At 64.1% G+C, this 55579-nt stretch carries 62 protein-coding genes (1 of these 62 cut by a window edge); 25 read left to right on the forward strand and 37 right to left on the reverse strand.

The genetic code is table 11. The features are described 5' to 3' along the window. From NF876_RS17770 to NF876_RS17780, 3 genes are all read right to left on the reverse strand, one after another. A partial coding sequence (locus NF876_RS17770) for an alcohol dehydrogenase catalytic domain-containing protein (protein ID WP_262270115.1) occupies positions 1–650 on the reverse strand: 650 nt, incomplete at its 3' end. 100 nt (positions 651–750) lie between these two features. Next, positions 751–1317 (reverse strand): Hsp20/alpha crystallin family protein, encoded by a 567-nt coding sequence (locus NF876_RS17775; protein WP_262265777.1) that lies wholly within the window; start codon positions 1315–1317, stop codon positions 751–753. 157 nt (positions 1318–1474) lie between these two features. Further along, the gene (locus NF876_RS17780; RefSeq protein WP_262270116.1) at positions 1475–1681 is read right to left on the reverse strand and encodes a hypothetical protein; all 207 of its coding nucleotides are present in this window, start codon (positions 1679–1681) and stop codon (positions 1475–1477) included. Between the two features lie 404 nt (positions 1682–2085). On the opposite strand from NF876_RS17780, the gene NF876_RS17785 reads away from it, so the two are divergent. From NF876_RS17785 to NF876_RS17830, 10 genes are all read left to right on the forward strand, one after another. Next, a complete protein-coding gene (locus NF876_RS17785; RefSeq protein WP_262265775.1) occupies positions 2086–3096 on the forward strand; it encodes an ABC transporter transmembrane domain-containing protein in 1011 nt (336 codons plus the stop codon). A 432-nt stretch (positions 3097–3528) separates the two neighbouring features. Continuing rightward, a complete protein-coding gene (locus NF876_RS17790) occupies positions 3529–4731 on the forward strand; it encodes an AraC family transcriptional regulator (RefSeq protein ID WP_262265774.1) in 1203 nt (400 codons plus the stop codon). Between the two features lie 392 nt (positions 4732–5123). Further along, on the forward strand, positions 5124–5705 hold the full coding sequence (locus NF876_RS17795) for an HdeD family acid-resistance protein (RefSeq protein ID WP_262265773.1): 582 nt from the start codon (positions 5124–5126) through the stop codon (positions 5703–5705). A 99-nt stretch (positions 5706–5804) separates the two neighbouring features. Next, complete coding sequence (locus tag NF876_RS17800; RefSeq protein WP_262265772.1) at positions 5805–6320, forward strand: hypothetical protein; 516 nt, start codon at positions 5805–5807, stop codon at positions 6318–6320. Between the two features lie 19 nt (positions 6321–6339). Continuing rightward, positions 6340–6942: a hypothetical protein gene (locus NF876_RS17805; protein ID WP_262265771.1), complete on the forward strand. Its 603-nt coding sequence runs from the start codon at positions 6340–6342 to the stop codon at positions 6940–6942. A 145-nt stretch (positions 6943–7087) separates the two neighbouring features. Then, positions 7088–7621: a hypothetical protein gene (locus tag NF876_RS17810; protein ID WP_262265770.1), complete on the forward strand. Its 534-nt coding sequence runs from the start codon at positions 7088–7090 to the stop codon at positions 7619–7621. 112 nt (positions 7622–7733) lie between these two features. Continuing rightward, on the forward strand, positions 7734–9794 hold the full coding sequence (locus NF876_RS17815) for a mechanosensitive ion channel family protein (RefSeq protein WP_262265769.1): 2061 nt from the start codon (positions 7734–7736) through the stop codon (positions 9792–9794). 455 nt (positions 9795–10249) lie between these two features. Then, the gene (locus NF876_RS17820; protein ID WP_262265768.1) at positions 10250–11116 is read left to right on the forward strand and encodes a peptidylprolyl isomerase; all 867 of its coding nucleotides are present in this window, start codon (positions 10250–10252) and stop codon (positions 11114–11116) included. Next, the gene (locus tag NF876_RS17825; RefSeq protein WP_262265767.1) at positions 11113–12096 is read left to right on the forward strand and encodes a HupE/UreJ family protein; all 984 of its coding nucleotides are present in this window, start codon (positions 11113–11115) and stop codon (positions 12094–12096) included. The genes NF876_RS17820 and NF876_RS17825 overlap by 4 nt, the downstream gene beginning before the upstream one ends. Before the next feature lie 64 nt (positions 12097–12160). After that, a complete protein-coding gene (locus NF876_RS17830; RefSeq protein WP_262265766.1) occupies positions 12161–14095 on the forward strand; it encodes a DUF3604 domain-containing protein in 1935 nt (644 codons plus the stop codon). A gap of 111 nt (positions 14096–14206) precedes the next feature. Here the strand turns inward: NF876_RS17830 and NF876_RS17835 are convergent, their stop codons facing one another. The 4 genes from NF876_RS17835 to NF876_RS17850 all read right to left on the reverse strand — a co-directional run bounded on the left by NF876_RS17835 (position 14207) and on the right by NF876_RS17850 (position 16712). Then, entirely contained in the window at positions 14207–15067 is an 861-nt protein-coding gene (locus tag NF876_RS17835) for a DUF2182 domain-containing protein (protein WP_262270117.1), read from the reverse strand. Positions 15068–15083: 16 nt separating this feature from the next. Continuing rightward, complete coding sequence (locus NF876_RS17840; RefSeq protein ID WP_262265764.1) at positions 15084–15728, reverse strand: DUF1326 domain-containing protein; 645 nt, start codon at positions 15726–15728, stop codon at positions 15084–15086. A gap of 238 nt (positions 15729–15966) precedes the next feature. Further along, positions 15967–16245, reverse strand: a complete 279-nt coding sequence (locus NF876_RS17845; protein ID WP_262265763.1) for a DUF4242 domain-containing protein — start codon at positions 16243–16245, stop codon at positions 15967–15969. Next, entirely contained in the window at positions 16242–16712 is a 471-nt protein-coding gene (locus NF876_RS17850) for a DUF1330 domain-containing protein (protein WP_262265762.1), read from the reverse strand. Before NF876_RS17850 ends, NF876_RS17845 begins: the two co-directional genes overlap by 4 nt. Before the next feature lie 143 nt (positions 16713–16855). On the opposite strand from NF876_RS17850, the gene NF876_RS17855 reads away from it, so the two are divergent. The 3 genes from NF876_RS17855 (at position 16856) to NF876_RS17865 (ending at position 19400) form a co-directional block, all read left to right on the forward strand. Then, positions 16856–17881: a GlxA family transcriptional regulator gene (locus NF876_RS17855; RefSeq protein WP_262265761.1), complete on the forward strand. Its 1026-nt coding sequence runs from the start codon at positions 16856–16858 to the stop codon at positions 17879–17881. Positions 17882–18330: 449 nt separating this feature from the next. Next, entirely contained in the window at positions 18331–18612 is a 282-nt protein-coding gene (locus tag NF876_RS17860; protein WP_262265760.1) for a hypothetical protein, read from the forward strand. A gap of 35 nt (positions 18613–18647) precedes the next feature. Then, on the forward strand, positions 18648–19400 hold the full coding sequence (locus NF876_RS17865; RefSeq protein ID WP_262265759.1) for a Crp/Fnr family transcriptional regulator: 753 nt from the start codon (positions 18648–18650) through the stop codon (positions 19398–19400). 51 nt (positions 19401–19451) lie between these two features. Here NF876_RS17865 and NF876_RS17870 read toward each other — a convergent pair whose 3' ends face one another. Next, on the reverse strand, positions 19452–19613 hold the full coding sequence (locus NF876_RS17870) for a hypothetical protein (RefSeq protein WP_262265758.1): 162 nt from the start codon (positions 19611–19613) through the stop codon (positions 19452–19454). A 545-nt stretch (positions 19614–20158) separates the two neighbouring features. On the opposite strand from NF876_RS17870, the gene NF876_RS17875 reads away from it, so the two are divergent. The 5 genes from NF876_RS17875 to NF876_RS17890 all read left to right on the forward strand — a co-directional run bounded on the left by NF876_RS17875 (position 20159) and on the right by NF876_RS17890 (position 23363). After that, positions 20159–21397, forward strand: a complete 1239-nt coding sequence (locus NF876_RS17875; RefSeq protein WP_262265757.1) for a polyhydroxyalkanoate depolymerase — start codon at positions 20159–20161, stop codon at positions 21395–21397. A gap of 6 nt (positions 21398–21403) precedes the next feature. Beyond that, positions 21404–21610 carry a hypothetical protein gene (locus tag NF876_RS17880; RefSeq protein WP_262265756.1) on the forward strand — a complete coding sequence of 69 codons (207 nt, stop codon included), beginning with the start codon at positions 21404–21406 and terminating at the stop codon, positions 21608–21610. Positions 21611–21655: 45 nt separating this feature from the next. After that, complete coding sequence (locus tag NF876_RS43475) at positions 21656–21823, forward strand: DUF6894 family protein (RefSeq protein ID WP_373371170.1); 168 nt, start codon at positions 21656–21658, stop codon at positions 21821–21823. 122 nt (positions 21824–21945) lie between these two features. Continuing rightward, positions 21946–23127 carry an AraC family transcriptional regulator gene (locus tag NF876_RS17885; RefSeq protein ID WP_262265755.1) on the forward strand — a complete coding sequence of 394 codons (1182 nt, stop codon included), beginning with the start codon at positions 21946–21948 and terminating at the stop codon, positions 23125–23127. An 11-nt stretch (positions 23128–23138) separates the two neighbouring features. Next, on the forward strand, positions 23139–23363 hold the full coding sequence (locus tag NF876_RS17890) for a DUF6894 family protein (RefSeq protein WP_262265754.1): 225 nt from the start codon (positions 23139–23141) through the stop codon (positions 23361–23363). 31 nt (positions 23364–23394) lie between these two features. On the opposite strand, the gene NF876_RS17895 is transcribed toward NF876_RS17890, so the two are convergent. The 7 genes from NF876_RS17895 to NF876_RS17925 all read right to left on the reverse strand — a co-directional run bounded on the left by NF876_RS17895 (position 23395) and on the right by NF876_RS17925 (position 28830). Then, on the reverse strand, positions 23395–23610 hold the full coding sequence (locus tag NF876_RS17895) for a hypothetical protein (protein ID WP_262265753.1): 216 nt from the start codon (positions 23608–23610) through the stop codon (positions 23395–23397). Positions 23611–23856: 246 nt separating this feature from the next. Continuing rightward, positions 23857–23979 carry a hypothetical protein gene (locus tag NF876_RS17900; RefSeq protein WP_262265752.1) on the reverse strand — a complete coding sequence of 41 codons (123 nt, stop codon included), beginning with the start codon at positions 23977–23979 and terminating at the stop codon, positions 23857–23859. 31 nt (positions 23980–24010) lie between these two features. Beyond that, complete coding sequence (locus NF876_RS17905; RefSeq protein ID WP_262265751.1) at positions 24011–24229, reverse strand: hypothetical protein; 219 nt, start codon at positions 24227–24229, stop codon at positions 24011–24013. Positions 24230–24251: 22 nt separating this feature from the next. Continuing rightward, entirely contained in the window at positions 24252–24470 is a 219-nt protein-coding gene (locus tag NF876_RS17910) for a hypothetical protein (protein WP_262265750.1), read from the reverse strand. A 138-nt stretch (positions 24471–24608) separates the two neighbouring features. Continuing rightward, positions 24609–27395, reverse strand: coding sequence for a hybrid sensor histidine kinase/response regulator (locus NF876_RS17915; RefSeq protein ID WP_315974873.1), 2787 nt, complete (start codon positions 27393–27395; stop codon positions 24609–24611). Positions 27396–27509: 114 nt separating this feature from the next. Continuing rightward, entirely contained in the window at positions 27510–27971 is a 462-nt protein-coding gene (locus NF876_RS17920) for a hypothetical protein (protein WP_262265749.1), read from the reverse strand. Positions 27972–28071: 100 nt separating this feature from the next. Beyond that, positions 28072–28830 carry a helix-turn-helix domain-containing protein gene (locus NF876_RS17925; protein ID WP_262265748.1) on the reverse strand — a complete coding sequence of 253 codons (759 nt, stop codon included), beginning with the start codon at positions 28828–28830 and terminating at the stop codon, positions 28072–28074. Between the two features lie 235 nt (positions 28831–29065). On the opposite strand from NF876_RS17925, the gene NF876_RS17930 reads away from it, so the two are divergent. After that, on the forward strand, positions 29066–29803 hold the full coding sequence (locus NF876_RS17930) for a response regulator (protein WP_262265747.1): 738 nt from the start codon (positions 29066–29068) through the stop codon (positions 29801–29803). 313 nt (positions 29804–30116) lie between these two features. On the opposite strand, the gene NF876_RS17935 is transcribed toward NF876_RS17930, so the two are convergent. The 3 genes from NF876_RS17935 to NF876_RS17945 form a co-directional block, all read right to left on the reverse strand. Beyond that, positions 30117–30443: an ATPase inhibitor subunit zeta gene (locus tag NF876_RS17935; protein ID WP_262265746.1), complete on the reverse strand. Its 327-nt coding sequence runs from the start codon at positions 30441–30443 to the stop codon at positions 30117–30119. A 343-nt stretch (positions 30444–30786) separates the two neighbouring features. Next, positions 30787–31539: an aquaporin Z gene (gene aqpZ / locus NF876_RS17940; protein WP_262265745.1), complete on the reverse strand. Its 753-nt coding sequence runs from the start codon at positions 31537–31539 to the stop codon at positions 30787–30789. A 498-nt stretch (positions 31540–32037) separates the two neighbouring features. Beyond that, the gene (locus NF876_RS17945; RefSeq protein ID WP_262265744.1) at positions 32038–32604 is read right to left on the reverse strand and encodes an HdeD family acid-resistance protein; all 567 of its coding nucleotides are present in this window, start codon (positions 32602–32604) and stop codon (positions 32038–32040) included. A 590-nt stretch (positions 32605–33194) separates the two neighbouring features. Here NF876_RS17945 and NF876_RS17950 point away from each other — a divergent pair. From NF876_RS17950 to NF876_RS17970, 5 genes are all read left to right on the forward strand, one after another. Next, a complete protein-coding gene (locus NF876_RS17950; protein ID WP_262270118.1) occupies positions 33195–33296 on the forward strand; it encodes an ion channel in 102 nt (33 codons plus the stop codon). Between the two features lie 271 nt (positions 33297–33567). After that, entirely contained in the window at positions 33568–33990 is a 423-nt protein-coding gene (locus NF876_RS17955) for a hypothetical protein (protein ID WP_373371169.1), read from the forward strand. Between the two features lie 64 nt (positions 33991–34054). Then, entirely contained in the window at positions 34055–34513 is a 459-nt protein-coding gene (locus tag NF876_RS17960; protein WP_262265742.1) for a MaoC family dehydratase, read from the forward strand. Between the two features lie 67 nt (positions 34514–34580). Then, a complete protein-coding gene (locus tag NF876_RS17965) occupies positions 34581–35075 on the forward strand; it encodes a hypothetical protein (protein WP_262265741.1) in 495 nt (164 codons plus the stop codon). Positions 35076–35168: 93 nt separating this feature from the next. Beyond that, positions 35169–35687 carry a GNAT family N-acetyltransferase gene (locus tag NF876_RS17970; protein WP_262265740.1) on the forward strand — a complete coding sequence of 173 codons (519 nt, stop codon included), beginning with the start codon at positions 35169–35171 and terminating at the stop codon, positions 35685–35687. A gap of 205 nt (positions 35688–35892) precedes the next feature. Here the strand turns inward: NF876_RS17970 and NF876_RS17975 are convergent, their stop codons facing one another. The 7 genes from NF876_RS17975 to NF876_RS18005 all read right to left on the reverse strand — a co-directional run bounded on the left by NF876_RS17975 (position 35893) and on the right by NF876_RS18005 (position 44715). Continuing rightward, positions 35893–36882 (reverse strand): 2-hydroxyacid dehydrogenase, encoded by a 990-nt coding sequence (locus NF876_RS17975; RefSeq protein WP_262265739.1) that lies wholly within the window; start codon positions 36880–36882, stop codon positions 35893–35895. A 100-nt stretch (positions 36883–36982) separates the two neighbouring features. Then, the gene (locus NF876_RS17980) at positions 36983–37426 is read right to left on the reverse strand and encodes a lipid-binding SYLF domain-containing protein (RefSeq protein ID WP_262265738.1); all 444 of its coding nucleotides are present in this window, start codon (positions 37424–37426) and stop codon (positions 36983–36985) included. A gap of 53 nt (positions 37427–37479) precedes the next feature. Then, positions 37480–39663: a glycogen debranching protein GlgX gene (glgX, locus tag NF876_RS17985; RefSeq protein ID WP_262265737.1), complete on the reverse strand. Its 2184-nt coding sequence runs from the start codon at positions 39661–39663 to the stop codon at positions 37480–37482. Between the two features lie 35 nt (positions 39664–39698). After that, positions 39699–42209: a glycogen/starch/alpha-glucan phosphorylase gene (locus NF876_RS17990; protein WP_315975049.1), complete on the reverse strand. Its 2511-nt coding sequence runs from the start codon at positions 42207–42209 to the stop codon at positions 39699–39701. A 49-nt stretch (positions 42210–42258) separates the two neighbouring features. Continuing rightward, the gene (locus NF876_RS17995) at positions 42259–43203 is read right to left on the reverse strand and encodes a 1-phosphofructokinase family hexose kinase (protein WP_262265735.1); all 945 of its coding nucleotides are present in this window, start codon (positions 43201–43203) and stop codon (positions 42259–42261) included. Between the two features lie 106 nt (positions 43204–43309). Beyond that, positions 43310–43465, reverse strand: coding sequence for a hypothetical protein (locus tag NF876_RS18000; RefSeq protein ID WP_262265734.1), 156 nt, complete (start codon positions 43463–43465; stop codon positions 43310–43312). Positions 43466–44037: 572 nt separating this feature from the next. Then, positions 44038–44715 (reverse strand): hypothetical protein, encoded by a 678-nt coding sequence (locus tag NF876_RS18005; protein ID WP_262265733.1) that lies wholly within the window; start codon positions 44713–44715, stop codon positions 44038–44040. A gap of 291 nt (positions 44716–45006) precedes the next feature. Here NF876_RS18005 and NF876_RS18010 point away from each other — a divergent pair, with 291 nt between their 5' ends. Then, complete coding sequence (locus NF876_RS18010) at positions 45007–45333, forward strand: DUF1476 domain-containing protein (RefSeq protein WP_262265732.1); 327 nt, start codon at positions 45007–45009, stop codon at positions 45331–45333. An 84-nt stretch (positions 45334–45417) separates the two neighbouring features. On the opposite strand, the gene NF876_RS18015 is transcribed toward NF876_RS18010, so the two are convergent. The 12 genes from NF876_RS18015 to NF876_RS18070 form a co-directional block, all read right to left on the reverse strand. Continuing rightward, entirely contained in the window at positions 45418–45759 is a 342-nt protein-coding gene (locus tag NF876_RS18015) for a phasin family protein (protein ID WP_262265731.1), read from the reverse strand. A 22-nt stretch (positions 45760–45781) separates the two neighbouring features. After that, positions 45782–46183 carry an ATP synthase F1 subunit epsilon gene (gene atpC, locus NF876_RS18020; RefSeq protein ID WP_262265730.1) on the reverse strand — a complete coding sequence of 134 codons (402 nt, stop codon included), beginning with the start codon at positions 46181–46183 and terminating at the stop codon, positions 45782–45784. Between the two features lie 21 nt (positions 46184–46204). Further along, a complete protein-coding gene (locus tag NF876_RS18025) occupies positions 46205–47440 on the reverse strand; it encodes an HlyD family secretion protein (protein WP_262270119.1) in 1236 nt (411 codons plus the stop codon). Beyond that, positions 47433–47912, reverse strand: coding sequence for a hypothetical protein (locus NF876_RS18030; protein WP_262265728.1), 480 nt, complete (start codon positions 47910–47912; stop codon positions 47433–47435). The genes NF876_RS18025 and NF876_RS18030 overlap by 8 nt, the downstream gene beginning before the upstream one ends. Next, positions 47909–48610, reverse strand: coding sequence for a 3-oxoacid CoA-transferase subunit B (locus NF876_RS18035; RefSeq protein WP_262265727.1), 702 nt, complete (start codon positions 48608–48610; stop codon positions 47909–47911). Before NF876_RS18035 ends, NF876_RS18030 begins: the two co-directional genes overlap by 4 nt. Before the next feature lie 4 nt (positions 48611–48614). Then, entirely contained in the window at positions 48615–49262 is a 648-nt protein-coding gene (locus tag NF876_RS18040; RefSeq protein WP_262265726.1) for a CoA transferase subunit A, read from the reverse strand. An 11-nt stretch (positions 49263–49273) separates the two neighbouring features. After that, entirely contained in the window at positions 49274–50107 is an 834-nt protein-coding gene (locus NF876_RS18045) for a 3-hydroxybutyrate dehydrogenase (protein ID WP_315974872.1), read from the reverse strand. Positions 50108–50177: 70 nt separating this feature from the next. Continuing rightward, a complete protein-coding gene (locus NF876_RS18050) occupies positions 50178–51278 on the reverse strand; it encodes an AI-2E family transporter (RefSeq protein WP_262265725.1) in 1101 nt (366 codons plus the stop codon). 40 nt (positions 51279–51318) lie between these two features. Next, entirely contained in the window at positions 51319–52125 is an 807-nt protein-coding gene (fabI, locus tag NF876_RS18055) for an enoyl-ACP reductase FabI (protein ID WP_262265724.1), read from the reverse strand. Further along, a complete protein-coding gene (locus NF876_RS18060; protein WP_262265723.1) occupies positions 52122–54560 on the reverse strand; it encodes a DUF3141 domain-containing protein in 2439 nt (812 codons plus the stop codon). The genes fabI and NF876_RS18060 overlap by 4 nt, the downstream gene beginning before the upstream one ends. Positions 54561–54596: 36 nt before the next feature. Beyond that, a complete protein-coding gene (locus NF876_RS18065; protein ID WP_262265722.1) occupies positions 54597–55109 on the reverse strand; it encodes a hypothetical protein in 513 nt (170 codons plus the stop codon). A 29-nt stretch (positions 55110–55138) separates the two neighbouring features. Further along, positions 55139–55579, reverse strand: partial view of an acetate/propionate family kinase gene (locus NF876_RS18070; RefSeq protein WP_262265721.1) — the 3' end only. It continues 768 nt past the right edge of the window; only the last 441 of its 1209 coding nucleotides appear in the window; its start codon lies off the right edge, out of view; the stop codon is at positions 55139–55141.

The following is a 55579-nucleotide window of genomic DNA, read 5'->3' on the forward strand; positions in this document are numbered from 1 at the left end:
CGCGCCATCTCCATGCGCGCGGGCACGCTCTCGACGGCGATGATCGTGGTGGCGCCCATCAGGCGTGCCCCGGCCGTGGCGCACAGGCCGATCGGCCCCTGGGCGAATACCGCCACCGTGTCGCCGATGCGGATGCGCCCGCTCTCCGCCCCGGAGAAGCCCGTGGACATGATATCCGGGCACATCAGCACCTGCTCGTCAGTCAGCCCGTCCGGCACCGGGGCGAGATTGGCCATCGCGTCGGGAACGCGCACGTATTCCGCCTGGCAGCCGTCGATGGTGTTGCCGAAGCGCCAGCCGCCCATCGCTTTCCATCCGTGCTTGGTGCCGGCCCCGTCCTGCGAATGGCAGCCGCACAGGCAGGCCTCGCTGTGCCCGCTCGGTGTGATGGCGCCGGCAATAACCCGCTGGCCCTCGCGGTAGCCCTGCACGGCCGAGCCGAGCTTCTCGATGATCCCGACCGGCTCATGGCCGATGGTCAGCCCTCGCGCCACCGGGTACTCGCCCCTGAGGATGTGGATGTCGGTGCCGCAGATTGTCGTGGTGGTGATGCGCACGAGCGCATCAAGGGAACCGATCTCCGGGATCGGCTTCTCATCCAGCACGATGCGTCCGGGCTCCACGAAGACGGCGGCTTTCATCCTGGGCATGGCACTCCTCCCCGGCTGATCCAGTCCAATTCTACCACGGGTCAGCGACGCGTCCGACATTTCCGGCCTGCCGGGCACCGGACGGGGAACGCCGGTCACGTCAGCCGGATTTCGTGTCCCCGGATTCGCCCGATGACCCGGTCTGCGGCTGCCCTGCCCCGCTACCAGCGCCCTGTCCTTGTACCTGGATGCGCCGGGAGCGCTCCTGCCGACCGGTCTTCGGCACGGTCACGGTCAGCACGCCGTTCTCGAAGCTGGCCCGGACCTGCTCCGAGTCGACAGTATAGGGCAGCCGCAGCGAGCGCTGAAACGTGCCGTAGGAGCGTTCGATGAAGTGGAAGTTCTCCTTGTCATCTTTGCGCTCGAACCTCTTCTCGCCGCGGATGGTGAGCACGTCGTCGTCGAGGCTCACATCGATGTCTTGCTCGGCGACGCCGGGTAGTTCCGCCGTGATGCGGAGCTCCTTGTCCGTCTCCGACACGTTCATGCTGGCGTTGACGAAGGTGCCGACATCGCCCTGGCCCTGACTGCCGGCGGCTGCGGGCAGGTTCGAGCCGCGGAAGACATCGTCGAAGAGGCGGTTCATCTCGCGATGAAGTGACAGGAAGGGATCGCCTGGAAACATGCCGCCACCGGGGTGGAAGGGAGTCATGGGATTGCGGGCCATTGTGGGTTCCTCATTCGACTTGGAATCCGGCGCGCCTTGATGGTCCTGCGCCGGAACGGCAACACAACTCGGATTAGACGGTGCGGGAGCAGCCACTTGGCGGCCTGACGAAGCAGGGAACCTCACGGCAACAAGCCGCGCCTGTATTTCGTTGCGGTCAAGCCGCGAAGGATTGGCCGCGTTGCTGCATCCAGAGCCTGTTCAGAAGGTCGACGTAGGGTTGTCGCCTCTCGCGATGCGCATCCCTGAGCTTATCACGAATGTGCTGCTTGAGGTCTTCGGCGGCCGCACTCCTGTCGACCTGCTCCAACTCGATCGCGTGCTCGAAGTCGATATTGCCGAGCGTCCGCTTGACCTCTTTCATCATCAGGCCCAAGCCGGGCGGGTCCACCCGGCTTGGGCCTGATGGCTGGCTTCGTCGGACATGATTTCCTCCATGGCGTGGAGACATGCTGGTTCGAATGCCTTGCCGGACAGGATCGCCGATTCGGCGCCAAGCGAAACCCCGTATTTTTACGTAGGGCCATGCCGTTTGCCCGCCGCTCTTCTCCCGGCATCGGATGCACGCCACTGGCATCAGGGCCAGCAATGGATCCATGCCCCGGCCGTGCAGCGGAGCCGCGTTCATCGTCTGCGGACCTCAGTCGCGCCATGGTGAACCTCCATGATGGGGAACAATCCGAGGGGAGATTGATCTGGCGCAAGGCGTGACCGGCCGATCGGTTGGACGATGACTTTCCCGGTCGGAGGAACGTGGGAGATCGTGCCGTGCTGCTCCAAGCCTCACTGCCGCGTCATGGACCGGGGTTGCCGATCGAGGTCGATCCCGGCCAGGGGCGCTCTACCGCGAGAACCCCTCCCAATCTCTCCCGCTTCATCTGGTGCGTCAGCGCCCGCGACCAGCTCGCGCTGGCCCTGCTGTCCGTCCTGGTCTTCACGGCTGGAGTTGCGCCGCTGGAGCTTCAGCGGCGGATCGTCAACGACGCCTTTGTCGGTGGGGCGTCCGGGCCGATCATCCGTCTTGCACTCGTGTATGCGGGTCTTGCCGTGCTGGCCGGGCTGCTGAAGCTTGGGCTGAACATCTACCGGGGCTACGTCGGCGAGAGTGCCACGCGCTGGCTCCGGACCGCCCTTCTGGACGACTTCCGCCAGATCAGGCCCGAGCTCTGCCAGGCCGCAACCGAAGGCGTCGAGGTTTCCCTGGTCGTCGACGAGGCGGACCCGATCGGGGGATTCGTGGGAACGAGCGTGTCCGAGCCTCTCCTCCAAGGCGGTCTGCTCATCGGCGTGCTGGCCTACATGGTCTACCTCCAGCCGCTGATGGCCCTGGTGGCCCTGGCCGTCTTCTCGCCGCAGCTTGTCTTTGTTCCCCTGATGCAGTCGGCCATCAACCGGCGGGTGGCCTACAGGATTGCCACGCTCCGCCAGGTCAGCGTCGGAATCATCGACCAACCCCGTGCAGGCGCGGCCACGGACAGCCCCCAGCAGGAGCACATCCAGCAGGTCTTCGCCGTCAACATGGGGGTCATCCGGTTGAAGTTCTCGATGAACTTCCTGATGAACCTGATGCACCACCTGGGAATCGCCGCCATTCTCGCGCTTGGCGGCTACTACGTCGTCAAGGGCACGGCTGAGGTCGGGACCATCGTCGCGTTCGTATCGGGACTGGGCCAATTAAACGAGCCATGGGGGGATCTGGTGAACTGGTTCCGCGATCTGAAGGTGACCCAGACGAAGTACGACCTGATCAGCCGTGCCGTCGAAAGCCTCCGCGCTTGACGAGCCCGGCCTTGGAATCTTTCGGCATGCACCCCCGGCCCGCAGGGCCGGCCATCTAGCCAGGTGCGCAACGGGATGAGTCCATGGAGTGACGTTCCCGCCGCCCTTAGTGCAGCAGCCTCCTCCTGCTTAGCCTGTCGGTTGAAACCCCGGCGCAGCACTCGCCACGGACCGCTATGCCAGCACACCTCGGTCCGAGTTCATCCCGTAGAACCAATTCGATATTATGGTCTCGGCTCAAGCTCCAGTTATTAGAGGGGATGGTCGTGGTGTCATGCCGACCCACCTGGACGCGAAGTCGTGGCCTCGGCACTGAGTGCAAGGGCGTGGCTTCACATCCGCCCAAGTGACTTGATCTGGATCAAGGCAGGCTTCCGGCGATGGGGAAGACTGGCAGGCGTGCGACGACCCTCTTCGGCAGGAGGCTGCCCTATGAGTCCCTCGCGTTTCCCTGCATCAGACCCGATCCTGGTTCCATTGCACCCGCACCAACCGGCCGGGATCCCATCCTCCAACCGGACACCGCCTCCGGCGCTCGCGAGCGGGGTCGTCCGCATCGGCGTCACCAAGGAGATCGTGCCCCTGCTGCGGGAGTTCGGAGCCGACCCCGACGCCGTGATCCGTCAGGCCGGCCTCGATCCGCGGCTGTTCGACGACGCGAACAACGTCATCCCCTATGCCGCCCTGGGTCATCTGGTCGCCCGCTGCGTCGCGCGCACGCGCTGCCCGCATTTCGGCCTGCTCGTCGGGCAGAGGGGATCCCTCTCGACCATCGGCCCGACGGGTGGCCTCCTGCAATTCTCGCCGAGCGTGGGCGAGGCCCTGTCGGCCCTCGTCGAGCACATGCATCTCCATAACCGGGGCGCCGCCCCTACGCTGACGGTCTCCGGCGAGGTGGCGATGCTGGGTTTTGCGATCTACCAGCCGGAGGTGGAGGGCGCGGAGCAAATCCTGGATGGGGCCATGGCCGTCGGGATGAACATGATGCGGGCGCTCTGCGGCTCCGACTGGGTGCCGGACGAGGTGCTGCTGCCGCGGCGGGCACCGGCCGATCCGGCACCGTACCGACGCTTCTTCCGGGCTCCCGTCCGCTTCGACCAGGAGGTCGCCGCCCTTGTCTTCCCGGTGCGCTGGCTCGAACACCGCATCGCCGGCGCGGACCCGATCTTTCGCGAGGTGTTCGAGGCCCGCGTCCGGGAACTCGAGGCGACAGCCGGAGACGGCTGGAAGGAGGACCTGCGCCGGCTGCTGCGGACCGAGCTCCTGACGAACCGATGCTCGGCCGAGACAGTCGCGGACCGGCTTGCCGTGCATAGCCGCACCCTGAGCCGGCATCTGCGTGCCGACGGGACGAGCTTCCGAAGACTGATCGACGAGGCCCGCTTCGAGATCGCGCGGCAGTTGCTGGCTAACGGCACGGCGCCGCTCGTCGAGATCGCCGCGGCGCTCGGGTATTCCGAGGCGAGCGCGTTCACGCGCGCCTTCCGCCGCTGGTCGGGCCGGACGCCCACCGCCTGGCGTGCGGAGCAACGCCCGGTCCAGGCCGCGCCCGAACCACGGTGGGAGGGCCGATTGTCCGAAAATGTCCGGCGACCGTCCTTCCCGGTCAGGCGGATCCCTGCCGAACGGGCATGATCCCCGTCCGAAGGCCTCATTCCCCGCCCCCTTGCAGAGGTCTTCGAACTCAGCCCCGTTCGGCCAGCCCGAACGGGGCTGAGTTCGTGGGTGGACCGTTCCGGCGAAGCCCGATGCCCGTCGACATTCGCCCCGGGGCCGGGCACCTCGCGCCAGCGTTGCCGCAAGGCAATCCGGCCGAGCGGCACTCCTTGTCGCGTGAAGCGAAGCGACTTTGACTGAAAATGTTCAGGCCACGTCCGGATCCGTCAAGCACGCCCCGGCCGATCATGGTCTCATCATCCCCGTAAGTCCGCCGGATCGACCGCATGGTCGAGCATCGGCGTCGGGTACTGACAACGGAGCCGGGCGGTCGAATCCGTTCGCTGGGACCGTTTCGAGGAGACCTTCCCATGTCCAACACCGCGAATATCGGCACGCCGGTTCCAGGGCGTGTGGACCAGACGCTTGAGCCGTTGCGCGTCAAATGGGGCTGGATCGTCGCGCTCGGCGCGGTCTTCCTGATCGCCGGCCTCATCGCCCTCGGCAGCGTGGTGATGGCGACCGTCGCCTCGGTCGCGGTCGTCGGCGCCATGATGCTGGTGAGCGGCATTGCCGAGATCGTCAACGCCTTCGGCGTGAAGACCTGGGGCAAGTTCTTCCTGTGGGCGTTGCTCGGCGCGCTCTATGTGGTCGCGGGCCTCGTGACCTTCCAGAACCCGCTCCTGGCCGCTTCGGTCCTGACGCTGATGCTCGGCGTGGCCCTGATCGTCTCGGGCGGCCTGCGCATCGTCTTGGCCATGCAGATGACCCAGGGAACCCCGTGGATCTGGGTCGCGCTGTCGGGTGTCATCACCGTGCTCGTGGGCGGCATGATCCTCGCCCATTGGCCGGTCTCCAGCCTGTTCGTGCTCGGCATCTTTCTCGGCATCGACCTGATCTTTGCCGGCATCGGCTGGATCGGCATGGGCCTGGCCCTGAAGCATCGGGCCTGACCCAGGCAGCCTCGGCACGAAGCGAATTCAAGAAGACAGACCGCAAAGGCGCTCAAGAAGCCTCTGGGGCAGTGGGGACATTCGCAGGAGGAACTCCACATGGCCAACGGCCACAAACCCGCCGGTCCGACCCGAAAGGGTGGCAGGCACGCCTCGCCCGCCGCGGCATCGCCCGAGGTTCCCCGTCTGGACCGCTTCGCCTTCACCATGGACGCGAAGACCGGCGAGATCATCCAGATCGAGGGCATCGATGCCACAGGGACGCGTCGCGTGCTCTCCAAGGACGAAGCAATCAGCCTGGCCCAGGCGAACGGCCGGGCCAAGCTGGAGGAGTTGCTCGAGCAGGTCTTCGAGGCCGGAATCGCCTGCGTGCTGGGAGGCGAAGACGAGCCTGACGACGGGAAGGAGGCCAAGGAGGATGCCGAACTCCGCCAGATCCTGCTCAAGCCGCTGATCGAGGAAAGCCCGGCTGCGCGCCTGATGCGGCGTGACGTGCTCGACCGGGCCATCGTGGACACATTGCTCCACCACAGTCTGAAGTCCCGCTCCAAGGGCCCCGATGGGGGGCATTCGAAGCAGCCGGACACGGATCGCGCCGCCCCCGAAGCAACCTGAAGAAACAGAGGAGACTATCATGGCTCTAAACGCCCGTGACGAGGACCTTGCGCGGGTCCTGATCGGCAGCCGCGTGCTGAAGCGTCAGCGCATGCGCCGCCTGTTGCTCGCCCATCTCCTGCGCGAGGGACGCGAGGACGACGACGAGGATATCGGCGACGAAGACGTCAGCGAGGAGGAAGGCGAGGACGGCGATGACATGGGTCGCATCCTGCGTCTGCCACTTGCCGCCCGTGCGCTGCGGAGGCGGCGGATGCGTCGGCTCCTGCTCGCCCACCTCGTGCGCGAGAAGCGCGGCGAGGAGGAGGATTTCGGTGAAGAGGACGAAGGCGAGAAAGGTGAGGAAAGTGGCGATGACGAGCGCCGCATCCTGCGCCTGCTGATCGCCAGCCGGTTCCTGCGGCGGCGGCGCATGCGTCGCGTGCTCCTCGCCCATCTCCTGCGCGAGAAACGGGGTGAGGACGAGGACGAGGATTTCGGAGAGGAGGACGAAGGCGAAGAGGGTGGCGGCGACGAACGCCGGCTGATGCGCCTTCTGGTCGGCAGCCAGATCCTGCGCCGCAAACGGGTGCGCCGCATGCTTCTCGCCCACCTCCTGCGCGAGAAACGCGAAGCGGCCTGACCGCCCGTCCGACGACGGTAGCGGCGCGGCGTGGGTGGGCCGGAGGCCAGTCCTCCGGCCCATTCCGCGCGCCGGATCCGCGCACTCTCCCGGCCCGGCGATCGATTGGCCCTGAGTGGCGCGTGCTGAACGAAGGCGAGGCCCGATGTCCGACGCAGTGCCGTTCACCCGCAGGGACAAGGCCATCTCCGGCCTCAAGCGCTTCGGGGTGATTTTTCTCTATCTCTGGGGCCTGTTGGCGATCTCGGCCCTGCACAAGTCGCTGGTCCTGGCGGAGAGCGGCATCCCTTACCGGCAGGGATTCGCGGTCGTGAATGCGCTCGTGCTGGCGAAGATACTGTTCGTCGCCGAGGAGCTGAAGGTCGGCGAGCGTTACGAGCGGGAGCCGCTGGTCTACGCGATGCTCTTCAAGGCCGCCGTGTACTCAATCCTGCTGGCGGCCTTTGAAGTTCTGGAAGGGATTGGAGTTGGGTACTTTCGCGGCAAGGATCTTGCCGAGAGCCTGTCCGACATCGGCGGCGGCACCCCGTTCGGCATTCTCACGACGATGTTGCTGCTGTTCTTCTCATTGCTTCCCTTCTTCGGTTTTCGAGAGCTCAGCCAGGTGGTTGGCGAGCCGGAGCTTCATCGCCTCCTGTTCGTCAAGCGAGCCCGGATGAGGCTCATCGACGAGGGCTGAGCGCGATGGCCGGACGGGACGCAGGAGCATGTGGCCGATGAGAGCGAGCCCTTCCTGAATGGCGGGCTGGTCATAGGGGACGAGGCATCTTCGGTGCGAAGGCGGTGGAGGCATGAGTGCGGGCGCCGGTTCCGTCAGAAGACTGAAGGCGATCCTCGTGATCGCAATCGCAATCGTGTGCCTTGGGCTCGGGGGCACCGGTTCGCCGTCGCGTCCCTCGGGCATGGTTGCCGAAGAACCGACCTCGGCGCCGGCTCCCGCCGCCGGCGCGACGAACGGTTCTCCTCTCGTGGGCCCCTCAGCGCATGGCCCGGAGCGGCACGCCCTGCCCTCCGGCGTCGCCAGCGCGGTCCAGTTCCTGAGCCGGGCCGGCGCCATGGTTCGGGCGCTGCCCGACTTCGGTTGGATGCTGGCCCGCATCCCGGACGAGGTCGCCCATTCCTCGCCCGAGCGGCCACCGGGACGGTATTGGCTCCTGCTCGGCGTGGCCGTCGTGGCTTCCCTCCTGGCCGAGGGAGCGACGCGCCACGGCGTGCGCTGGTTGAGCCGGGACTCCACCGGCGTGCCACCCGAAGTCGTTCCAATGGGCACGCTCGCCGCCGATGCCGCGCTCGATGCGCTCGCATGGGCCGTTCTGGCCGTCGTCGCCTATGCTGCAATCGCAAGGTGGTTTGCAGGCGGCGACTTCCAGAACCGCCTGGGGGTAACCGTCATGGAGATCCTCCTGTGGTGGCGCCTGATCGTTGCGGTCCTGATGGTGCTGTTCCGGCCGGCGCGGGCGCATCTTCGGATCGCCCGCATCAACGATCAGGATGCCCGATCGTTGTTCCGGACTTTCCAGGTGGCCGCGCTCGGAATCGTAGCCCTGCCGTTCTTGACCCGGCAGTTCACGGAACTCCAACCGGATCCGGAGGTCGTGTCGGCGGCCCGCCTCGTCCACGGCCTCGTGGTTTGGCTGCTGCTGGAAGGGTGCTTCATCGCGGCGCACGCTCCGCTGACACGCTGGTTCACGTCCAACGTCGCCAGCACCGGCGAGTCTCCCATCGGCTCCCTGCTGATCCGGCATTGGGCCGTGCTGAGCCAAGCATTCCTCATCCTCGTGATCGGGGCACAGGTCTATTCCGCCGTGACGGTCGACCCAGCGGCGGGCCGGACCGTCTACAAGACCCTCGTCTTCGGCTTGCTGCTCGTTTTGCTTGAGACAGTGCTGGCTTTCGCCATGCGCCGCGCCAAGGCCCGTGCCGAGCAGTCGCCGACCTTGCCGCTGAAACGGGCCATGGTCGTCCGTTCGGTCAGGGTCGCGGCGATTGTTCTCGCGGCCATGGTCGTCTGTCAGTCCTGGGCAGTGGACGTCCTGGGGCTTGTCGACGAAGCCAGATGGCAATCCTCGGTCAAGGCAACCACCCGGTCCGGGATCACCCTGTTCGTCGCCTATGTGGCCTACGAGATGATCGAGTACTATGCGGCCAAATTCCGGATGGATGTCTCACCCGGCATCGACCCGGCAAGCGGCGCAGGATCGCTCGCCTACAGCCGGGTCAGCACGCTCGTGCCGGTGCTGCGCATCGTGGCCCTGGTCTTCGTGGTCGGCGTTCCAATCTTCGTCGTCTTGACGGAGGCGGGCGTCAATGTGGCGCCGCTCCTGGCCGGAGCCTCGATCTTCGGCCTCGCCGTCTCGTTCGGCAGTCAGGCCCTCGTCAAGGACATTGTGTCCGGCATCTTCTACCTTGCCGATGACGCCTTCCGCATCGGCGAGAGCATCGAATGCCAGGCCGCCCAAGGCACGGTGGAAGGCTTCACCATCCGCTCGCTGCGCGTACGCAGCCGGAACGGCAACCTGCACGTCGTCCCCTACGGCGAGCTTGGCGCCATCACGAATACCAGCCGCGGCTTGAAGACGATTGACATTGACCTGAAGTTCGGCGCCGACACGGACCTGGAACGGGTCAAGTCCATCGTACGGGACATCGCCCGGTCGATTGAGGAAGACCCTGCCTGTCGGGAGAATGGTGACACGCGGCTTACGCTTCACGGCATCAGCGACATCGCCGGCGGGGCAATCGTGTTCCGGTTGAGCCTGTCGGCACGACCGGGCCACGCCGACGCGCTTCGCCGCGAAATCCTGACGCGCCTGTACACGCAGTTCCAGGAGTCCGGCGTCAAGCTCATGTAACGGAGGGCGTTACGTGATGAGCGCCGGTCGTGATGGGGTCGACTGCCCGCGTGAGAGCCTCCGACGTGATTGTGCTCCACATCACGCACGCCTGGCTAAACGTTCGCACCATGCAAGTCATCGAGGAGCTGCGGAAGGTCTCCTCCGGGTCAGGAACCGAGATTTCCTGCGATTTAGGAACGTCCGATCCGGTGAGGATTGCTGCCTTCAACCTTTGATCTCAGGCGAGCCAACCCCGGACCCGACATCGTTCTATGTCCCGGGCCAGCGATCAGGATGGACAGGAACGGTGTTGCAGGTGCCGAGGGCGCGTAGGCTGGCGTGAGCGGCTCGGCCGGACACGGCGCATCACTCATATCCCTAATTGTCAAGGAGGTGGCCGAACCGGTCAAGCAACGGCCCGCAATTCGCGCAAATATTCATCGCGATTAAGACGGAAGCCACGAGGCTGCGGCATGAGGCTGCTGAAGGAACCGCTGCTGCACTTCCTTATCCTCGGCGGTCTGCTGTTCGCCGCCCATGATGCGTTCGGCCCGAGGGAGGACAAAGCCGCCTCAACGACGGCCGTCAGGATCACCGCGGCCGATGCCGACTGGCTGAAGCAAATGTGGACACGCCAGTGGCGCCGCCCGCCAACGGACGAGGAGCTCGCACGCCTCGTTGCAGACCATCTCCGAGAGGAGGTGCTCGCCCGCGAGGCGAAGGCGCTCGAACTCGATATCGATGACACCGTGATTCGTCGCCGCCTGGCACAGAAGATGGCCTTCCTCCTCGACGGCACCATTCAGGTGGCTGAGCCTCCCGAAGCCGAGTTGCGCGCTCTCTACGAGCGGCGCCCGGATCTCGTGCGCACTCCGCCATTGGTGTCGTTCACACAGGTGTTTTTCCGCCGTGAGCACGGCGACGACCGCGTCGGCGCCACCCTCGCCGCTCTGTCAGCGGCGGCCGCGGCTCCGGAGGACCAGGGAGACGGCCTCCTGCTCGGCGACAGCTTCGTTGACCAGGACGAGCAGGCGCTCGGCAACCTGTTCGGCCTCTCGTTCGCGCGGAGCGTCCTCGGTTTTCCTCTCGGGCGCTGGTCGGGGCCTGTCGAGTCCAGCTACGGGCTGCACCTGATCAAGGTCACAGGGGTGTCGCCTTCCGAGGCGCGTCCCTTTGCCGAGGTCCGCGAGCGGCTCGTAGAGGAGTGGCGCCGCGAACGGCAGGAAGCGGCCCAGGTGCAGCTTCTCCAGGGGCTGATGGAGAAGTACCAGGTCTCGGTCGATCCGGCCGTACAACCGTTCCTGGGCTCTCTCGCTGATCAGGTGGAGGTCCGGCCATGAGATGGCCTCTGGTCCTTGCTGCCCTGGCTACTTTCCTGTTCCCGCTCGCCGCGCGGGCGCACGAGGTCCGGCCTGCCTACCTCGACCTGAACGAGTATCGGTCCGGCGAGTTCAGCGTGCTGTGGAAGACGCCGATGGCGGGCGAGATGCGCCTGGCGCTGGATCCCGCCTTCTCGGACCCGGTCGAGGTCCTGACCTCGGTTGCGGCCCGCAGAACGGGCGATGCCGCCGTGCAGACTTGGCGTCTGCGGGTAGACAGCCTGCGCGGCCACAACCTGCGAATCGAAGGCTTGGAGAGCACGCTCACGGACGTGCTCGTGCGCATCTCCTTCGCCGATGGCAGTACTTGGGTCGAGCGCCTCACGCCGCAGCGGCGGGAGGCTCTGATCCCAACTCGCCCGGGCGCCTGGAGCGCGGCGGGCACCTATCTCGGCCTCGGGATCAATCACATCCTCATGGGCGTCGACCATCTGCTGTTCGTGCTGGCTCTGCTGCTGCTCACGACTGGAACATGGCGGCTGGTGAAAACCGTGACCGCCTTCACCGTGGCGCACAGCGTCACGCTCGGGGTGGTGACGCTCGGAATCCTCCATGTGCCGCCTAGGCCCGTCGAGGCGGTGATCGCGCTCAGCATCGTGTTCGTGGCGGCCGAGATCCTGCGTTTCCGACAAGGACAGGTCGGACTGGCGGCACGCCTGCCGTGGATCGTCGCCTTCACCTTCGGCCTGCTGCATGGGTTCGGCTTCGCCGGGGCGCTGAGCGAGGTCGGCCTACCGGAAGGGCAGATTCCAGTGGCGCTCCTGTTCTTCAACCTCGGCGTCGAAGCCGGCCAGTTGCTGTTCATCGCGGGCATGCTGGCCCTCATCACCGTCGCGAAGCGCGTTCGGGCGGCGTGGCCCGCTTGGGCCGAGTTGGTGCCGCCCTACGCCATCGGCAGCATGGCGATGTTCTGGGTGATCCAGCGCGTGGCATTGCTCTAAACCGAGTACTGCGTTGGCTCGTGGCAGAAGGTCCGGTCACAGGGGTGAGCGAAGGGAGGACGACATGGTGAGGGTGACGTTCGAACGTTCGGTACTGACGGTCCTGATCGCGCTTGGCCTGCTCTCGTCGGCCGGAGCCCAGGACGTCGGTACCCCGTCCCGGGAGCAGATCGAGAAAGCGCTGCCGAAGCCGCCATACTCCCCTTATGCCAACCGTGACTTTCCCACGCGGCCGTTCTTCGGTGACACCCATCTCCACACGGCGTTCTCCTTCGACGCGGGCGCCTTCGGGGCGCGGTTGACGCCGCGGGCCGCCTATCGCTTCGCCCGGGGCGAGCAGGTGACGGCCTCCTCCGGCCAACCGGTGAAGCTCTCCCGCCCGCTCGACTTCCTCGTGGTCTCCGACCATTCCGACAACATGGGGTTCTTCCCGGACCTGTTCGCCGGCAAGCCTGAGGTGCTGGCCGATCCGACGGGCCGGCGCTGGTACGACATGATCCAGTCCGGCAAGGGTGCGGATGCGGCCGTCGAGATCATCACGGCCTTCTCGCATGGCGCCTTCCCGAAGGATCTCATGTACCGGCCCGGCACGCGGTCGTATCGTGGGGCTTGGCAGGAGACGATCGCGGCCGCCGAGCAGTACAACGAGCCGGGCCGCTTCACCGCCTTTATCGGCTATGAGTGGACGTCGAACACCGGCGGCAACAACCTGCACCGCAACGTGATCTTCCGCGACAGCGGCGATCGGGCGAGCCAAGTTGAGCCATTCACGGTGTATCCGCCCGGGAGCGACAACCCGACGGAACTGTGGAAGTGGATGGAGGCCTACCAGGACAAGACCGGCGGCAGCGTGCTGGCCATCGCGCACAACGGAAATCTCAGCAACGGCCTCATGTTCCCCACCATCGAGACCTTCGGCAAGAAGATCGACCGCGGCTATGCCGAGACACGGGCCAAATGGGAGCGGCTTTATGAGGCCACGCAGACCAAGGGCGACGGCGAGACCCATCCGTTCCTGTCGCCCAACGACGAATTCGCCAACTTTGAGCGCTGGGACTTCGGCAATCTCGACGGCAGTGTCGCGAAGACCAAGGAGATGCTGGAGTTCGAATACGCCCGCTCGGCCCTGAAGAACGGCCTCAAGCTCGGGCAGACTCTCGGCGTCAATCCCTACAAGTTCGGTCTCATCGGCAGCAGCGATGCGCACACGGGCCTCTCCGCCCTGGAGGAGGAAAACTTCTTCGGTAAGACAACACCGCAGGAGCCGAGCCCCGAGCGCATGCGCGCCACCTTCTTCGATAACCCGCAGACCCACATCAAGGTGATGGACTGGCAGGTCTCCTCCTCAGGCTATGCCGCCGTGTGGGCGAAGGAGAACACCCGCGCCGCCCTGTGGGACGCGATGCAACGCCGGGAGACCTACGGCACGACCGGACCGCGGATGATCGTGCGCTTCTTCGGGGGCTGGAACTTCGTCCCGCAGGACGCGGAGAGCCGCCTGCCCGCCTATACCGGCTACACCAAGGGCGTGCCGATGGGCGGCGAACTGCGGGCGGCGCCGCAGGGCAAGTCACCCACCTTCCTGGTGGGCGCGCTGAAGGATCCGCTCGGGGCGAACCTCGACCGCTACCAGGTCGTGAAAGGGTGGCTCGCGAAGGACGGCCAGCTCGAAGAGAAGGTCTATGACGTCGCCTGGGCCGATCCCGAGCGGCGCAAGCCCGGCGCGGACGGGAAGCTGTCGCCGGTCGGCAGCACGGTCGACGAGGCGAACGCCACCTGGACCAACACGATTGGCGCACCCGAGCTGGCGACGGTCTGGACGGACCCGGACTTTGACTCCAGCCAGCCCGCCTTCTACTACGGCCGCGTAATCGAGATCCCGACGCCGCGCTGGACCGCCTACGACGCGAAGCGGTTCGGGGTGCAGCCCTTGCCGGGTACGCCGATGACCATCACCGAGCGCGCCTATACTTCCCCCATCTGGTACACACCAGAATGACAGGACGGCATGGTGGATCCGGGCGGCGGGCAAGGACAGGGTCGCATCTGCACAGGGTTCCCATGGTGATTGCTCCAATCCCGTCCACTGATACAGGGAATTACGGTCAATTCAGGATATCGGTACGCCTCCACTGGCGGCAGCCACCCCGCCTGCGACGAGAGCCAAGCCGATGATGGTTGAGAGACGCTGGCCCAGAGGAAGCACTTTCTCGGCGAAGACCAGCAAAGTCAGCAGCAGCATCCAGGCCAGGTTCATAACACCTGCCGCCACTAGGATCCCGAACAGAGCCCAGCAGCAGCCGAGGCAGTATAGGCCATGCTGGGCTCCCATCCGGAGAGCGCCGCCCTGCCCCTCACGCCAGTGGAGTGTCACGAAGGCCAGCGGCGAACGGCAGTGACGCAGGCATAGGCGCTTGAGCGGTGTGAATTGATAGGACCCAGCAACGATCAGGGTGCCCCCCAAGGCAAGAGGTGCCCAATCATCACCCCTGCTGGCCGGGTGGGAAGCCATATCATGGCCCCATTGAACGAAGGGGTAGACGACCAGACCGGCGGCCAGCCAGACCAGCAGATAGCCTGCAATAAAGATCCAAGTGGGGACGAGGATCGCCCGGTCCCGCCGCGCCTGGGCTTGAGCGAAGGTCAGGATCATCGGCGCAGCGGCAGGCAGCATCATCGCGGCCATCATGACGGTCCAGGCAATGATGAAGGCGGCTGCTCCCCCAACCGATAGCCCAGCAGCGGGCGTTCCGGCCATGACCATTCCATCCATATTGGCGGAGGGTTGGTTGCCAGCATCGGCCATGCCAGCTGGCGCACTCATCGTGAGCGCCTGATACAGGGTCAGCCCCCAGGCACCGGTTGTCAGAACAACCAAGGAAACGAGAAGCGACAGGCGCGCGTGCCTGAGAAGGGCCGTCACATTCTGACCAGGGATGGGCTCTGCCCGATTTACGTCTTGGCCCGCCACACCAGTCTCCGTGCGGCTAGGTCGGAGCGGGCCCGGACCAGTCAAACGGAATGTGCTTGCTCGAACGACTTTCGCCCGTCCATTGGAAGCCAAAGCCCTCCGTGCGCACTTCGGTTGATCGGCCCCAGGTGGCGACCTGCCCGGGCCCCACCTCCGAGCCGGGCGGATTGAGCGTCTGGACGCGCTGCCCTGGTGGCGTGGTCGGCCCGGTCAGGGCCTCTGCCCGCCCCACGACCTTGTCCGGGATCTCGGCCCGCCAGGAGGCCAAATCATTGGCAACCTCAAACCTGATCGGGACGAACTCGATGCCTCGCAATTCACCGATGTTGGCGGCAAAGCTCGCAGGCCATCCGCCTGCCTGGCCCGAAAAGATCGTTTGTAGTGCCTGGCGCTGCTTCTCGTCGGCTCTCTCGTCGATGAACATCCCCATGACGAACTTCGCCTCTCCGGCCCACAGATTGCCCTCGAAGGCCCCGAGGGCGAGCAGGTTCAGATCATTGAGACGGACGGTGCCGAAATGGCCGGCCCGAATATGCCAGGCGAGCATGCCTTGGCAGGCGTTGTTGGTCGGGGCCTGAGCGAATTCGCACGGACAGGGAATATCGCAGCTGCAGATGTCGAACCAGTCGCCGGCAAGATGCCAGTCAGGGATGGTGCTCATGAAACATCCCTCCTCGTCGAGCGCATAATACTCCCACGAGAGGCGAATGTCAGGTACAGCAGCGAAAGCTATCTCCCGAAAGGCCGTCATCCTTCCGCTTCTGGAGCGAGTCCACTCAGAGCTTAACAGAGAGAATTGCACGGTGCCGTGGCGGAGACCGGCGTTCGATCACACTCCGTCCCCGCTTAAAGCGATGGTCCTGGGAGGGCTTGAACTTCTGCTCCAGCACGGTGCCGCTTCATGTCACGAAAGCAGTCATTGGGTCGATGATGGTGCACACTTCCGTAGTCCTACTCGCAGGAAAGCCGCTCAACCGGGCATGCTCAAGGATCGAGGCCTCACTGTCGGCCAGATAGATGCAGAAGGTCTTGTCAGCCGTGATGTACGAGTGCTCCCAGTGAATTTTTCCGTAAAGCTCCGCTGCGGCTTCGCACGAGAGCGCGGCAACCTGCTTGAATTGCTCGCGGCTCATAGTTCCGACGCCTGGAATGTCACGTTCAATCACGTAGCGTTTCATGGGATGGAGCATGGTCCTATCCAACATACGGGGTGTGACAAGGGTGATGATTGTGCCGAGCGGGCATCACCCCAGCGTCTGTAATGCCCGACCCGTTTCTCAATGCAACGCACCTTCTTCAGCATGCGCTGCATTAGCAGCATGTCGCTTTGGGCAGGTATGAAATCGTTCCGGCCGTCCGTATCATCGATCATCTGGAGGCGGCTTTCGCTGCCCTGCTGGCGAGCCACGGCGAAAGGCGCATATCTGGGATCGGTGGCGAATGCTTTGACTGCATCCTCCGAGGGGAACTCCAGCAGCGCGATGAAGGTGGTGTCCAGTGGCTTACCCTCCAGCGTCTTCACGTTGCCACTGCGCGCCAGATACTTGCCCCCATGACTGTGCACGAGTTCGTGCACTGAAGCGCCGTATGCGGGCACCCATTGATCATTGGTGACCTTGATGTCTGCGATCACATAAACTGACATGTCCTGTCTCCTGTGGTTGGTCGGCGGATCCGGAGCTCGATTGCAAAGGATCGCTGATGAGAAGATCTTAGGACTGGACATCCGCAGGCATCAGGTCGAGTTTGGTCAAAAGCGGTCCTTTTGTGCCACGATTGGAACCGAGAATGACCGAAGCCGAGGTGAAAACCGTCGAGGCTCTGATTGTCGCGCTGCCGGAGTCCGCCGGGTCTGCGATTTACGGTCTGATCGATGTCTTCGCCTCGACGGGCACCCTGTGGCGAGAGTTCGTCGGGGAGGAGCCAGGCCATCGGCTGATCCGGCCAAGGATCGTCTCGCTGTCGCGAGCTCCCTTCCTGTGTGGAAACGGCATTCCGGTGAAACCCGAGCTGACGATGGATGAGTCGTCCAAGGCGGACGTAATTGTCGTTCCGGAGCTATGGCTTGCTCGCGACGATGACTTGAAGCAGCGCTATGCCAGAGTGAAGGAATGGCTGCGCGAGCGGTATCATGCCGGCTGTACAATCTACTCAGCGTGCTCGGGCGCCATCCTCCTGGCGGGCGCCGGCCTGCTCAACGGCAAGTCGGCGACATGTCATTGGGGCTATGCCGATCTCTTCCGGCGCAGTTTCCCGGATGTTCACTTTATCCCTGAGCCCACCATCGTGTTTGCGGATCAAAGCGGGCGGATTGTCACCGCGGGCGGGGCGACCTCCTGGCATGACTTGGCCATTCACGTCATTTCGCGCCACTGCAGTCCGGGAGAAGCTTTACACACCGCTAAGGTATATCTGCTGCAATGGCATGGCGAAGGGCAATTGCCGTACGCGAGCCTTGTCCGGCGTCAGGCCCACGCCGACTCGGTTGTCCGTGAAGCTGAAGACTGGCTGCGCCAGCATTTCCGTGAGCCTCATGCGGTAACCGGCGTCGTGGCCGCGTGCGGAGTTCCTGAACGCAGTCTCAAGCGCCGCTTCACGAATGCGACTGGATCGACGGTCATTGGCTATGTGCAGAATCTGCGGATTGAGGAAGCCAAGCGGCTTCTTGAAACCAGCGACCGGTCATCGGATGATATTGCTCCGGCTGTCGGATACGAGAACCCGGCGTTCTTCCGCAAGCTGTTCAAGCGCAGCACAGGCCTGACCACCGGGCAGTATCGCCGCATGTTTAGCCCGATCTCCGACGCGGGTTAGATTGGGGCCAGAAGAAGAGCTGCTCCTGTTGACACAATTAGATAGAACAGAGCGGCAGTCTTTCAGAAAAGGTCTGCAGAATGACCATTTGTCGTGAAGCAAGATGATCCTCCCATCAATCAGGTACCTGTGTGAGGGTATCGCATTTACCTGCTTTCTCCCCCACCACACTTGCGCCGACATGACTAGCTTGACTCCCAGCACGGATCCCGGAGCGTTCGGATCTCGTGCGAAACGGGCCCTCGCATCGAGCGGAATGCGGACGGCGGATCAGCACGAAGACCACGGGCGCAGTGCCGTTGATCGCGATCAATGCGTCCAAGGCGGCTCTAGCTATTCTCCACGTTCAGCTGATCTTGCGTCCTGGCTCCACGCTGCCATCGGGATGCCATCAAAGGGGTCGAAAGATGGAGCCTGAGGTCGCTTCCGCAACAACCACGGAGGAAGCCATGACCACCCGCCTTGAGCATCTGCCCCCCAGGAGCGAGGCCGGTTCGCTCCCCTGCTATCCGCCAGACCTCCTGCCCCAGCTCCAGTCGCTCCTCGCGGCTCTGGCCGACATCGACTTTGCCCACGAGAGGGAATTGGAGACGATCCGGAGCCGCCCGTGCGACGGCGGCCTCAAGCACGCGCTGACCGACCAGCTCCAGGAGCATCATGAGAAGCGGCGTGCTCCATTGGCCCATGAGCTCGAGAGCTTGCAGGAACGTATTGCGGCGATCTTCCGCTGAGTCCAAGCCCGGCAGGGCTGTCGGGAGGTTACGCCATGACGGACCCGTTGGTCGCCCGGCTTCAGCTGTTCGAGCCGCTTTCGGAGGTGGAGATTGAGGCGCTGACCTCTCTGACCGAGCGAGTCATCGCTTATGACAAGCACCGCGATCTGCTGCAGCAGGGAGATTCCCTGAACCACCTCTACCTGATGCGCCAGGGCTGGGCCTGCCGCTATACCATCCTTCCCGGCGGCAAGCGCCAGATCATCAGCTTCGTCATTCCCGGCGACCTGTGCAACGACCATGTCCTGCTGTTCCACCGCATGGAGCACAGCATCGCGACGCTGACGCCGTGCGAGCTCGGCGTGATCTCCCCTCACCGGTTCCTACAGGTGCTCGCGGCCCACCCGCGGATCACCCGCGGCCTGTACTGGAGTGGCTTCGTCATGGAAGCCGTGCTGCGGGAGCGGATTGTCTCGCTTGGACGACGCACCGCGACCCAGCGGATTGCCCACCTGTTCTGCGAGTTGCTGCTGCGCCTGCGGGCTGCGGGCTTGGCACATGACCACAGCTTCGACCTGCCGTTGACCCAGCTCGACATCGCCGACACGCTCGGGCTCAACCACGTCCACGTCAATCGGGTGATCCGGACCATGCGCAAACTTGGCCTGATCAGGCTGAAACGGCACGTGCTCGAGATCCCCAACTGGGACGACCTGACAGCCCTGGGCGAATTCGACCCTCGGCACTTGAACGGGTTCGTGGGTCATACCGATCAGGCAACCGCTCCTCGGGACCGCCTGCCGTAGCCTTCGTTCCGCAACCGATCGGTTGCCCGGCCGGATTGGGCCCATCCGCTCTCAGCGGGAGGACCGGGAATGGGGCCGAGCGGTGGATGGGTTTGTCGGCGACCCTGGCTGGGGCTTTTGGGCAGGATCGGGGCGGTCCTTCAGTATGGCCATGTCCCGCTCGACCGTATCCGGAATGCGCCGGGCAAAGCCGGCGATCGGCAGTTTCAGCATGGTGTCTCCTGGCTCATGTCCGCAGCGATCGGTCCAAACGCCGGCACGCACCCAAAAAGGCGGGAGGCTGCCTGGCAACCTCCCGCAGGTCGGAGGAACAACGTGCCCTTGCAAACCGCCGAAGACCATTGTCTCCATGCGCTCGCAGGCACATCAATCAAATCAATTGCAAGAAGTTCCGCTGCAACTCGAATATTCAAGCACTTCCGACTGATAGTTAACCCAGGTTAAAAATATCATTACTGTGTGTCTGAAGTAATAAGCATATGCTGCTTTCATAGTATTTTGCTCTGCACTGGGAACGCTTTCCGGCAATTTTCATTGGAATCACGAACCCATGAACGTGCTGTGCGGAACAAGGCCTCCCGATCCGGGTGACGGGCGGCGCTGGCCGCTTGCGTGCAGGTCCGTCAACACTCCGCTAAGCATTGCCCGGGTACTCTCGTCATAGACGAGCCAGGCCACGCGGTGCCCGATATGCATTTCGACGGACCGCAGGCTCAGCAAGACAGGGGGGCTGACAGCGAGCCGCGAGGATCGTTTGCATGTTGTACCTGTTGCATGATGCGTCGCGTCTGATGTTGGCTCCCGCCCGCGCCGTGGCGGATCTCACGAGGCTGGCCTGCGAGCACCCGCTCAATCCGGTGGCGTACACCTCCAGCGGCCGCACCCTTGTGGCCTCCTGCGAGTTGTTCGAGCGCACCACCCGGGCCTATTCGAAGCCGGCCTTCAATCTTCCCGCCTCGGAACGGGTTGTCTGGCAGCGGCCCTTCTGCCGGGTAATTGCCTTCGGCGAGCCGACGAACAAGCCGAAGCTGCTGATCGCCGCTCCCATGTCGGGCCACTTCGCGACCCTGTTGCGGGGCACGGTGGCGGCCTTCCTCGACAGTCATCAGGTGTTCATCACCGACTGGAGCGACGCCAGGGACGTGCCGCTCGCGGATGGGCCGTTCGATCTTTCCGATTACATCGACTACTGCACCGCGATGTTCGAGGCTCTGGGACCGGACCTGCACGTGATGGCGGTCTGCCAGCCGGCCGTGCCGGTTCTGGCGGCCCTCGCCCTGATGGAGGCCGAGGATCATCCGCTCGTGCCATGCTCAGTGACCTTGCTGGGCGGGCCCGTCGATACCCGCCGGGCCCCGACCGCTGTCAATGTCTTTGCCGAGGAGCGCGATCTTGCCTGGTTCCGGCGCCACTGCATCCACCCGGTTCCTGACCGGTATCCGGGCTGGCAGCGCCAAGTCTACCCCGGTTTCCTACAGCTGTGCGGATTCATGGCCATGAATCCCGACCGGCATCTCACGGCCCATTGGGAGATGTTCAACCATTTGGTCGAGGGCGATGGCGACTCGGCCGAAAAGCACCGCGCCTTCTACGATGAGTATCTCGCCGTCATGGATCTGAGCGCCGAGTTCTATTTGCAGACCCTGGAGGCGGTGTTCCAGCACCATCTCCTACCCCGGGGGTTGCTGCGGCACCGCGGTCAGAGGGTGGATCTGGCGGCGATCCGGCGTTGCGCCCTGATGACGGTCGAGGGCGAGCGGGATGACATCGTCGGTTGCGGTCAGACCAGTGCCGCCCTTGATCTTGCATCAAGCCTGCCGGCCCATAAAAAGGAGCGTCACGTCCAAGCCGGGGTCGGGCACTACGGCGTCTTCAACGGCTCGCGTTTCCGGGCCGAGGTCGCCCCGCGCGTCAGGGCTTTCATGGCCCGCAACGCAGCAGCCGCAGGACACGGGTTGCGCCGTCCGGACCGAACCCTTCGTCTTGTGCATGGATGAACCGCCATGGACGGCACGATCGAGGCAGATGACCGAACCGTATCACCTACCAAGGGCGACAATGTCTCGGGTGAACTCCTTGTGGTTCTAAGATCAGCCCTCCGGGCCGGCTATGAAGGCATCTTTTGTGAGGATATCCCGCCGGCGCTCAAGGGTCTTGTCGAAGACTTGGAACAGCAGGAGCGGGAGGCGATGCACGCCAGCCTGCGCTAGCTGGCGCCCTGACAGAGGCAGGACGGCCGCCAGACGGGGACGGAGATGCCACTGTACCATCTGCATTTGCGGACGGAATCCACCATCCAGGGAGATCCGGAGGGCATGGACCTGCCGGGCTTTGACGCAGCGCGGATCGAAGCCTTGGGCACTTGCCGGGAGCTTTGGGGTATTTCACCGAAGGCCCGTTGGGAACGGTCCTCGCAGGAGTGATCCGCCGGCCCCCCTGTCACGATCCGTTACAATCCTGGCACACACGCGCACAAAGCCGAGGTACGGCCGTGACACTCGCCTGCTTTGCTGAGGGCAGCGATGAACCGTGTGGAGCTCTCCGAATGTATGCCTCCCATCTCGTTCCCTCCCCTGAACAAGCCATCCTGGTGGGATCCGGACGGCCGCTTCCACCCGGCTACATCCACCTGGGGGTCGCCAAGGAGATCGCCCCGACCCTGCGCGACTTCGGCATCGATCCCGATCCGCTGATCCGCGAGGCGGGGCTCGACCCACGCCTGTTCGCCGACAGCACGAACGTCATCCCGCACGCCGCCTTGGGCCGGCTGCTCACCCTGAGCGTGGCCCGCACCCACTGCCCGCATTTCGGCCTGCTGGTCGGCCAGCGGGCGACAATCCTATCGCTGGGGCTGGTTGGGCGTCTGATGCAGCAGTCGGAGACAGTAGGTGACGCCCTGCGGGCATTGGTGGCGAACCTGAGTATCCAGAACCGGGGCGCCGTGCCGTCGCTGACCATCAGCGGTGACACGGCCCTGTTCACGTTCGCAGTCTACCAATCCGAGGGCGGGAGCGTGGGCCAGATCTCGGACGGATCCCTCGCCGTCACGGTCAACGCCCTGCGGGCTCTGTGCGGGGCCGACTGGAACCCGACCGAGGTGTTCCTGCCCCGGGCCACTCCCACGGATTCCGAGCCATACCGGCGCCATTTCCGCTGCCCGGTCCGGTTCAATCAGGAGAGCGCCATCATGATCTTTCCGGCCAGCGATCTGGAGCGTCGGATTGCCGGAGCCGATCCCATGATGCGGGACGTGCTGGAGGAGCGAATTCGGCAGATGAAGGGCGCCCAGGGCTCCCAGTTCTCTGACGACATCCGGCGCCTGCTGCGCAGCCGGCTGACGAGCACCCGCTGTTCAGCCGAGGATATTGCCGCGTTGCTGGCGATGCACCGCCGTACCCTGAGCCGCCGCCTGAAGGGTAGCGGCATGGGCTACCGGAGCATCGCCAATGAGATCCGCTTTGAGATTGCTCGGCAGCTGCTGGAGGACACCGAGGTGCCGCTTGGTGAAATCGCCGCGGCGCTGGGCTATTCGGAGGCCAGCGCCTTCACCCGGGCCTTCCGGCGCTGGGCTGGCCAGACGCCCACCGCTTGGCGGACCGGCAGCCGTCCCGGGGCGGCGCAGGCGACCCATGGGTCGACAAGCCAAAGCGTCCTGGCCGGGATTGTTGACGCATGGCATGGCCCCGTACCGTCAAACCGGGTCAGCGAACAGGGACTGGCATTGTGAGGATAAGATCTATGCCCAGATATTTCTTCAATGTCGTCCTGAATGGCCAGCCGACTGTCGATCCGGAGGGTCAGCGTTTCCGGGACGAAGGTGCCGCTCGCGCACATGCCCGCCACCTTACCATGCTGCTGGCGGACCGCTGCTACGATCCGATGCACAGTTTCGTGGCCGTGAGCGGGCTAGATGGCCGCTTGGCGTTCAAGGTGCCGTTTCGGGAAAGCGGATCCCAGATCTGAGGGCTGGACTGGAGCTTCCCGATCCGACTGTTCAAAAGACTTTGAAAGGCGAGCCGCCGAGCGGGATGAGGGCAATCTTCCGGCCTCTGTTCCACAGTTCGACGGCGTTGCCGCTGGCGTGTTCCTTGGCATTGCGGATCGCCTCCTCGTCGGACTGACAGGTCAAATCATGAGCCCTCAGGATCCCTCCATCGGGACCAAGGACATAGGCGCGGTTGACCGTCCGGCTGGCGAGCGGCGCGTTCATGGCGAACCTCGACCACACAACCATCACGGGGCGCGGGTTCGGCGCGTGCAAGCAGAGTTTTACCCCATGTTAATGCGGGATGCCAGTCGCCAGATTGTCCCCGCAAGTTTGGACGGGCTCGGGTATTGATGCCGGTTTTCATCGTTGCGGCAGGATAGATGTTCATTCTCTTGACCGGCGCATCGTTTGGTCCGGCCCCGAAGGGCCGTGTCAGCAAGAACCGGATCCTCTCTTCCGCACGATGCGCTAGAAGTATCGCCGCCGCGCTTCTGCAGCCCTCCCCCGTGCGGCCTCGTTCTGGGCCAGCGCAAGAACGGACAGAACAACTGCAAGCACCAGCGGCAGCGTGATCAGGGCTGTGGCTATCATCGAAGTCTCTCCTGAAGGGATTCTCGGTTGGTTACCGCGTGGCCATCATGATTGACACGGCGACGCCGACGATCAGGGGAACGCCGGAGGACGAGCGCGTGCACGGTGGACGAGCGTCAGCAGCGGCAAAGGGCGATGGGCCAGTGTGATGATGCGATTTTGCATGGCCTTCCGGCGGCGCCAGGACGGCCCGCAGGAACGCCAAAGCCTCGTCATTGTCGTTGAGCGCGGATGAGTCGAAGGTGGGCATGATAAATCTCCGGTGGGCTGGGTCAGCGCTGGCGGAGGGACAGCCGGCTCCCACGCGCGGGATCGCCCTGGTCATTGAAGGCTGTCGTACTTGGCGCCCGGCGGACGGCCTCGTCCGCGCGTGCCTGGAGCGCGCCCGTGATGAAGACGAGCCCGGTGGCGAAGTTCGCTGTCCCCAAGAGGACGAGGAGCAAGAGCGCTCCTCGCACGCTGGCGCTCAGAAGGGAAAGGAGGACGGTCATGGCAGGCCCTCGCTCTTGGTTAACGAGAGCATAAGAACCTGCCTGTGTTACCTCCGAACGGCACAGCTGTGAAATCTTGTGCCTCTTCGTGACGGTTCGTAACAGCCCAAGCTGGAATATTGTTGTGATCGGCTCCCTTCAGGAGGGCGGTCCACCCTGCCCTGTTGGGTAAACCGTCGGTTTGAGAACGTCCCGGAGGGTTCGTGCAAGCTCCAACATGCTGTAGGGCTTCTTCAGCCACCCGGCCTCGGTCGCCTGCCCCCGCCGCACCACGTCCGGCTCCGCGTAGCCCGAGGTGAACAGCACCTTGATCCCGGGCCGTTGCGCCCGCACGGCCTCGGCCAGATCGGCTCCGGTCATGTCGCCCGGCATTACCATGTCGGTGAACAGAAGGTCGATCTGCGGGTGCTGGTCGAGCAGCCCCAGCGCCGCCGGACCGTTGGCTGCCTCCAACGCGCGGTAGCCCAGGTCTTGCAGGCGGGCCATGGTCATCCGCCGCACTCGCGGCTCGTCCTCGACCAGCAGCACAGTCTCGCCCTGTCCGCGGAAGGCTTCCACCGGGCTCTCGGGCGGGCGAACCTCCGGCTTTTCCCCTTCAACCACCACCCGCGGCAGATACATGCGGATGGTCGTGCCGTGGTCCGGCTCGCTGTAGATCATCACATGGCCGCCCGATTGCTTGACGAATCCATAGACCATCGACAGCCCGAGCCCGCTGCCGGCTCCAGCCTCCTTGGTGGTGAAGAACGGCTCGAAGGCCCGCTCCTGCACCTCCCGGGGCATGCCCGTGCCGGTGTCGGTTACCGCGATCAGCACATAGCGCCCGGCCCGCACCTCCGGGTGCATGCGGGCGTAGTCCACATCGAGTTCTGCGTTCTCGGCCGTGATGGTCAGCCGGCCGCCGCCGAGCATGGCATCGCGGGCGTTGATCGCCAGGTTCAGGATCGCGCTCTGCAGCTGGCTCGGGTCGATCATCACCTTCCACAGGTCATTGTCGGAGCGGCTTCGGACCCGCACCGTCTCGCCCAGAGTGCGTCGCAGCAGTGGCGTCATCTCGCCGAGCAGATCCCCGACATCGGTTAGCTTGGGCTGCAGCGGCTGCCGGCGCCCGAAGGCGAGCAGCCGCTCGGTCAGCCGGGCACCGTGCTCCGCCGTCTCACGGGCCTCCTTCGCCAGTTCCAGCTGGCGCTCGTCGGCAAGCCGCATCTCCAGCATCTCGAGGTTGCCGAGGATGACGGTGAGCAAATTGTTGAAGTCGTGGGCTATCCCACCCGTGAGCTGGCCCACGGCTTCCATCTTCTGGGCCTGCCGCAGCTCCTGCTCGATCTTCTGGTGGGCGGTCAGGTCGCGGATGAAGCCGGTGAACAGATGCTGTCCGCCCACCGTTACCTCGCCTACCGCGAGCTCCATGGAGAAGATGCTGCCGTCCTTACGCTGGCCGCTGACAACCCGGCCGATGCCGATGATGCGTTTCTCGCCCGTGCGCAGGTAACGCTCCAGATAGCCATCGTGCTCCTCACGGTACGGCGAGGGCATGAGCATGCTGACGTTTTGCCCAACCACCTCCTTAGCCTCGTAGCCGAACAGGGCCGCGGCCGAACGGCTGAAGGACTCGATGATGCCCTTCTCGCTTATCGTGATCAGGGCCTCTGGCACGGTGTCGAGAATGGAATGGAGCCGCGCCTCCCGCTCGTGGAGAATGGCCTCCGAGCGCTTGCGGGCCGTAATGTCCACCGCAGCGGCAATGGCTCCGACCACGGCGCCGGTCCGATCTCGCAGGGGCGAGGCATTGTACAGAAGGTTCACGCTCCGCCCGTCCTCGAAGCGGACCGCCCATTCCTCGTTGCGAACCTCCAGCCCATGGAGAGCACGGCGGAGCGGGGCCTGATCCGGCGAGACCTCCACGTCATCCCGGAAGATGCGACGAGGCGACAGTGTTTGGGCCGGTCCATCCGACGCGTTGAAGACAAGGGGCAGGTCGAGCAACTCGGAGGCGAGCCGGTTGGCCTTTACCTCCCGCAGGTCCGGATCATACGTGAACCACACCGCCACAGGCGCGGTTTCGATCAGGGCTTCCCACTCCGTCGTTCGGGCCCGGAGGGCCGCCTCGGTTTCTTTGCGCTCTGACAGGTCGAGAACGAAAACCGCAAAGGCATGACCATTATCCACGGCTGCCAATCTCAGAAGTACCGGGATCCGCTCGCCGTTGCGGAAATACTCCTTCTCGTACATACCCGAGATGCCACGGGCACGGGCCTCGGCAATCGCCCGCTCGTCGGCGGCCAGCCACTCAGGTGGGGTGATCTCGTCCCAGCGCACATGACCCGACAGAAGATCGTCCTGAGTGCGCCCGATCAGGTCGAGATAAGCCTTGTTGGCTTCGATCACCCGGCCATCGGCATCCGACAGGATGGCCCCGATCGGAATAGCCTCCAGCACCGTGCGCAGCCGGTCCTCACTCGCCCTCTGCACCTCTTCAGCCTGCTTGCGCCCGCTGATGTCCTCGACAATGGAGAGCCGGTAGTCGTGCCCCGGACTGTCGGTAGCCCGGGATGAGGTCACGCGAACCCAGATCGGTGTGCCGTCCTTGCGCAGATAGCGCTTCTCGAGCCGATAGCTGGGGATCTCCCCGGCGATGAGCTGCGCGGAGAGCGCCCGCACCCGAGGCAGGTCCTCGGGATGGATGATCTCGTCAAAGCTGCGTCCGATCAGCTCATCCTTGCCGTAGCCGAGCATGGCGCACACGGCATCATTGACATCGAGAAGTCGGCCGTCGGAATCCACCAGTTCAATGCCGACGGCCGCTTGGTCGAAAACTAACTGGAACCGGTCTACGTGGCGCCTCCCGGGCCACGAACCATCAGTCGGATCACTCAGCCTTCCGGGTAAAGCCGACGAAGACTGCTCTTTGCCATCCTGGCGCATGCGACCTGATCCCTGGCAGCTCCCGAGCCTCTCGGGGCGGAAACGGAAATCGCCTCCGGTTCCTGAATGGATCACCGGAGGCTGAACAAGTGAGCCCTGCGGGGGCGGTCTTGGTCAAGGCGCGGGCACGACAACCGCTTCGCCGCCGGTCTGCCAGTGATCCTTCAATGGCTCCAGACAACGGGCAGAGGCAGAATGAGACCGCAATTGGCCCGCCGGTCGATGACTTTGATCAATCCTCCCGTGGAGCCATCCGGCCGAGGCGTGGGCGGGGGCACCAAATCGGCGGATCTCGATAGGGGCTCCGGCGGCGACAGCACCGATGATCTGGAACAGGTGGAAGCCGTTCAACCGAGTGCCGCACTCAGCCGCGGTTGGTTCGAAGCCACGCGGAAGCACGTCATCCTGGCGCAGGGTGCCGGCGTATTCCCAGGTGGATCCATCCAGGAAGGCTGGAACTGGGCGGTCCTCCGGCACAGCACAGCCCAGATCCGGGGTCAGCTTGCGCCGGAACAGGTTGTAAGTGGGCGAGAAGGTCAGCCTGACTTTTTCTTCGGTAACAGCTTGCCACGTCATGACTCTCTCCCCTTATCAGTTGTTGACTGTGTTGAAGGCGGACGGAGCGAGGCACGCTCCGAATTGATGGCCTTGCGCCTCTGGCGCATGACTCGATCCATTAGTTCGGCCACACGGCAGGACGTTGGACAGCAGTGGGCCGTTCCGAGAGCGCTCTGTCATCAACCTCGCCCGCGAGATCCTGCAGACTGCTCATCCGACGTAGGACCAGCATGTGGCGTCCCTCCGGGGCGATTAGCCCATCCCGCTTGAACTTCGACAGGACGCGGCAGACGGTCTCAACGGTCAGGCCGAGATAATCGGCGATGTCCTGGCGGGTCATCGGCAGCTCGACGACCACCGGCCTCTTCAGGTTGGCCCCGGTGCGGCAGGTGGCCGAGACCAGAAAGTGAGCGACCCGCTCCTCGGCCCCCAGTTGTCCCAGCACGACAATATGCTGCTGGGCGGCACTCATTTCCTCGAAGATCCTCGTCATGAGAAGCGCTCGCAACTGTTCGGCTCCCTCTCCCATCGCGTTAAGGCGGGCGCGGCTGAGCCGACGCAGCCGCACGGGCGTGATCGCCTCGGCGGTGTAGCGGTAGGTGCCCTGGCAGGAGAGCCCGAGCAGCTCACCGGCGAAGACGAAGCCCATGATCGCCCGCCGACCATCGGGCAGGATGCGGTAGAGTCGCAGGCACCCCTCAGCCATCTGGAAGATATTGGAAACCATGTCACCCTCCCAAAACAAGGCCTCGCCGACGGCCAGCTTGTCCATTGGCTGGTGGGCGAACAGACAGTCCAGGGTCATGGCCTCTGAAGGCAGATCGAATGGCGGAAGGGTTGCGCGGTCGGCCGAGAGAACAAGATGAGAGGCGTACATGGGAGGCTCCGGTCAGGATCGCTGTTGTCCCGACTAGAGCAGGCCGATGTCACAGACGTACCTTGGCTATGTCTTATTGTGTGCCCATTCGTAACAGATCGTAACAAAGGCTTGCAGGTCAGTCGGGCAGCGCCAATCAGCTCGACCGTGGCAAATCAGAGGGAGTTCCCAAGCGTGGCGGCTTCGGCGATAAGAGAAGCAGTCCAGACCCAATCCCCCATGGACGTTTGGCAAGATGACGGACGCGCCGCACATCCTGATCGTCGATGACGACGCCAAAATCCGGCAGATGCTCACCCGCTATCTGACCGATGAAGGTTTCCAGGTCAGTTCGGCCGAGAACGGTGCAGCCATGGGCGAGTGTCTCGCTCGCACGCATATCGACCTCGTTCTCTTGGATCTCGTCCTGCCGGGTGAGGACGGGCTGCAGCTCGCCCGTGCGATCAGGACGCGGCCAGGCTCCGGGCCCATCGGGATCATCATGTTGACTGGCCGGTCCGACATGGTGGACATGGTGGTCGGTCTGGAGGTCGGAGCGGACGATTACATTGCCAAGCCCTTCCACCTACGGGAGGTTCTCGCCCGGATCAAGAGCGTCCTGCGCCGACTGCGGCCGACTGCGCCAGCGGAGCTGCTCTCGAGGCCCCAGGCCGACAATGATGACGTGATCCGGTTCGAGGGCTGGCAGCTCGACCTCGGCCGGCGGGAACTGAAGGCGCCGGACGGTTCGGAGATCGGGCTCACCACGGGCGAGTTCGACCTCCTCGTGACCTTGGCGACGCATCCGGGCCGGGTACTCAATCGCGACCAATTAATGGACCTGACACGGGGCCGCCAGTGGGAGGCCGTTGACCGCTCGATTGATGCCCAAGTGGCACGGCTGCGGCGCAAGATCGAGCCGGATCCCAAGCATCCGACGTTGGTGAAGTCCGTCCGCGGCGTAGGGTACGTGTTCACCGCCCGCATCCGATAAACCAAGTCCCATGTTAGCCGCGAAGGCTCCAGTGGATGCGCTTCCGGCTGTCCAAGTGCAAGGCGGAAATCCTGTACTTAGTGATGGAGGGGCACCCAACGAGGTGATCGTCTGCCGGCTGGTTGCCGCCCCCACAACAGTGAAGGCTCGCATGTCTGCACGCCTGCGGGGATGGGGACAATCGTTGGCGTCGCCGCCTCCACCCGTAGGCGGGTTGCGACCACATCTTCTGCGGCGCTGGCTGCGGCTCAGGCCGACCAAGGTCCCAACCGGCGCTGGTCGCCCAGCAGCCGATGGCATGCAGCAGCCAGCCTCATCGCGACATGAGGTTGCGCGCGAGCGCCACCGCCGCGGCATCAAGGGATTCCCCCCGTGCGGTCGGCATCAGGTTCCCGGCCTGGATCATGAGCTCACTCATGACGTGGAGGATCCGCTCGTTGGATTCGGCCACGCCTGCAGCGTCGAAGTCCTTGCGGATCTTGCTGAGCACGTCGCTGCGCTCGGGATTGACCGCGTCCCTGGCAAGGGCGTCCGAGTAGGCTTCCGCGTCGCCGCCGCTGAGCCCCAACTTCTCGGCGGCCCACCGCCCGAGGAGCTTGTTTCGGAGGATGGTCCTTTCCACGTCCTTGGAGTTGCTCATTCGAAGTTCTCCGATTGCCGTTGTTGAATGTCCCTTCGGGTGATCGGGCTCCGCGGCCGAGCGGATTGCGTCGTCGGACGAGATCCAGGTCGGGACCATGGTATGCCGGCGACAGAGGCGACAGCCTGATCGCCCGATCAACGGTCGCGGAGAAATTCGTTCAGCTTCGACCTTGCCCTGGGCAGCGGACGATCTCACCTGTGCGGCTTGACGGCCCGACTTACCCGCGGCCGAGCCGTTGTCGGGTTGGTCTTCGTCGGGTTCCTGCCTAACCGCGTGAGCGCCCAAGTCCGTCAGCCCCACCGGACGAACCGACTGTGCATCCAGGACGACCATTCGCCCGCTACTCGGCAGGTGCCGGAGGCGTGACGCCCGTGACCTGAGCCGAGGGCTCCTCGCTGAGCCAGCGATAGAGCACGCCGCCGACGGCTCCGCCGATCAGCGGTGCGACCCAGAACAGCCAAAGCTGCGCCAGCGCCCAGCCGCCGGCGAAGAGGGCCGGACCGGTGCTGCGGGCCGGGTTCACGGAGGTGTTGGTGATCGGAATGCCAACGAGGTGGATCAGCGTCAGGCCGAGGCCGATGGCGATCGGGGCGAACCCGACGGGCGCCTTGCCGTGGGTGGATCCCATGATGATGAACAGGAACATCATGGTGAGAAGCACCTCCGCCACGAAGCCGGAGATCATGCTGTACTGGCCCGGCGAGTGAGCGCCGTAGCCGTTGGCGGCAAAGCCCTTCGCCACGTCGAAGGTGGGGGAACCCGTGGCAATGGCGTAAAGGGCTGCGGCTGCGATGACCGCTCCCACCACCTGCGAGACGACGTAGGGCAGGATGTCCTGTCTCGGGAAACGTCCACCTGCCGCCAAGCCGACCGTCACCGCCGGGTTGAGGTGACAGCCCGAGATGTGGCCGATGGCATAGGCCATCGTCAGCACGCTGAGGCCGAAGGCAAACGAGACGCCAAGCAACCCGATGCCCACTTCCGGGAAGGCGGCCGCGATGACGGCGCTGCCACAGCCGGCGAAGGTGAGCCAGAAGGTGCCGATACCTTCGGCAACACACTTATGGATGTTGTGGGTGTTGTGCAGGTCCATGTGATCCTCCCTGGAGTTGCGCAAAACCATTCGGGTACTGGAGCGACGTCGACAAGGCTGTCGATCAGAGGGGGCCGTCGGAGGCCCAGGTGCGACATGGGAATCGCCGTTGCTTTTGGCGCCGGGATTTGCATCGCTCTGGCAGAGTACAGGCGGGCGCGACCCTGATGCGTATTTGTGGAGTTGAAGGAGCCGGCCTTGTCCGTCGTCCTCCTCAAATCCATCGAGCATCAACCGCCTACAGACTTACGATAGGCTTGCCGAGACATGGCGCTTGACCAGACGGGACAATCCCTTGACAGTTTCAGCCGCCAACACGGTCACATCAGATTGCTACAGGCCTGCGCCGGGCGATCACACGGTTCGCGGCACACGAGTCAATCAGTTCTCGGACGAACACCACCACCATATCGCAGTTGCGGATGTGCCCACTGTCTGCCCGGAGGTGCTCATCGCCAAGATGTCAGGGCACATGAGCACAGCGTCGCGATACCGACGCTATGGCCGCCCGCCGGCGTAGGCGGTCCAGCACCAGGATAGCCCATAGGCGATCAGATCGGCAGAGACAAACAGGCCGATCACCCACAGGCCCGACAGCGGCCACTGCGCCAGCATCGACAGGCCGAGCAGGGCCGACCCGACGGCGAGGATGAGACCAAGTCCGCGCGAGCGCCGGCCCTCGCGGGCGAGCATCCAAGCCGCGCGGACCGCACCGGAGGCTACCAGCAGGATCCCGAGCACCAGGGTCAGAGCTAGGCCTGTCCCGGTGGGCTGGAAGATGGCATACAGTCCAGCCGCGATGTAGAGCAGCCCGAGCAGGAGCCGCAGGAGTCGTGACGTCCAACCGTCGGCTGCCGCGGCGACCGCAATTGCCTCGGCCGTCTGGACAATGCCAGCGACGATCAGAAGGAGGCCGTACCAAGCGAGACCGACCGCGATGAACGCGATGGTGATATACAGGCCGATGCCGCCCAGCACGAGAGCGAGGAGGCCCACCCCGAGCAGCCATCCCCAGACAGGGCTGACTGTCGGCGTTGCAGCATGAGCGTGCAGGTCTGTGGCCATGACATGGCTCCGTCGCCCGAGACGGCTTTGATCCTATCACAAACGTCGCGGATGCTCACTTAGGCCGATGAGGAAAGCGAGCCTGGCCGGGCCTCTCACCACCAAGTCGCTGGATGCAATGATGCCAAACGGACATTGGTTGCGACAGGGCACGACGGGTGTCAGGCCTCGTGCCAGTCATGTCGGGCGCTACCACGCCCCCGCCTGCCTTCCGAAAGGAGCATAAGTCCACAAATGCCAAGCGCCGGTCCCGAATGATCAAGCAGGACCGGCCCACCCGCTCATCTTGTGTTTCGCAAAGGCCGTCTGTCCCCACTCCCGCCTGGCCTTTGTAACCTCAGCCCCATCCAGCACGCTGCGGATGGGACTGGCCTTTTTCTGTCCGGCGGGGAGCGGATGGGAGACCAGTTTGGCGAGCAGAGACCGCAGCGCCGCGGGGGAGAAACGTCCGTGAAGCCGTTCCGGAACGTAGCGAGGCTCACTTGCGGCCTGCGGCTGTCCCTTGCCGACCCGACGGTCCATGGACTGCTGACGCTGACCTTCACCTGGTGATTGTCGCCTCGCTCTTCTACGCCGTGGAGGGCTGGGACTTGCTGGATTCGGCTCACTTCGCTGTGGTCACCATCGCCACCATTGGCGACGGCGATCCCGTGCCGAGGACAGCGGCGGGCAAGCTCTTCACCACGGCCTAGTGATCTGCGCCACCGGCATTTTCGTTGCCGCCGCCGGTGCGTTGGACGAGCACATCACCGACCGGGTCCGCCGGGACTGAACTGCATCCCATTACCCGGCGCCGCTGGCTCAAACTGCCAAGGATTTGTCCCCTTCGGTCAAGCGGGATGCCCAGGCCCGCCTTAGAGTGATTTCATGGCCCCTTCCTGACCCCTGGGGCGGCAATCCGAGCCGGGAGCGTGCGTCTGGCAGAGGACATCGAGGACCGAGGTCGTGTGGAGGGAGACCACGATGCGAAACCAGGGACTTGCCGGTGCCATCGGACTTAGCCTGGGCTTTGCCGCATTCGCTGTAGGCTCGGCCGCCATGGCTCAAGGAGGCCTTTCGGCCTATCAGGGCGCCTGGCTGTCCGGCAGGGATTGTGCCGAAATCTACGCGTCCGCAGGGAAAGGAACCGCGTTCAAGAAGCCGGTCGACATCTTCGCGCCCGCCTTCATCGTCTCCGGAAGCCGCCTGAGGACGCCCCAGGCCTCGTGCCGCATCAAATCGGTCAAGCCGAGCGGCGACCGTCAGCTTCTGGTTCTCGATTGCGCCAACGCCGTATCGGGCAGCGAAGTGCAGGTTCTCATGGCCCCGCAACCGGACGGCTCACTCAAGCGCTACTTCAATGCCCAAGACACGACGGGAACCCAATACCAGCGCTGCTCCCGATGAGCCCCGGGAACGGCGGCTTTCGCAGACACGTCTGGGGCAGTAGCCTCGATGATCACGGTGCGGGATGAGGATCTTCAGAGACTTTGGCGAAATCAAAGCGGCGGTTGGGGTGGAGGTCGGGGTCAGCGACTGGGTCGAGGTCTCCCAGGAGCGGATCGATCAGTTCGCCCTGGCTAGGGGCAACGACCAGTGGATCCATGTCGACGTCGAACGGGCACAGCGTGAACTGCCCGGCGGCGCCACCATCGCCCATGGCCTGCTCACGCTCAGCTTCGCACCGGTGTTTGTTCGCTCCGTCATGCGCCTGGATGGGGTGGAGAACACCCTGAATTACGGAGCGAACCGCATCCGCTATCTGGCGCCGGTGCCGGCGGGCTCGCGTCTGCGTGGCCGGGTTACCATTGCGGCTACGGAGGACGCGCCGCGCAACGGCTTGCGGATCACTTACGGTGTGACGATTCAGATTGAGAACCACGAGCGTCCGGCCTGCATGGCCGAGCTCATCGCGGTGCATTACCGATGAATGCAGCTGCACGGCGAAAAGAAGCATCGAAGAGACAGGGGGTGGCACGAAGTCTTTGGAGGCTGTCATGAAGAAACTCGCAACACTCGCCGCGGCCGCCCTGATCCTGACCGGCAGCGTCGGGACGGCAAACGCCCAATACTGGCGGGGTGGATACTACGGCGGGTACTACCGCCACGGCGGCTGGGGCGGCGGTGGCGCCGTCGCTGCCGGGCTGATCGGCGGGGCGATCCTCGGCGGTTTAATCACCGCGGCGGCCACGGCCCCCGCTTATGGCTACGGCTATGGGTACGGCTACCCGGCCTACGGTTATGGCTATGGCTATCCTGCCTATGGCCCGTGGCCGGGCTACTATTACCCGCGCCCCGCCTACTACTATCCGCGGCCGGTCTACTACGCTCCGCGCTACTACCCACGCCCTGTCTATTACGGGCCGCGTTATTATCCCCGGCGCGTCTACTACGGTCCGCGTTACTATGGGGCCCGCTATTATGGGGGATACCGGGGCTACTACGGCCCGCGCTACGTCGGGCCCCGGGTGGCCTACCGTCGGTACTATTGAGGATGCCCGCGTGCCGGAGCCTAGGTCGCCCGACCTTCAGTCGGTGTCGGACGGAGGCCTCTTGAGTTCGAGCCGGGAGATCAGGAGGCTGTCGTGCAGGCGAGAGATTACGCGGTGAGCGAGAACCTGCGTGACGGGCGCCCGGTGGAAATCCGCGCTCTCAAGCCTGAGGACCGGGCTGGCCTGCTCGCTGCCGTCGGCCGGAGCAGCGACCAGTCCCTCTACCGGCGCTTCTTCGCCTTAAAGCGTGGCTTCACGGACCAGGAGGTCGACTTCTACGTCGATGTCGACTTCGTGAGCCATGTCGCCCTCGTCGCGGAACTGGAGGAGGATGGACAGAAAGTGATCATCGGCGGGGCGCGCTACATCATAGGGCCCCCCGGTCAAGCCGAGATCGCCTTCGCGGTCGACGATGCCCACCAGGGCAAGGGCATCGGCGCGGCTCTGCTGCGCCATCTTGTGGCCCTGGCCCGCAACGCCGGGCTCTGTGAGCTGACCGCCGATGTCCTGCCTGACAACACCGCGATGCTGAAGGTGTTCGGGACCAGCGGGCTCGCGACCACGATGCGGCGGAAGCCGGACGCCACCCATGTCATGCTTCAGCTCTCATGAACCCTATGCCTGAGGCGCCACGGCATGGGAAGCGGACTGCCCCGGCTCCTTGACATGGGCTCCAAGGCCTTGCCGAGTTTGCGGATCACGAAGGTGACAGGAGTCAATACCGCCAGCCCTGCCGCGGTCCGCACTGCGGTGGCCGCGCCCGCGGTCATCTGGATGATCCTGTCGCCTAACCCGATCCGACAGTAGCCGAAAAAGATCAGGGTTGGATTTCGTTTGCGAGCGGACGACCCGCCGCGAACTCCGACACACTGACAAGGGTCGTCTCCAGAATTGTTCCCAAAGCCTCGCGCGTGAAGAATGCCTGATGGCCCGTGACGATCACATTCGGGAACGACACGAGACGCTGGATTACATCGTCCGGAATAATGGTGCTCGACAAATCCTTGAAGAAGAGCCCAGCCTCCTGTTCGTAAACATCAATCGCAATGCCGCCGAGTTGACCGGACTTGAGCGCCTCAATCGCCGCCTCCGTGTCGACAAGGCCTCCTCGGCTCGTGTTGATCAGGAGCGCGCCTCTCTTCAAGCGCGAAAGGGTGCCTGCATTGACGATGTGGTACGTCTCCGGCGTCAACGGGCAATGCAGAGAAATGACGTCGGCACCTTCGATCCCCTCGGCATCAACGTACCGGCCGCCGATCTCTTCGAATTCAGCTGAACGTTGGACATCGAAGCCAATGACGGAACAGCCGAAGCCGATCATGATCCGGGCAAAGATCCTGCCGATCTTGCCGGTGCCGATCACGGCAACCGTCCGGCCGACGAGATCGAACCCCATCAGACCGTCGAGCGAGAAGTTGCCTTCGCGTGTCCTGTTATAGGCCCGCGGGATCTTCCGGTTGAGGGCGAGAAGTAAGGCGACTGCGAATTCAGCCACAGAGTTCGGGGAGTAGTTGGTCACCCGTACAACTCTTATACCAACTTCCTTCGCCGCAGGCACGTCGATCTGGTTGAAACCGGTAGAGCGCGTGGCGACAAACTTTGTCCCGCCGTCGGCGAGTTGCCGCAACACATGCCGGTTGACAACATCGTTGACGAACACGCTGACAGCCGGGAACCCCGCTGCCAAGGAAACCGTCTCGGGTCCAAGCAGCACATCGAAGTAGACGAGATCATGCCCGTAACGGACATTCGCCTCTTCAAACAGCGCGCGTTCGTAACGCTGAGCGCTGAAGATCGCAACTCGCATTTGGCCTCTCCCTGATTAAAGCCCTTGACTCCTCACTGACAGGCAGCGCAGCGATCAGTCGTCGCGGCGGCTGATCGCCAAAGGCGGCTCCGGCTCGCGTTCAGCGAAGGCCGATCTCCACGCCGCTCACGTTCGCGTTGAACTCCAGCCCAATGTTGCGGCCACGCAGGTCGAGAACGACGCCCCTGGCATTCTGCAGGCGGATTCCCGATGCGCCGCCGCCGACGGCGACGCTCCCGCCGACAGCCGAATAGGTGCCGACAATGTCGGTGGCACGACGCAGGTTGTAGGCCCGACCGACCAGGTCGGCCTTCGACGCCCCAATCGTCGCCCCAAGGCTTAAGCCGCCGACGCTCAGCGGGTACCGCCGCCCCTGAAAGACGAGTGTTCCCCTGCCGCCGCCGACGCCGACAATGAACCCCGCCTTGACGACCTCGATGCGAACCGTCCCGGTCGCGGCCCATCCCGGGATCAACAGCACCGGTGAAATCAACACTGCCAGGGCAACCAGACCACGCCGAAGCGCTTGTTGGAATGTGAGCATGGATCCCTCCCCCCTCTCGCGAGCGGAAACGAACTAAAACATGCCCCCAGAACTCACGCGGACAGCAGCCTATCCTCGACAGCCCCGAACAGGACGACAATAGAGCGTGCCGCGGCCTGATAGGTTTGATACGGCAGCAACGGAGCAGTCTGCCACGGGACGATGTCTTGCGGAGAATCCAGCGAGGTGTCGATCCATCTCCGCCACGAGGCCGTACCTGGGTCGGGTACCGGCGGCAACTCGAACCTCAGGGGCTCCCAATAGGCATTCAGAATAAGGTACAGACGGAGTTGCTCCTGCTGGAGCTCCACCTCGAACGCGAGGCTATGGGAATCGTGGCTCCAGTCCGGCTGGCCGACCCTCACGCCGTGCCAGGTCTTCCTCGCCTGCCGGATCAACTGATTCAGAGAGATGCGCTGGCGCTCGTGCGCCTTGGTCCTGAGGATCCGACGTGCGTTGAGCAGGGTCACAAAACGGAGGATGTCCGCATGCTTCTCGACCAGCGTCCAGTCGAACCAGCTGATTTCATTATCCTGGCAATAGGCGTTGTTATTGCCGAACTGGCTGCGCCGGACCTCGTCACCCATGGTTATCATAGGCATGCCCAGCGAGAGCATCGTAAGCGTGAGGAAGTTCTTTACCTGGCGGTTTCTCAGCCTCTCGATCGCCGGATCATCAGTCGGCCCCTCCACGCCGCAGTTCCAGCTATGGTTATCGTCCGCGCCGTCGCGGTTGTTTTCCCCGTTCGCCTCATTGTGCTTGACGTCATAGGACACGAGATCGTTGAGCGTGAAGCCGTCGTGACACGTCACGAAGTTGACGCTCTGCTCGACCTCGCGCTCCTCGTGGCCATAGATCTCAGGGCTTCCCACCAACCGATCCGCAACCCGGGCCGTGGATCCCGGCTCACCACGGAAGAAGGCGCGAACATCATCCCGGAAGCGTCCGTTCCATTCCTTCCAACTATCGCCGATGAAACTGCCAACCTGATAGAGCCCTGCCGCATCCCATGCCTCCGCGATGAGCTTCGTCCCGGCCAATGCCGGATCTGACTCGATGTCCCACAAGAGCGGCGGGTTTGGAATCGGCTGGCCCGATGAGTCACGTGCCAGAACTGACGCGAGATCAAACCGGAAGCCATCCACATGCATCTCCTCCACCCAGTACCGAAGGCTATCCAGGATCATCCGCCGGACGACCGGATGATGAGCATTGAGGGTGTTTCCTGTTCCGGTGTAGTCGGCGTAGCGGGATCGATCCTTCTCGAGAATGTAGTAGACGGTGTTGTCCAGCCCGCGGAAGCACAGGGTTGGTTTGATCTCGTCACCTTCCGCGGTATGATTGAACACGACATCGAGGATTACCTCGATGCCAGCCCGATGCAGCGCCTTGACCATGTCGCGGAACTCGTCCGCCGGCCCAAGCGGATCCTGGCGTGAGCTGTACGCCTGATGCGGCGCGAAGAAGGAAACGGGCGCATAGCCCCAGTAGTTGACTTTGCCAGGCGGGCACTCCTGAGCATCGAACTGAAACACCGGCAGCAGTTCCACCGCGGTGATCCCCAGCTGTTGAAGATAAGGGATCTTCTCGATCAGGCCCGCGAACGTGCCACGGCTCTTCTCATCGATGCCTGAACTAGGATGGCGGGTGAACCCGCGCACATGCATTTCGTAAATGATGGTCTGGGCGGAGGGCCGCCGCAGGGGCACATCGCCCTCCCAATCATAGGCTGTGGCATCCACAACCACGCTCTTCATGGCCGTCGGGGCATTGTCGCCAGGTTTCCGGGCCGCGTCGCGACTGTAACCTTTTGGCACAAGGACGCCGCGGCCGTAGGGGTCGAGGAGGATCTTGTCGGGATCGAACCGCATGCCACTCGCAGGATCCCATGGTCCCTGGGCTCGGTAGCCGTAGATCTGGCCTGCAGCAATGTCGGGTATGAACATGTGCCAGTAGTGATACGTGCGATTGGTGGTCGGATCCAAGCGGACCACACGCGCTGCCTTTTGATCGGCACTGTCAAAGAGAAGCAGCTCGACACCGGTGGCATGCTTCGAGAACACGCTGAAATTCACACCGCCGCCACAAGGCGTCGCTCCCAGGGGCGTGGGAGTTCCGGGTGCGAGCGCGCGGAACGCATCCGACCGAAGGGACGCTCCCTCGAAATCGAGGGGCGTCACATCCCTTGCATGCACTTCAGCAATGGACGGCCTCGAACCGCCCCGCGAATGGTTCATTCCTGGTCGCCTGTCCATAACTCTTGGATGCTCGTCTATTGCACCGGGCATGGCTTCGCATCCCAGATCTCGGCTGCATACTCGGCGATGGTGCGGTCGCTGGAAAACCTTCCGGAAGCAGCGATGTTCAGGATGACCTTACGAGCCCAGGCGTCCGGATCAGCATAGAGCTCGAGCAGCCGCCGGTCCGCCGCAAGATAGTCCGCGAGATCGGCCAGATGCCTGTAATGGTCGCCATGCGTCAGCAGAACATCCCGCAGGGGTCCGAATACCCCCGGCTCATAGCGGCTGACGTGATCGGAGGAGATCAGGTCCAGCGCGGCCCGTGTTTCTGGCTCGTTATCGTAGTGCCAGTGCGGATTGTACCATCCCCGGCTATCCGCCACCTGCTCGGCCGTCAGGCCGAACAGGAAGAAGTTGTCCTCGCCGGCGGCCTCGGCCATCTCGATCGTCGCTCCGTCGCGCGTCCCGAGCGTCAGGGCACCGTTCATCATGAACTTCATGTTGCTCGTGCCGCTCGCCTCGAAGCCCGCCGTCGAGATCTGGTTGGAGACGTCCGTGGCGGGGATCAGCCGCTCAGCCAGTGACACGCAGTACTCAGGCAGGAACACCACCTTCAGGCGGCCTCTGACCACCGGATCGCCGTCGATAGTGCCAGCCAGGTTGTTGAGGAACTTGATGATGAGCTTGGCCAGATGATAGGCGGGGGCCGCCTTGCCGGCGAAGAAGAAGGTGCGCGGCGTCATCTCGAGATCCGGGTCCTCCCGCAGCCGGTTGTAAAGCACGACCACCCGTAACGCGTTCAGCAGCTGCCGCTTGTACTCGTGGATGCGCTTGACTTGGCTGTCGAAGATCAAGGCCGGATCAACGGAGACCCCGGATGTCAATCTGAGCCACTCTGCAAAATGGGATTTCGCGCTGTGCTTTGCTTTGTAAATGGCTTCTCGGAAGCTCTTGTCGTCGGCGAGCGGCTTGAGCTTTTCCAGATCCGCCAGGTCTGTGATCCAGCGGTCGCCTATGGCTTCGGTGATGATGCCGGCGAGCGCCGGATTCGCCAGACGAAGCCAACGTCGCGGCGTCACGCCATTGGTCTTGTTATTGAAGCGTTCAGCGAACAGGTCGGCAAGATCCCTGACCGTCATCGTGCGCAGCAGACCGGAATGAATCGCGGCGACGCCGTTGGTGCTGTGCGAGCCAACGATGGCGAGGTTGGCCATCCGGATTTTCCGGCCCTCGCCTTCCTCGACCAAGCTCACACGCTCGACCTTACCTTCGTCGCCTGGAAAACGGGCCCGCACGTCCTCGATCAGACGACGGTTGATCTCGAGGATGATATCCAGATGCCGCGGAATCAGCAGCTCGAACCACCGCAGCGGCCATTTTTCCAGCGCCTCGGGCAACAGCGTGTGGTTCGTGTACGCGAGCGTCTGTCGGGTGAGATCCCAAGCCTCGTCCCATCCAAGGCGCGCTTCGTCGAGCAGGATTCGCATCAGCTCGGAGACGGCCAGACTGGGGTGGGTGTCGTTGAGCTGAATGGCCACCTTGTCAGGAAGCGTTCGCCAATCGGAATTGCTCTGGCGGAAACGCCGCACGAGATCGGCCAGCGAGCAGGCAACCAGAAAATACTCCTGCACGAAACGAAGCCCCTGTCCCATGTTCGTAGAATCGTCGGGGTAGAGCACCCGCGTCAGAGTCTCGGCCGAGAGCCGTTCGGCCAGTGCGCCCACGAAGTCACCGGCACTGAATTCATGGAAGTCGAATGCCTCGGGGGCCGCGGCCGCCCAGAGCCGGAGCGTGTTAATAGTCTTGCCCCCGAAACCCACTACGGGCCGATCATAAGGAATGCCGAGCAGGACCGATGGTTGGCCGGGAATCGCGCCAAAGGTCCCGCCGCGGACTTCGAACGAGCAGCCGAGCCTGACCTCAACCTGCTCCTGCGGCCGGGCGACCTCCCACGGGTCGGGACGCCGCAGCCAATGGTCCGGCTGCTCGTTCTGCCAGCCGTCCCGGATAGACTGCCGGAAGATGCCATACTCGTACCGGAGCCCGTATCCCATGGCGGGAATCTGCATGGCCGCCATTGAGTCGAGGAAGCAGGCTGCGAGGCGGCCCAGGCCGCCATTTCCTAGGCCGGCATCAGGCTCCTGTTCGAGCACTCCGAGCCAATCCAGGCCCTTGTCCTCAATGAGCCGCTCCACGACTGGATCGCAGAGAAGGTTCATGACATTGTTGGCCAAAGAGCGCCCGATGAGGAACTCCAAGGAGAGATAATAGACGCGCTTGGGGTTCTCGCGCCTGTAGGTGTGCTCCGTACGCAGCCAGCGCTGGGAGAGGATGTCCCGCACGGAGCGGGCGATGGCCTCGTAGCGTTCACGTGGCCCGATGGCCATCGGATCGACGACGTTGTCGAACATGAGATGCCTCTCATAGAGGGCATCGTTCGTCCCGGCGAACTGGACCGGCCCGCACGCGTACTGCCTGAGGAGTTCCTTGGCTCCTGGCATCCGTAAGGCTCTTGCGACGGTTCTGGTCCTGTCGCTGTTCATACTTTCATCCCTCTCGTGTCGTCAGGCACCGTTGTCAAAGTTAAGCCTATTAGTCCGAGGCTGCCGAGTTGCCTCGCTTGAGATCGTGATAAATGCGCTCCACGTCGGTGTGCCGACACAACTCGGTCCCCGCCGTCAGAACTGCGGCAGTGCCAGCTGCCATACCGAGCACGAAGGCATCCTCAGGACCGCGCTCTTGAGCCAAGCCAAAGGTCATGCCGGCCAGGAAACTGTCACCAGCCCCAACAGCGCTTTTGGGCACCACCTTCATCCCTTGGATACGAACGCACGTCCCACGGACTCCAAGCAGCGCCCCGTCGCGCCCGAGCGTCAGGGCGACGATCTCTGCCGCTCCAGAGGCAATCAGCTCCTGAACTGCTGTCTCCTGGTCCGAAGGATCCGGGAGTTTCTGACCGATCAAGCTTTCCAGTTCGCCGAGACTCGGCTTGATCAGGTGGACGCCCTGCCGCATGGCATGGCGGAGAGCCTCACCCGATGTGTCGAGGACGAGCTTCGCTCCCTTTCGGGCAGCGATCTGGCCAACCTGGACATAAAAGTCGGACGGGACACCACGCGGCAGGCTGCCGCTCGCGACCAAGTAGTCGCAATCAATCTCTTCCAGCGTGGAAAGACAGGCCTGCCATTCGTCCGCAGTCACGGTTGGACCCTCCGGGACAAAGCGAAACTCCAGGCCGGTCGATCTCTCATGCACGGTGTGGCTGACCCGGGTGTGCCCCCTGATCGGAATGCGCCTGATCTCGATGCCGGCGGCCTGCACCAATTGATCGAGGATGGGGCCTGTCGCCCCGCCCGACAGGTAGACGGCCAAGGCGGATCCGCCGAGTTCCTTGATGACCCGTGCGACATTGATGCCGCCCCCACCGGGGTCATAGCGTTCGGCCCATGTTCTGATCTTGTGAATGGGCCGGATCTCCTCCGCTTCCGCAGCTCCATCGATGGCAGGGTTCAGGGTCAGCGTCACAATTCGTTTCATTGTCTTGTCCTTGGCCTTGAAGCCCCGACAACCGATCCAACTCGTTGACGGAGCCCGCCTATGGTAGTTGTGACCAGCGCAGTGACCCTGCTCCCCACCCCGATGGCTAGATCTTTATGACGACGCGCCCATCCATCCCCTTCCCGCGCATGCGGCCGAAGATGTCGTTGATCGCCTCCAGGGGTTCGAGCGAGTGATGGACCTTGACCTTACCGTTGCCCGCGAATGGCAGGCATGAGGCACCGCTGGTGAAATCTGCCAAGGGATGTAGTCTCACGCCAAGGCGGGTCTCGCGGCTTTCCCACCATTCAGATCCTATACTAATCCAGCAAGAGCCCTGTGCTTGATCGACAGGGACAATCCGTTGACAATTTGGGTCAGTGGCTTGGCAGCAGGTCTTTCTAGGAACGATCTGATAGCAGCACGCCGGCATCGAAGGTCCGAAGAGGATCAAACTACGCCGACCAACGCAAGGCCGAGGTCGGCACCGTCGTCGCGTTCGCATCCGGATTGGCCCAGCTCAACAGGCCGTGGGTGGAACCTCGTGAACTGGTTCTGCGATAAGGTGACCCAGACGAAATACGACCTGATCAGCCATGCCATCGAAAGTCTCCGTGGTTGACAAGCTCGACTTTGAATTCCTCGGGCATGCGTTCTCGGCGCAAAGGGCCATGATCTGGCCGGCACGACCACGGGTGCCTAGGATCAAGAGGCAGCGAGGCGCGCTTCTGTCCGACCACGACTCGCTGAGAGTGAGGCGCGGTCCTTGAGACCCTAGGTAATTCCCTCCGCCTACACGAACGTCAGATCGCCTCTGGACACTAGGGTCAGGCTCTATGGCTGAAGCGGGCTGCCGTCCTTCCGACGCAAATTGTCGATCAGGATATGCCCGCTGATCAGCAGCACCCAGACGGGCAGGACCATGATGCTCCAGCTGAGATAATAGCTGCCAAGCAGCACCAGCGCTGCCAGCGCGTAGCCGATCCCAGCCATCCAGCGCGGCGCGATCCCGGTGTAGATCACGACGGTGGAGGTCGAGATCATGAAGACGCCGGCCATCTTGATCGCATAGACGTTGACCAGGATATAGGCGACCGCGCGGGCGAATTGGAATGTCGGGACGACGCCCGTTCCGGTCGGCTCGGTCGACGGGGCTACGATCAGCAGGGCGCCGACAATCGTGGCGGCCACGAACAGGACAGCCAGGAACAACAGGCCGCTGCCCAGGAACACCGTCGCGAAGAAGCGATCTTCCTTCGGACCGAGGCGATCACGCAGCACGCCGATGAACCACAGGAAGGCGATGCCCGCAAAAGGAATGAGGTTCAGCGCCAGCGCCACACGCCCGGAGCCGTCGGCCAGCCAAGTGCCAGAGTCCAGTGGATCGGCCGGAACCGCGCTCCGGAAGACCCAGAAGATGATAACCAGCAGGATGGAAAAGGCGATGCCGGCCACGGCCGCCGCCCGTGGCGTCCGCAGATGCGAGTATATAAGGGTCTGCTCCTGAGGCATCGCCAACCTCCTTGGATAAGTCCAGCTCCTTGCGCCTCATGGTATCGTCAGCGGAACTTAGAGGCGAAGGAGCATTAGTGCAGGTCCCGCCGGCTGCCTTGCAACATCCTCTTCAGGTTCTTGATTGAAACCGCGGACGCTACGTCTGCCCTCGACCGCTCAGCCGACCTTCTCGGGTCTGGAGCGGTTCTGCACGGACGAGATGCAACATCAGGGTCAGGCGAACGTCATTTTGGTGTATGCTCAGATGAGCAACAACCTGTTGGTGGCCACCACACCCCGGAGGCGCCCATGACCCTATTTCAAGATCGCGAGCGGGCCTTTGAACAGATGTTCGTCCATGACGAGGAGGCGCGGTTCCGGGCCCTGGCACGGCGCAACAAGCTGCTTGGGCAATGGGCGGCCACCCAACTCGGCCTGACGGGCCAGAAGGCCGACGCCTACGTCAATGAGATCAGCCGAAGCCTGGTGGCGCGTGTCATCGACGAGGGACTCGTCGAGAAACTGCGGGCCGACTTCGAGGCCAACGGCGTCACCCAGTCCGACGAGCAGATCCGCGAGAGAATGTCCGAGCTGATGGCGGCGGCCGTTACCCAGGTCCGATCGAGTACATGGTGAGGGCGCGCGGACCCGCTTACGCGTGGGTCCGCGGCTGATACACGAACGGAATCCGCCAGTCTTGCGAACGGGGCCTGAAAGCCATTATCCCTTGGGGCCGACTCCGCTATTGACGGACCGGGTGCAGATGGTCATCAGCTTGCCCATCTCGGCATTGTAGTCGCGCAGGGTTTCCTCGAGCCAGCGGGACTGGATCGCCGCGACATCCGCAGGATTCCTGCAGGTCATGATTTCGCGGGCGGTCGCAGCGTCCTTTTCAAGCCGCGCCGAGACAAAGCCGATCATCTCGCGTTGGCATTCGGTGGTGGCAGCAAACCAGGATTCCGCAGCCTTTGCCAGCGCCTGATTGTTCCCGCCCGACAGGGCGAATTCCTGTGCGCTGCGCATCGTGTCGGACAGTGCCGAATTCTTTGACATGGTGGTCATAGATCGCTCTCCTTTTGCCGCTTCAGAACGAAAGGGTTGCCTTCACCTGCTCCAGGCGGCTGATGGCAAAGTCGGCCTCCCGGCGTTCCCGCTCGTCCCGCATGGCGTCGCGCATGGTCTCCAGGCGCAGAATCTCCTCGTCGAGGCGGTCGCGCGTGAGTTCCTCCGGCGGCAGCGCCCGCTCGGCCAGGACCGACACCCCAGTGCCGGTGATCTCGACGAACCCGCCCCGCACGAAGGCGCGATGGCCATGCCCCTGAACATCAGTCACCGCGATGATGCCGGGGTTGAGCATCACCATGGTCGGCTCGTGCCCGGGCATCACGGTCATGTCGCCTTCGGTCGCCGGCAGCATCACCGCCCGCACCTCGCCGGAGAACAGCAACCGCTCCGGCGAGATCAGCTCGAACAGGATATTGGCCATAGCATTCCTCCCTGATTGATCTCAGTGCCCGCCGAGTACGAGGGTTTGGATCGGGTACAGCAGCGCCTGGATGCGCAGAATCAGGGCATGCACGAGCCCAACGGCATCCACGGCGTGGAGAACGAATCCCCGCATCGTGCCTGTCTCGGGGGAGACGATTTCATCGTGGTGGTTGGAATACGCATTGACGATGCAGCTGCTGCCCGGGGTGACACCGTCGAATCCGCCTTCGTAGAGCGGCTCAAGAAAGGCGAGAACGGTTCCTGGGCGCGTCACCTGCTGCGCTTCGAACAGCTGCTCGCCGCTGCGGATCTGCCCGGCGGCGATGTAGTCCTGCACCCCGGTGACCACCATCGGGATGATCGTCCAAGGCTTCGACGCGCAGGTGGCCTCGGCCACCATTCCGACCGTCAGCGCCTGGGACTCGACTTGCCCGAAGCCGGCCTGCAGGCGGCCCCGCCCGGCTCCTTCCGGGATCAGGACCCCGGCCGGCCGCATCAGCGGGTTGACGACATCGCCCACCCGCAGCGTGAACTGCTCGACCCGCCCGTCCACGCCGGCCCGAATGACGGTCTTCGACAGATCGACTTCGTCCTGGGCCAGCTCAGCTTCGGCGCTGGCCTTCTGGGCGGGGAGCAGCGTGGAGAGCTGCGCCTCGGCCTGCTGCTTGGCGGCAGTGGCGGCGTCGATGCTGCCCTGGCGACCTTCGACAGCGACCTTCAGTTTCTCGATGTCGCGCGTGGCCACGGCGCCCGGATTACGCCGGTAGATCTCCTGCTTGGTCTCCAGCTCGTCCACCGCCTGCTGATAGGCGCTCCGAGCCTCCACGATCTTGCCTTCGGCGGCCTGGATGTCGGTGCGCGCCACCACCATGGCGGCGTCGGTCTCGGCGATCTTGCGGCGGGCGGTCTCCGCGGCTGCCTCCTGCTTCGAGCTGTCGAGCCGGAACAGCGGTTGGCCTTGTTTGACCGTGCCGCTCACGCCGTCAACATAGACCTCGGCCACACGCCCGTTGGTCTCGGGCAGGACCGGGATGGTGCGGAAATACGCCGTGGCGTTCCCGGTGGCCGGATGGTTGTAGAACACGGTCGTGATCAGCCCGATGGTGAGCATCAGGCATGTGATGATGCCCCAGCGCAGTTCGAACCACACCGAGTAGAGGGTGATCTCCATGCCGATCCGCTTGCCCTGGCCATAGCGTCGGTAGAGGTAGTCCGGCAGAATCGTCAGCATGGAGCAGAGAAGAAGCTCAAGCATGGATCCTCTCCTTCGGGATGCGGGATGGGGTGACGGTGGGCGGCACTTCGGCGGGGCGGTTCGTCGGCTCTTCGACCGGCAGGCCAGCGCTGGTCTCATCCAGTGCCACGCCCGCACCTTCGCCCGGCGGAATGCCGGCGATCTTCTCCAGCGATCCTGCGATCCTGTTGAACGTGCCTCCGAAGTCGGGAATGTCGATCAGGGCGAGCAGCAGGCCCGCCACCCAGAAGATGTGCATGTGGGTGAACAGAGCCAGCAGGCCCAGCACGGCGACGATCTCGAACTGCAGCTTGTGGCCCCGGTGAGCGATCCGCTCGGGCAGCGTGTGCAGGCGCAGAAACAGGAGGCCAACGGCCAAGACGGCGAGCACCAGAAACACCGCCGTGACCACCATGAGGACATCGGTCCCGCCGGGCGCAGTGATGAAGATTGGAAGATTGTGGGGTGCCGCCGGGTTCATTGTTGCGGTCATATTGCATCTCCCACGATTGGCGTGGCGTCGGCTCCAGACGCAGCCCTCGGGATTGTTGGTTTTGATGGTTGCTGGGAAATGGCGAGCTCGGCCTCCGTTGCGGCGATGACGTCCTCGACGCTGACGCCGTCCTGCGTCTCCAGAAGAGTGGCTCGCCCTTCCGGAAAGCCGATCACCGCGAGTTCCGTGACGACGAGATCCACCGGCCGGTCCGACGTGAGCGGCAACGAGCACTCCCGCACGATCTTGGGGCGGCCCTTGGCGGTGTGCTGCATGGCGACGATGACGCGCTTGGCCCCGGCCACGAGATCCATGGCGCCGCCCATGCCGGGCACCATCTTGCCCGGCACCATCCAGTTCGCGAGTCGGCCGTGCTGGTCGACCTGAAGACCACCGAGCACCGTGATGTCGAGATGCCCGCCGCGAATCAGGCCGAATGACATCGCGCTGTCGAACGTCGACGCGCCCGGCAACGCGGTCACGGGTTTCCCGCCCGCGTCGGTCAGCCACGGCAGCGCCATGCCCGGATCGGCCACCGGGCCGGTGCCGATCAGGCCGTTCTCCGACTGGAAGAAGACATGCATCCCCTTGGGCACGAAGTTGGCGACAAGCGTGGGAATGCCGATGCCGAGATTGACTAGCATGCCGTCCCGCAGCTCCTGTGCGATGCGTTGGGCGATGAGGGATTGGGCGTCCATGGTGTCAGCCTTTCGCAATGAGGTAGTCGACGACCGGAGCGGGAGTCATAACGTGGTCCGGTGAGACCACGCCCACCGGGACGATGTTCTCCGCCTGCACGACGACGGTCTCGGCCGCCATGGCCATCAGCGGATTGAAATTGCGTGCCGTCAGGGCGTATTGGAGATTGCCCAAGTAGTCGGCGATGAAGGCGTGCACGAGGGCGAAGTCGGCCCGCAGGGCGGGCTCCAGCAGATAGTCGCGGCCGTCCACCGCAATCGTCTGCTTGCCCTCCGCGGCGATGGTGCCGATGCCGGTCGCGGTCAGGATGCCGCCGAGCCCGAAGCCACCGGCGCGGATGCGCTCAGCAAGCGTGCCCTGCGGCACGAGGTCGACCTGCAGTTCTCCCGCGAGCATCTGCTGCTGCGTCTCGGGATTGAGGCCGATGTGGCTCACGATCACCCGGCGCAGGAGTTTGGCCGTGATCAGCTTGCCGATGCCGATGCCGGGCGCTGCGGTGTCGTTGGCGATGACCGTCAAATCACCTTTCTGCTGGCGCACGAGTTCGTCAACCAGCGGCTCCGGGGTCCCAACGCCCATGAAGCCGCCGACCATCAGGGTGGCCCCGGCCGGGATCATCGCGACAGCGTCCTGGAGAGAAATTGTTTTCACGGCATGCCTCCTCACTGAGCGGTCCAGCCGCCATCAACCGGCAGGGCGGCGCCGCGGATCTGCGCGGCGGCATCGGAGCAGAGGAAGGCGGCGAGCGCCCCGATCTGCTCCGGGGTGGCGAATTCGAGCGAGGGCTGCTTCTCGCCGAGCAGCTTGGCCCGTGCGTCGTCCGCGCTGAGGCCTTCCCGCGCGGCAATGTCGTCGATCTGCTTCTGCACCAGGGGCGTCAGGACCCAGCCGGGGCAGATCGCGTTGCAGGTCACGCCTATTGTCGCCGTTTCGAGCGCAACCACCTTGGTCAGCCCGAGCACCCCGTGCTTGGCCGCGACGTAGGCGGCCTTGTGCACCGACGCGACGAGCCCGTGGGCCGAGGCGATGTTGATGATCCGGCCCCAGCCGCGGCTCTCCATGTGGGGGAGAACGGCGCGCGTGGCGCAGAAGACGGCCGTGAGGTTGATGGCGAGGATCGCATTCCAGCGCTCTATCGGGAACTCGCGGACCGGCGCCGTATGCTGAATGCCGGCATTGTTCACGAGGATGTCCACGCCACCAAAATCGTCCGTGGCCTGTGTGATCATGCCGTCGATCTCGTCCGGCTTCGACATGTCGGCGACACTGTAGGACACGCGCACCCCATGCGTATCGGCGAGTGACGAGCGCACTCTTTCGATATCTTCGGCCCTGCCAAAGCCGTTCAGCATCACATCAGCACCCTGAGCTGCAAGCGCTCCGGCGATTCCGAGGCCGATGCCGCTCGTGGATCCGGTCACCACGGCGGCCCTGCCCTTAAGCATCCTGGATGTGAAGGGCAGCGGCTCCGGTTTGCTCAGCACGGGGCCATTCATTTCAGATCTCCTTCAGAGAGCGGGCAGAAGACACCGGCCCTCCGCGTTCCACATTGCGAATTCTCAACCCTCATGACCGCGCCTCGTCCGCTCGCCCCCAGTCCTGGAACAGGGTGTGGGCGACCGCGAGCAGGACGGGGCCGAGAAAGACGCCGATGATTCCGAAGGTCAGCAGGCCGCCGAGCACGCCGAGAAAGATCAGCACCATCGGCATGCGGATGCCGCGGCTGATCAGGTACGGGCGCAGGACGTTGTCGAGGCTGCCGACGAAAAGCCCGTTCCACGCCATCACGAACACCGCCCATCCCGTGTGGCCGTCGGACATCAGCCATAGGCCTGCCGGCAGCCAGAGGAGCACGAGGCCCATGGGCACAAGGGTCAGGACCACGCTCACGGCACCGAGCACGATGGCGCCGGGAACCCCGGCCAGCCAGAAACTGAAGCCGAGCAGGATGCCCTGGATGAGTGCGGTGCCGAGAACCCCGTTGACCACGCTCTTGATGGTGGCGCCCGCGGCCTTGAGCACGTGCCGGGCCCGCCAGCCGCCCAGACGCGTCATCGCCCATTCCACGCGGCGTTCCACATAGGGGCCATCTCGGTAAAGGAAGAAGGCCAGCACGATGGAGAAGACCACTTGAAGCGTGCCGGAGAGGAGCGTCGCCCCCTGGTGCAGTGCCCAGTCCCGCATCGGTCCCACGTAGGGTGCGATAACTGGCCCAAGCCCTTGGCCCTGCTGGGATGCCTGGAGCCAGACCCGCTCCGCCTCGTGGCCGACCAGGGGCACGCGCCCGAGCCAGCCGGGCGGCGGCAGTCCCTGGTCGATGGCCGAGCGGGCGGCGGCGGTGAGCCGGGCAACATCGTCCGCCAGGTTAGACCCGAGGGCCAGCAGCGGGAGCACGAGCAGGCCGGCGGTGGCAGCAGTCATGAGCAGGGCTGCGGCGGTCGGGTGCCCACCCAGCCGCTTCTCGGCTTTCCGGAACAAGGACCAGGTGGACACGCACAGCGTGACCGCGAGGAGGATGGCGTTGAGGAAGGGCGTCAGGATGTAGATGCAGCCGACGGCCAACATCAGAAGCAGCACGAGCCCGAGCGCCTTCTCGACGTACGACGCCTCGGGAGAGGTGGCCCGTTCCCGGCTGTTCATTGCGTCGCGTGGATCGACTGAACGCACGGCTCTCTTCCCTTTTCGGACGCCTCAGTCCCGGATTCCCTCACGCCATGATGCTGAGGCCGCCGTCGACGTAGGTCGTCGTCCCGGTGAGGCGCCGGGCGAACGGCGTCGTCAGGTAGGCGGCCGTGAGGCCGACATCCTCAATGTCGACCAGTTCACCGATGGGGGCCCGTTCGATGGCTTCGGTGAGCAGGACGTCGAAGTCCTTCAGGCCGGACGCCGCCCGGGTCTTCAAAGGCCCGGGTGAGACGGCATGCACCCGGATGTGCTTGTCCCCTAGCTCATACGCGAGGTAGCGAACGGCGCTTTCCAGCGCCGCCTTCACGGGACCCATCAGATTGTAGTTCGGCACCACCTTGTTGGCGCCGTGATAGCTCATCGCCAGGAGCGTACCGCCCTCGGGCATCAGGGGTTCGGCGAGCCGCGCCATGCGGATGAACGAATGGCACGAGATGTCCATCGCCACCTTAAAGCCCTCGTCCGAACTGTCGACGAGCCGCCCCTGCAGGTCCTCCTTCGGGGCGAAAGCGATGGAATGGAGCGCGATGTCGAGGCTGCCCCAGGTCTCGCTGATCTGCTGAAAGACGGCTTCAAGCTGCCCAACCTGGGCCACGTCGCAGGGCGCGAAGATCGAGGCCCCGAGTTCCTTAGCGAGCGGCTCGACATAGGGCTTGGCCTTCTCGTTGAGGTAGGTGACGGCCAGATCGGCGCCTAGCTCACGGAAGACCCGGGCGCAGCCATAGGCAATCGAATGCTCATTGGCGACGCCGATGATGAGGGCCCGCTTGCCATGCAGGATCTTCGACTGGATCGCGACTTTGGTCAGGTCGGTGGGTTGATCGTTCATGAGCTTGCCCTCGTGCGTCGGGTGTCACTGGAGCGACGAGTGGCACCATGCTTGGCGGTCTTGGCGGCCGCCCCGGGACGGCCCTCCGCCTGATGCTCCACCAGCGTCACGGTGATCGGCTCGGCCTTCGCCCTGCCGCCTGTCTTGTCTCCTGTCCCGTCTTCGGACAGGAGACGCCGGATCTCGCCGATCAGGGTGACCTGCTTGTCGTTGGCCACGATCCGGCTCTCCAGATGGTCGAGCATGTTGAGCAGCCGGTGCCGGTCGGCGGAGGTCCGCAGGAGCTTGGGAAGTGCCGTGAGCGCCTTCACCGGTTCGAAGTCGACGATGAACGACTGCTCGTGGATGATCGCGCGGGCGGCCTCCGTCGTCATGTCGAGCAGGCCGAGATCCCGGCTGATGACCTCGCGGGCTCGCTTCAGGGTCGAGAGCCGCCGCCGTCCCGTGCCGGCCTTCATCAGGAGCAGCACGGCGCGGACCATCGCCTCTGTCCGGTCGCCCTCCTCGATATGCGCCAGCGCCTCCTTCACCAAGGGGGCATTGCGAACGTCGATGGGCTCTTCCGCGACGGCTTCCTTCTCCTCTGCGGCCATGCTGATGCCGGCGGGGCCGTAGGTTCGGAAGAAGGTATTCTCCACCGCCGCATCGCGCAGGTCGCGATAGAGATCCCACGAGGCGGAGGTGATGGTGGCGGTCCAACGCTCCATTGCCACCATGGGACCGTCATTGTCCCGCGGCGCCCGGTTGGCCTTGGCCATGTCGGCCATGCCCTTGAGCGGCCACAGGAAGGGATTGAGATCCGACACCGCCCAGCGTTGCGCCCGCTGGGGATTGAACGCCCGGATCAGCCCCGCCGCGGCCGGGGTGACCAGCGGCGCCACGAACGGGTGCACGAAGGTCTCATAGGCGGAAGCGAGCGCCTCGGACGTCTTTTCGACCGCTGCGAACGGCATCTCGTCGTTGCGGCTGTACTTCTGCAGGACCTGCAGATCCTCGACCGGCATCTCGGTCAGCAGCACGTCGTAGCGCACGCTCCCGTTCGCCTTCTGCTCCTCGACCTGCATTCTGTAGAGACCGGGCGGCAGATGCTCGATGTACTCGATCAGGTCAGCGATCTGGGTGTACTCGCGTTTCGCGACGGCACCGGACACGAAGATGCCAAGATGGCCGACGCTCTTGTGCATCAGGCCGACGATGACCTGCCCGTTCGCCTTCAAGGCTTCGGTGGTCGGATAGAGATCCGCCACCCAGTTGAAGGCCTGCTGCGGCGGCGTGATGTTGTCGCCGAGCGAGGCGAACAGGATGATCGGCGACTTGATCGCCCGCAGATCGAAGGCTCGTCCCTCGGACCATTCGGCATCGCCGGCCGCCAGATTGTTGCCCACGAACAGGTTTTCGACGATCCACTTAATCTCCTGCCGGTTCATCAGGAAGAAGCCGCCCCACCAGCGCTCGAATTCGAGAAAGCGCTCCGGCTCCGTGTCGATCTTGGAGAAGAGGGTGTAGTACTTGTCGAAGTAGGTGTTGGCCGGATTGAGGTACTCGAAGTTCTCGACAAGGTTGGCGCCATCGAACTTGCCGGCGCCGAGATCGCTGGCGAGCAGCGCCGGCCAGAGGCCGCCGAGCATGCCGCCGGCATAGCGCATCGGGTTCTCGCCGTCATTGCCGGCCCAATACGACATCGGCGCCCCGTTGATCACGATGGGTCCGACCAGGTCCGGTTCGACGGCGCCGACCAGCATTGAGGCCCAGCCGCCCTGGCAGTTGCCGAACAGGACGGGCTTGCGGGTCTTGGGGTGACGCTCGCCGACAATGCGCAGGAATTTGGCCTCGGCGCGGGACACATCCGCGAGGGTCTGCCCGGGCATCGGCTCGGGGAAGAAGATCACGCAGTAGACCGGGTGGCCCGCCTTGAGCGCCACGCCCACCTGCGATTCCTGCTTGAAGCCCCCGATGCCGGGCCCATGGCCGGCCCGCGGGTCGATGATGACGTAAGGTCGGAGTTCCGGGTCGGTCTTGATGCCAGCCGGCGGGATAATCTGCACGAGAGCGTAGTTCACGGGATGCTCGAAGGTGCGGGCATCCGCCACCATCTCCCAGTCGAAGTCGAGCAACGGTGGCTTGCCCGCCTTCTCGTGCTCGATCCAGTTGTTGCCGCGCTGGCGCAGGGTGTCCCAGAACAGGATCGAGCGCTGTGTGTAATCGAGCCAATAGGCGCTGGCGTCGCGCCAGAAGTCCAGGGGCGACGCCGAGCGAACCGATCCGTCCCGCAATGGCTCACCTGCCGCCTTCACAGCATCGAGGTAACGCTGCACCGCCTTGGTGCAGCGCTCGTGATAAACCTCGGTCACCTTCGCTTGCGAGCGGGCGAGCTCCGTCAGGCGATCCTGCCCGCTGTTGTCCCGTTCTTTGGTCCTGGATTCGACTCTTTGCATGTCTCTTGTCCTGTCAGTGGCTGCGTACGGACACGCTCACTGCTTGGTGTCGCCCCATTTGAGGAAGAAGCCGACGTCGCCCGGCAATCCGCCTGGCCATTCGATGATCAGCGCCGACAATCTGAAGCCGGCAGGCCGGAGCTGGTCGCGCCACAGCTCGTAAGCCTGGCGTGGACGCCCGGTGAGGGTGTCGGGCCAGGCCGGATCCGAGTTGTTGATCGCCCGTCCATGGTCCGTGCAGATGGCATTGGGGAAGCGCATCACCATCAGCTCGGTCTGGCCGCGTTCCGCCGCCGCCTTCAGCTTCGACTTCAGCGGCTGCAGGATTTCCTGCAGGCGCTCCGGCGTCAGGTCGATAGGCTCGGCCATGCGCTTGATCAGATCCTGGCGCGCCTTCTCGGCCCGGTCCATGCCGTCGACCGACTTCATGGCTTTCGCCATCTGCATCTCGGTCATGTAGTTCCGCAGGTCGGCCGCCGACATGAACGTCTCGTCACCGAGCTCCTGCTGGGCCTTGGCTTCGTCCTGTTTCGTCTTCACGGCTTCCATAGCTTCGTTCTCCCTATTCAGCATTCAGTTCAGGATGCGAGTTTGGCCGGCATGGCGCCGAGCACGCCGCGGGTCTGCCGGGCGATCACGAGTTCCTCGTTGGTGGGGATGACCCAGGCTGGGGGGCCGGATCCGGCAGAGATCCGTGGTCCGCCGATGCGGTTGGCGGCCTCGTTGAGGGCGAGGCCGGCCCATGCAAGGCCGGCGATCACCTCAGCCCGGGTCGCGACGTCGTTCTCGCCGATGCCACCCGTGAACACGAGCCCGTCGAGCCCGCCAAGCGCCGCGACCAGCGAGCCGATTTCCCGTGTAATGCGGTAGACGAAGAGGTCGATGGCTCGCTTGGCGTCGGCATTCGTCTCAACTTTCGACCGGAGCACCCGCATGTCGTTCGACAGCCCGGAGACGCCAAGAAGGCCAGACTTGGTGTAGAGGATGCGTTCAGCTTCCTCCGGACTCAGCTTCATCTC

It is taken from the genome of Microvirga yunnanensis, assembly GCF_025460875.1.

Bases quoted from the DNA above. Each gene is read 5' to 3' on its own strand.
- NF876_RS17775 (WP_262265777.1), bottom strand. From the start codon at position 1,317: ATGGCCCGCAATCCCATGACTCCCTTCCACCCCGGTGGCGGCATGTTT.
- NF876_RS17780 (WP_262270116.1), bottom strand. From the start codon at position 1,681: ATGAAAGAGGTCAAGCGGACGCTCGGCAATATCGACTTCGAGCACGCG.
- NF876_RS17790 (WP_262265774.1), top strand. From the start codon at position 3,529: ATGAGTCCCTCGCGTTTCCCTGCATCAGACCCGATCCTGGTTCCATTG.
- NF876_RS17795 (WP_262265773.1), top strand. From the start codon at position 5,124: ATGTCCAACACCGCGAATATCGGCACGCCGGTTCCAGGGCGTGTGGAC.
- NF876_RS17800 (WP_262265772.1), top strand. From the start codon at position 5,805: ATGGCCAACGGCCACAAACCCGCCGGTCCGACCCGAAAGGGTGGCAGG.
- NF876_RS17805 (WP_262265771.1), top strand. From the start codon at position 6,340: ATGGCTCTAAACGCCCGTGACGAGGACCTTGCGCGGGTCCTGATCGGC.
- NF876_RS17810 (WP_262265770.1), top strand. From the start codon at position 7,088: ATGTCCGACGCAGTGCCGTTCACCCGCAGGGACAAGGCCATCTCCGGC.
- NF876_RS17815 (WP_262265769.1), top strand. From the start codon at position 7,734: ATGAGTGCGGGCGCCGGTTCCGTCAGAAGACTGAAGGCGATCCTCGTG.
- NF876_RS17820 (WP_262265768.1), top strand. From the start codon at position 10,250: ATGAGGCTGCTGAAGGAACCGCTGCTGCACTTCCTTATCCTCGGCGGT.
- NF876_RS17825 (WP_262265767.1), top strand. From the start codon at position 11,113: ATGAGATGGCCTCTGGTCCTTGCTGCCCTGGCTACTTTCCTGTTCCCG.
- NF876_RS17830 (WP_262265766.1), top strand. From the start codon at position 12,161: ATGGTGAGGGTGACGTTCGAACGTTCGGTACTGACGGTCCTGATCGCG.
- NF876_RS17840 (WP_262265764.1), bottom strand. From the start codon at position 15,728: ATGAGCACCATCCCTGACTGGCATCTTGCCGGCGACTGGTTCGACATC.
- NF876_RS17845 (WP_262265763.1), bottom strand. From the start codon at position 16,245: ATGAAACGCTACGTGATTGAACGTGACATTCCAGGCGTCGGAACTATG.
- NF876_RS17850 (WP_262265762.1), bottom strand. From the start codon at position 16,712: ATGTCAGTTTATGTGATCGCAGACATCAAGGTCACCAATGATCAATGG.
- NF876_RS17855 (WP_262265761.1), top strand. From the start codon at position 16,856: ATGACCGAAGCCGAGGTGAAAACCGTCGAGGCTCTGATTGTCGCGCTG.
- NF876_RS17860 (WP_262265760.1), top strand. From the start codon at position 18,331: ATGACCACCCGCCTTGAGCATCTGCCCCCCAGGAGCGAGGCCGGTTCG.
- NF876_RS17865 (WP_262265759.1), top strand. From the start codon at position 18,648: ATGACGGACCCGTTGGTCGCCCGGCTTCAGCTGTTCGAGCCGCTTTCG.
- NF876_RS17870 (WP_262265758.1), bottom strand. From the start codon at position 19,613: ATGCTGAAACTGCCGATCGCCGGCTTTGCCCGGCGCATTCCGGATACG.
- NF876_RS17875 (WP_262265757.1), top strand. From the start codon at position 20,159: ATGTTGTACCTGTTGCATGATGCGTCGCGTCTGATGTTGGCTCCCGCC.
- NF876_RS17880 (WP_262265756.1), top strand. From the start codon at position 21,404: ATGGACGGCACGATCGAGGCAGATGACCGAACCGTATCACCTACCAAG.
- NF876_RS43475 (WP_373371170.1), top strand. From the start codon at position 21,656: ATGCCACTGTACCATCTGCATTTGCGGACGGAATCCACCATCCAGGGA.
- NF876_RS17885 (WP_262265755.1), top strand. From the start codon at position 21,946: ATGTATGCCTCCCATCTCGTTCCCTCCCCTGAACAAGCCATCCTGGTG.
- NF876_RS17890 (WP_262265754.1), top strand. From the start codon at position 23,139: ATGCCCAGATATTTCTTCAATGTCGTCCTGAATGGCCAGCCGACTGTC.
- NF876_RS17895 (WP_262265753.1), bottom strand. From the start codon at position 23,610: ATGAACGCGCCGCTCGCCAGCCGGACGGTCAACCGCGCCTATGTCCTT.
- NF876_RS17900 (WP_262265752.1), bottom strand. From the start codon at position 23,979: ATGATAGCCACAGCCCTGATCACGCTGCCGCTGGTGCTTGCAGTTGTT.
- NF876_RS17905 (WP_262265751.1), bottom strand. From the start codon at position 24,229: ATGCCCACCTTCGACTCATCCGCGCTCAACGACAATGACGAGGCTTTG.
- NF876_RS17910 (WP_262265750.1), bottom strand. From the start codon at position 24,470: ATGACCGTCCTCCTTTCCCTTCTGAGCGCCAGCGTGCGAGGAGCGCTC.
- NF876_RS17915 (WP_315974873.1), bottom strand. From the start codon at position 27,395: ATGCGCCAGGATGGCAAAGAGCAGTCTTCGTCGGCTTTACCCGGAAGG.
- NF876_RS17920 (WP_262265749.1), bottom strand. From the start codon at position 27,971: ATGACGTGGCAAGCTGTTACCGAAGAAAAAGTCAGGCTGACCTTCTCG.
- NF876_RS17925 (WP_262265748.1), bottom strand. From the start codon at position 28,830: ATGTACGCCTCTCATCTTGTTCTCTCGGCCGACCGCGCAACCCTTCCG.
- NF876_RS17930 (WP_262265747.1), top strand. From the start codon at position 29,066: ATGACGGACGCGCCGCACATCCTGATCGTCGATGACGACGCCAAAATC.
- NF876_RS17935 (WP_262265746.1), bottom strand. From the start codon at position 30,443: ATGAGCAACTCCAAGGACGTGGAAAGGACCATCCTCCGAAACAAGCTC.
- aqpZ (WP_262265745.1), bottom strand. From the start codon at position 31,539: ATGGACCTGCACAACACCCACAACATCCATAAGTGTGTTGCCGAAGGT.
- NF876_RS17945 (WP_262265744.1), bottom strand. From the start codon at position 32,604: ATGGCCACAGACCTGCACGCTCATGCTGCAACGCCGACAGTCAGCCCT.
- NF876_RS17955 (WP_373371169.1), top strand. From the start codon at position 33,568: ATGCGAAACCAGGGACTTGCCGGTGCCATCGGACTTAGCCTGGGCTTT.
- NF876_RS17960 (WP_262265742.1), top strand. From the start codon at position 34,055: ATGAGGATCTTCAGAGACTTTGGCGAAATCAAAGCGGCGGTTGGGGTG.
- NF876_RS17965 (WP_262265741.1), top strand. From the start codon at position 34,581: ATGAAGAAACTCGCAACACTCGCCGCGGCCGCCCTGATCCTGACCGGC.
- NF876_RS17975 (WP_262265739.1), bottom strand. From the start codon at position 36,882: ATGCGAGTTGCGATCTTCAGCGCTCAGCGTTACGAACGCGCGCTGTTT.
- NF876_RS17980 (WP_262265738.1), bottom strand. From the start codon at position 37,426: ATGCTCACATTCCAACAAGCGCTTCGGCGTGGTCTGGTTGCCCTGGCA.
- glgX (WP_262265737.1), bottom strand. From the start codon at position 39,663: ATGAACCATTCGCGGGGCGGTTCGAGGCCGTCCATTGCTGAAGTGCAT.
- NF876_RS17990 (WP_315975049.1), bottom strand. From the start codon at position 42,209: ATGAACAGCGACAGGACCAGAACCGTCGCAAGAGCCTTACGGATGCCA.
- NF876_RS17995 (WP_262265735.1), bottom strand. From the start codon at position 43,203: ATGAAACGAATTGTGACGCTGACCCTGAACCCTGCCATCGATGGAGCT.
- NF876_RS18005 (WP_262265733.1), bottom strand. From the start codon at position 44,715: ATGCCTCAGGAGCAGACCCTTATATACTCGCATCTGCGGACGCCACGG.
- NF876_RS18010 (WP_262265732.1), top strand. From the start codon at position 45,007: ATGACCCTATTTCAAGATCGCGAGCGGGCCTTTGAACAGATGTTCGTC.
- NF876_RS18015 (WP_262265731.1), bottom strand. From the start codon at position 45,759: ATGACCACCATGTCAAAGAATTCGGCACTGTCCGACACGATGCGCAGC.
- atpC (WP_262265730.1), bottom strand. From the start codon at position 46,183: ATGGCCAATATCCTGTTCGAGCTGATCTCGCCGGAGCGGTTGCTGTTC.
- NF876_RS18025 (WP_262270119.1), bottom strand. From the start codon at position 47,440: ATGCTTGAGCTTCTTCTCTGCTCCATGCTGACGATTCTGCCGGACTAC.
- NF876_RS18030 (WP_262265728.1), bottom strand. From the start codon at position 47,912: ATGACCGCAACAATGAACCCGGCGGCACCCCACAATCTTCCAATCTTC.
- NF876_RS18035 (WP_262265727.1), bottom strand. From the start codon at position 48,610: ATGGACGCCCAATCCCTCATCGCCCAACGCATCGCACAGGAGCTGCGG.
- NF876_RS18045 (WP_315974872.1), bottom strand. From the start codon at position 50,107: ATGAATGGCCCCGTGCTGAGCAAACCGGAGCCGCTGCCCTTCACATCC.
- fabI (WP_262265724.1), bottom strand. From the start codon at position 52,125: ATGAACGATCAACCCACCGACCTGACCAAAGTCGCGATCCAGTCGAAG.
- NF876_RS18060 (WP_262265723.1), bottom strand. From the start codon at position 54,560: ATGCAAAGAGTCGAATCCAGGACCAAAGAACGGGACAACAGCGGGCAG.
- NF876_RS18065 (WP_262265722.1), bottom strand. From the start codon at position 55,109: ATGGAAGCCGTGAAGACGAAACAGGACGAAGCCAAGGCCCAGCAGGAG.